Source organism: Pantoea sp. X-Soil-TKNS-1280, from assembly GCF_059730475.1.
Genome location: NZ_AP035966.1, coordinates 1 through 57,671, shown reverse-complemented (window position 1 = coordinate 57,671; position 57,671 = coordinate 1). Strand labels below are relative to the sequence as shown.

54 protein-coding genes and 3 pseudogenes (1 of these 57 running past the window's edge) are annotated in these 57,671 nt (G+C 50.3%); 26 read left to right on the top strand and 31 right to left on the bottom strand.

Annotation, left to right across the window (positions count from 1 at the left end):
• The 3 genes from AC6I8X_RS27535 to AC6I8X_RS27525 form a co-directional block, all read left to right on the top strand.
• On the top strand, positions 1–67 hold the end of the coding sequence (locus AC6I8X_RS27535; RefSeq protein ID WP_299456510.1) for an FCD domain-containing protein. The gene continues 590 nt to the left of window position 1, outside the view; the window shows 67 of its 657 coding nt (coding positions 591–657); its start codon lies beyond the left edge, outside the window; its stop codon occupies positions 65–67.
• Between the two features lie 306 nt (positions 68–373).
• Positions 374–856, top strand: a complete 483-nt coding sequence (locus AC6I8X_RS27530) for an Hcp family type VI secretion system effector (RefSeq protein WP_208717973.1) — start codon at positions 374–376, stop codon at positions 854–856.
• A gap of 20 nt (positions 857–876) precedes the next feature.
• Positions 877–1,788, top strand: coding sequence for a hypothetical protein (locus AC6I8X_RS27525; RefSeq protein WP_299456506.1), 912 nt, complete (start codon positions 877–879; stop codon positions 1,786–1,788).
• A gap of 50 nt (positions 1,789–1,838) precedes the next feature.
• On the opposite strand, the gene AC6I8X_RS27520 is transcribed toward AC6I8X_RS27525, so the two are convergent.
• A complete protein-coding gene (locus AC6I8X_RS27520) occupies positions 1,839–3,161 on the bottom strand; it encodes a glycoside hydrolase family 10-like protein (RefSeq protein WP_299456749.1) in 1,323 nt (440 codons plus the stop codon).
• Between the two features lie 214 nt (positions 3,162–3,375).
• Between AC6I8X_RS27520 and AC6I8X_RS27515 the strand changes: the two genes are divergently transcribed.
• Positions 3,376–3,732 carry a cupin domain-containing protein gene (locus AC6I8X_RS27515; protein ID WP_299456504.1) on the top strand — a complete coding sequence of 119 codons (357 nt, stop codon included), beginning with the start codon at positions 3,376–3,378 and terminating at the stop codon, positions 3,730–3,732.
• Positions 3,733–3,769: 37 nt separating this feature from the next.
• Here AC6I8X_RS27515 and AC6I8X_RS27510 read toward each other — a convergent pair whose 3' ends face one another.
• A complete protein-coding gene (locus tag AC6I8X_RS27510) occupies positions 3,770–4,387 on the bottom strand; it encodes a LysE family translocator (protein ID WP_299456501.1) in 618 nt (205 codons plus the stop codon).
• Positions 4,388–4,524: 137 nt separating this feature from the next.
• Here AC6I8X_RS27510 and AC6I8X_RS27505 point away from each other — a divergent pair, with 137 nt between their 5' ends.
• Complete coding sequence (locus AC6I8X_RS27505) at positions 4,525–5,331, top strand: arylamine N-acetyltransferase family protein (protein WP_299456499.1); 807 nt, start codon at positions 4,525–4,527, stop codon at positions 5,329–5,331.
• On the opposite strand, the gene AC6I8X_RS27500 is transcribed toward AC6I8X_RS27505, so the two are convergent.
• The 4 genes from AC6I8X_RS27500 to AC6I8X_RS27485 form a co-directional block, all read right to left on the bottom strand.
• Positions 5,320–5,979, bottom strand: coding sequence for a DUF1345 domain-containing protein (locus AC6I8X_RS27500; RefSeq protein ID WP_299456497.1), 660 nt, complete (start codon positions 5,977–5,979; stop codon positions 5,320–5,322). The two genes, AC6I8X_RS27505 and AC6I8X_RS27500, sit on opposite strands and share 12 nt — an antisense overlap.
• A gap of 93 nt (positions 5,980–6,072) precedes the next feature.
• Positions 6,073–7,725: a M28 family peptidase gene (locus AC6I8X_RS27495; protein ID WP_299456494.1), complete on the bottom strand. Its 1,653-nt coding sequence runs from the start codon at positions 7,723–7,725 to the stop codon at positions 6,073–6,075.
• A complete protein-coding gene (locus tag AC6I8X_RS27490) occupies positions 7,712–8,515 on the bottom strand; it encodes a transporter substrate-binding domain-containing protein (RefSeq protein WP_299456492.1) in 804 nt (267 codons plus the stop codon). Before AC6I8X_RS27490 ends, AC6I8X_RS27495 begins: the two co-directional genes overlap by 14 nt.
• A complete protein-coding gene (locus AC6I8X_RS27485; RefSeq protein ID WP_497842012.1) occupies positions 8,512–9,702 on the bottom strand; it encodes a M20 family metallopeptidase in 1,191 nt (396 codons plus the stop codon). The genes AC6I8X_RS27490 and AC6I8X_RS27485 overlap by 4 nt, the downstream gene beginning before the upstream one ends.
• A 168-nt stretch (positions 9,703–9,870) precedes the next feature.
• On the opposite strand from AC6I8X_RS27485, the gene AC6I8X_RS27480 reads away from it, so the two are divergent.
• Entirely contained in the window at positions 9,871–10,725 is an 855-nt protein-coding gene (locus AC6I8X_RS27480; protein WP_299456488.1) for a LysR family transcriptional regulator, read from the top strand.
• 13 nt (positions 10,726–10,738) lie between these two features.
• On the opposite strand, the gene AC6I8X_RS27475 is transcribed toward AC6I8X_RS27480, so the two are convergent.
• From AC6I8X_RS27475 to AC6I8X_RS27465, 3 genes are all read right to left on the bottom strand, one after another.
• The gene (locus AC6I8X_RS27475; protein ID WP_299456486.1) at positions 10,739–11,392 is read right to left on the bottom strand and encodes an RES family NAD+ phosphorylase; all 654 of its coding nucleotides are present in this window, start codon (positions 11,390–11,392) and stop codon (positions 10,739–10,741) included.
• Positions 11,385–12,107: a hypothetical protein gene (locus AC6I8X_RS27470; RefSeq protein WP_299456484.1), complete on the bottom strand. Its 723-nt coding sequence runs from the start codon at positions 12,105–12,107 to the stop codon at positions 11,385–11,387. The genes AC6I8X_RS27475 and AC6I8X_RS27470 overlap by 8 nt, the downstream gene beginning before the upstream one ends.
• 208 nt (positions 12,108–12,315) lie before the next feature.
• A complete protein-coding gene (locus AC6I8X_RS27465; RefSeq protein ID WP_299456481.1) occupies positions 12,316–13,602 on the bottom strand; it encodes a methyl-accepting chemotaxis protein in 1,287 nt (428 codons plus the stop codon).
• A gap of 43 nt (positions 13,603–13,645) precedes the next feature.
• Here AC6I8X_RS27465 and AC6I8X_RS27460 point away from each other — a divergent pair, with 43 nt between their 5' ends.
• The gene (locus tag AC6I8X_RS27460; RefSeq protein ID WP_158087429.1) at positions 13,646–13,804 is read left to right on the top strand and encodes a hypothetical protein; all 159 of its coding nucleotides are present in this window, start codon (positions 13,646–13,648) and stop codon (positions 13,802–13,804) included.
• 323 nt (positions 13,805–14,127) lie between these two features.
• Entirely contained in the window at positions 14,128–14,334 is a 207-nt protein-coding gene (locus AC6I8X_RS27455; protein WP_084878959.1) for a YMGG-like glycine zipper-containing protein, read from the top strand.
• A gap of 42 nt (positions 14,335–14,376) precedes the next feature.
• Here AC6I8X_RS27455 and pncA read toward each other — a convergent pair whose 3' ends face one another.
• Positions 14,377–15,012: a bifunctional nicotinamidase/pyrazinamidase gene (gene pncA / locus AC6I8X_RS27450; RefSeq protein WP_299456472.1), complete on the bottom strand. Its 636-nt coding sequence runs from the start codon at positions 15,010–15,012 to the stop codon at positions 14,377–14,379.
• Positions 15,013–15,552: 540 nt separating this feature from the next.
• Here pncA and AC6I8X_RS27445 point away from each other — a divergent pair.
• Positions 15,553–16,203, top strand: a complete 651-nt coding sequence (locus AC6I8X_RS27445; protein WP_299456470.1) for a GntR family transcriptional regulator — start codon at positions 15,553–15,555, stop codon at positions 16,201–16,203.
• A 43-nt stretch (positions 16,204–16,246) separates the two neighbouring features.
• On the opposite strand, the gene AC6I8X_RS27440 is transcribed toward AC6I8X_RS27445, so the two are convergent.
• Genes AC6I8X_RS27440 through AC6I8X_RS27415 form a run of 6 tightly spaced genes read right to left on the bottom strand, consistent with a single transcriptional unit; the run spans position 16,247 to position 21,707 of the window.
• Positions 16,247–16,465: an FmdB family zinc ribbon protein gene (locus AC6I8X_RS27440; protein ID WP_208717992.1), complete on the bottom strand. Its 219-nt coding sequence runs from the start codon at positions 16,463–16,465 to the stop codon at positions 16,247–16,249.
• Positions 16,466–16,474: 9 nt separating this feature from the next.
• On the bottom strand, positions 16,475–17,899 hold the full coding sequence (gene hydA / locus AC6I8X_RS27435; RefSeq protein ID WP_497842011.1) for a dihydropyrimidinase: 1,425 nt from the start codon (positions 17,897–17,899) through the stop codon (positions 16,475–16,477).
• Positions 17,900–17,917: 18 nt separating this feature from the next.
• The gene (locus AC6I8X_RS27430; RefSeq protein ID WP_299456463.1) at positions 17,918–18,859 is read right to left on the bottom strand and encodes a dihydrodipicolinate synthase family protein; all 942 of its coding nucleotides are present in this window, start codon (positions 18,857–18,859) and stop codon (positions 17,918–17,920) included.
• A 7-nt stretch (positions 18,860–18,866) separates the two neighbouring features.
• On the bottom strand, positions 18,867–20,024 hold the full coding sequence (locus AC6I8X_RS27425; RefSeq protein WP_299456461.1) for an NAD(P)/FAD-dependent oxidoreductase: 1,158 nt from the start codon (positions 20,022–20,024) through the stop codon (positions 18,867–18,869).
• The gene (locus AC6I8X_RS27420; protein WP_299456459.1) at positions 20,021–21,436 is read right to left on the bottom strand and encodes an NAD(P)/FAD-dependent oxidoreductase; all 1,416 of its coding nucleotides are present in this window, start codon (positions 21,434–21,436) and stop codon (positions 20,021–20,023) included. The genes AC6I8X_RS27425 and AC6I8X_RS27420 overlap by 4 nt, the downstream gene beginning before the upstream one ends.
• Positions 21,423–21,707 (bottom strand): (2Fe-2S)-binding protein, encoded by a 285-nt coding sequence (locus AC6I8X_RS27415; RefSeq protein ID WP_299456457.1) that lies wholly within the window; start codon positions 21,705–21,707, stop codon positions 21,423–21,425. The genes AC6I8X_RS27420 and AC6I8X_RS27415 overlap by 14 nt, the downstream gene beginning before the upstream one ends.
• Before the next feature lie 158 nt (positions 21,708–21,865).
• On the opposite strand from AC6I8X_RS27415, the gene AC6I8X_RS27410 reads away from it, so the two are divergent.
• The 5 genes from AC6I8X_RS27410 (at position 21,866) to AC6I8X_RS27390 (ending at position 26,066) form a co-directional block, all read left to right on the top strand.
• Entirely contained in the window at positions 21,866–22,684 is an 819-nt protein-coding gene (locus AC6I8X_RS27410) for a transporter substrate-binding domain-containing protein (protein WP_299456455.1), read from the top strand.
• 67 nt (positions 22,685–22,751) lie between these two features.
• On the top strand, positions 22,752–23,420 hold the full coding sequence (locus AC6I8X_RS27405) for an amino acid ABC transporter permease (RefSeq protein WP_299456453.1): 669 nt from the start codon (positions 22,752–22,754) through the stop codon (positions 23,418–23,420).
• A complete protein-coding gene (locus AC6I8X_RS27400; RefSeq protein ID WP_084878970.1) occupies positions 23,420–24,109 on the top strand; it encodes an amino acid ABC transporter permease in 690 nt (229 codons plus the stop codon). The genes AC6I8X_RS27405 and AC6I8X_RS27400 overlap by 1 nt, the downstream gene beginning before the upstream one ends.
• Positions 24,087–24,824, top strand: a complete 738-nt coding sequence (locus tag AC6I8X_RS27395) for an amino acid ABC transporter ATP-binding protein (protein WP_299456450.1) — start codon at positions 24,087–24,089, stop codon at positions 24,822–24,824. Before AC6I8X_RS27400 ends, AC6I8X_RS27395 begins: the two co-directional genes overlap by 23 nt.
• 39 nt (positions 24,825–24,863) lie before the next feature.
• Entirely contained in the window at positions 24,864–26,066 is a 1,203-nt protein-coding gene (locus AC6I8X_RS27390; RefSeq protein WP_497842024.1) for a pyridoxal-phosphate-dependent aminotransferase family protein, read from the top strand.
• Positions 26,067–26,244: 178 nt separating this feature from the next.
• Here the strand turns inward: AC6I8X_RS27390 and AC6I8X_RS27385 are convergent, their stop codons facing one another.
• The 4 genes from AC6I8X_RS27385 to AC6I8X_RS27370 form a co-directional block, all read right to left on the bottom strand.
• Positions 26,245–26,394 carry a type II toxin-antitoxin system RelE/ParE family toxin gene (locus tag AC6I8X_RS27385; protein WP_299456446.1) on the bottom strand — a complete coding sequence of 50 codons (150 nt, stop codon included), beginning with the start codon at positions 26,392–26,394 and terminating at the stop codon, positions 26,245–26,247.
• Positions 26,391–26,603, bottom strand: a complete 213-nt coding sequence (locus AC6I8X_RS27380; protein ID WP_299456444.1) for a hypothetical protein — start codon at positions 26,601–26,603, stop codon at positions 26,391–26,393. Before AC6I8X_RS27380 ends, AC6I8X_RS27385 begins: the two co-directional genes overlap by 4 nt.
• A gap of 91 nt (positions 26,604–26,694) precedes the next feature.
• Entirely contained in the window at positions 26,695–27,897 is a 1,203-nt protein-coding gene (fliB, locus tag AC6I8X_RS27375; RefSeq protein ID WP_299456442.1) for a flagellin lysine-N-methylase, read from the bottom strand.
• Positions 27,898–28,070: 173 nt separating this feature from the next.
• On the bottom strand, positions 28,071–28,991 hold the full coding sequence (locus AC6I8X_RS27370) for a YncE family protein (RefSeq protein ID WP_299456440.1): 921 nt from the start codon (positions 28,989–28,991) through the stop codon (positions 28,071–28,073).
• 142 nt (positions 28,992–29,133) lie between these two features.
• On the opposite strand from AC6I8X_RS27370, the gene AC6I8X_RS27365 reads away from it, so the two are divergent.
• From AC6I8X_RS27365 to AC6I8X_RS27335, 7 genes are all read left to right on the top strand, one after another.
• The gene (locus AC6I8X_RS27365) at positions 29,134–29,769 is read left to right on the top strand and encodes an ECs1377 family protein (protein ID WP_299456438.1); all 636 of its coding nucleotides are present in this window, start codon (positions 29,134–29,136) and stop codon (positions 29,767–29,769) included.
• Positions 29,770–30,151: 382 nt separating this feature from the next.
• The gene (locus AC6I8X_RS27360; protein WP_299456746.1) at positions 30,152–30,625 is read left to right on the top strand and encodes a hypothetical protein; all 474 of its coding nucleotides are present in this window, start codon (positions 30,152–30,154) and stop codon (positions 30,623–30,625) included.
• A gap of 82 nt (positions 30,626–30,707) precedes the next feature.
• On the top strand, positions 30,708–31,418 hold the full coding sequence (locus tag AC6I8X_RS27355; RefSeq protein WP_299456436.1) for a helix-turn-helix transcriptional regulator: 711 nt from the start codon (positions 30,708–30,710) through the stop codon (positions 31,416–31,418).
• Between the two features lie 320 nt (positions 31,419–31,738).
• Positions 31,739–34,249 carry a phosphoenolpyruvate--protein phosphotransferase gene (gene ptsP / locus AC6I8X_RS27350; protein WP_299456434.1) on the top strand — a complete coding sequence of 837 codons (2,511 nt, stop codon included), beginning with the start codon at positions 31,739–31,741 and terminating at the stop codon, positions 34,247–34,249.
• A gap of 26 nt (positions 34,250–34,275) precedes the next feature.
• The gene (locus tag AC6I8X_RS27345) at positions 34,276–35,295 is read left to right on the top strand and encodes a PTS fructose transporter subunit IIC (protein WP_299456432.1); all 1,020 of its coding nucleotides are present in this window, start codon (positions 34,276–34,278) and stop codon (positions 35,293–35,295) included.
• 12 nt (positions 35,296–35,307) lie between these two features.
• On the top strand, positions 35,308–36,162 hold the full coding sequence (locus AC6I8X_RS27340) for a helix-turn-helix transcriptional regulator (protein WP_299456430.1): 855 nt from the start codon (positions 35,308–35,310) through the stop codon (positions 36,160–36,162).
• Positions 36,162–36,548, top strand: a complete 387-nt coding sequence (locus AC6I8X_RS27335) for a PTS fructose transporter subunit IIB (protein ID WP_299456428.1) — start codon at positions 36,162–36,164, stop codon at positions 36,546–36,548. Before AC6I8X_RS27340 ends, AC6I8X_RS27335 begins: the two co-directional genes overlap by 1 nt.
• On the opposite strand, the gene AC6I8X_RS27330 is transcribed toward AC6I8X_RS27335, so the two are convergent.
• Entirely contained in the window at positions 36,510–37,280 is a 771-nt protein-coding gene (locus AC6I8X_RS27330; protein ID WP_299456426.1) for a phosphatase, read from the bottom strand. The two genes, AC6I8X_RS27335 and AC6I8X_RS27330, sit on opposite strands and share 39 nt — an antisense overlap.
• Before the next feature lie 46 nt (positions 37,281–37,326).
• Positions 37,327–37,980: an HAD-IA family hydrolase gene (locus tag AC6I8X_RS27325; RefSeq protein WP_299456424.1), complete on the bottom strand. Its 654-nt coding sequence runs from the start codon at positions 37,978–37,980 to the stop codon at positions 37,327–37,329.
• A gap of 300 nt (positions 37,981–38,280) precedes the next feature.
• Between AC6I8X_RS27325 and ptsP (AC6I8X_RS27320) the strand changes: the two genes are divergently transcribed.
• The 5 genes from ptsP (AC6I8X_RS27320) (at position 38,281) to tal (ending at position 44,725) form a co-directional block, all read left to right on the top strand.
• Positions 38,281–40,791 carry a phosphoenolpyruvate--protein phosphotransferase gene (gene ptsP, locus AC6I8X_RS27320; protein WP_299456423.1) on the top strand — a complete coding sequence of 837 codons (2,511 nt, stop codon included), beginning with the start codon at positions 38,281–38,283 and terminating at the stop codon, positions 40,789–40,791.
• Positions 40,792–40,855: 64 nt separating this feature from the next.
• A complete protein-coding gene (locus AC6I8X_RS27315) occupies positions 40,856–41,176 on the top strand; it encodes a PTS fructose transporter subunit IIB (RefSeq protein WP_299456421.1) in 321 nt (106 codons plus the stop codon).
• Positions 41,177–41,332: 156 nt separating this feature from the next.
• Entirely contained in the window at positions 41,333–42,436 is a 1,104-nt protein-coding gene (locus AC6I8X_RS27310) for a PTS fructose transporter subunit IIC (protein ID WP_084879629.1), read from the top strand.
• Between the two features lie 9 nt (positions 42,437–42,445).
• Positions 42,446–43,699 (top strand): class II D-tagatose-bisphosphate aldolase non-catalytic subunit, encoded by a 1,254-nt coding sequence (locus AC6I8X_RS27305; protein WP_299456417.1) that lies wholly within the window; start codon positions 42,446–42,448, stop codon positions 43,697–43,699.
• 75 nt (positions 43,700–43,774) lie between these two features.
• Complete coding sequence (gene tal, locus AC6I8X_RS27300) at positions 43,775–44,725, top strand: transaldolase (RefSeq protein ID WP_299456415.1); 951 nt, start codon at positions 43,775–43,777, stop codon at positions 44,723–44,725.
• Between the two features lie 54 nt (positions 44,726–44,779).
• Here the strand turns inward: tal and feoB are convergent, their stop codons facing one another.
• The 9 genes and pseudogenes from feoB to AC6I8X_RS27255 all read right to left on the bottom strand — a co-directional run bounded on the left by feoB (position 44,780) and on the right by AC6I8X_RS27255 (position 57,471).
• On the bottom strand, positions 44,780–47,095 hold the full coding sequence (feoB, locus tag AC6I8X_RS27295) for a Fe(2+) transporter permease subunit FeoB (protein WP_497842010.1): 2,316 nt from the start codon (positions 47,093–47,095) through the stop codon (positions 44,780–44,782).
• Entirely contained in the window at positions 47,092–47,319 is a 228-nt protein-coding gene (feoA, locus tag AC6I8X_RS27290; protein ID WP_299456411.1) for a ferrous iron transporter A, read from the bottom strand. The genes feoB and feoA overlap by 4 nt, the downstream gene beginning before the upstream one ends.
• Before the next feature lie 576 nt (positions 47,320–47,895).
• Positions 47,896–48,199: pseudogene (locus tag AC6I8X_RS27285) on the bottom strand (integrase core domain-containing protein); the annotation flags it as partial.
• Positions 48,200–48,215: 16 nt separating this feature from the next.
• Positions 48,216–49,233, bottom strand: a pseudogene (locus AC6I8X_RS27280) (IS110 family transposase); the annotation flags it as partial.
• Between the two features lie 297 nt (positions 49,234–49,530).
• A pseudogene (locus AC6I8X_RS27275) lies at positions 49,531–50,411 on the bottom strand (IS3 family transposase); the annotation flags it as partial.
• An 894-nt stretch (positions 50,412–51,305) separates the two neighbouring features.
• Positions 51,306–51,476: a relaxosome protein TraM gene (locus AC6I8X_RS27270; protein ID WP_299456408.1), complete on the bottom strand. Its 171-nt coding sequence runs from the start codon at positions 51,474–51,476 to the stop codon at positions 51,306–51,308.
• A gap of 1,532 nt (positions 51,477–53,008) precedes the next feature.
• Positions 53,009–53,959, bottom strand: coding sequence for a ParB family protein (locus AC6I8X_RS27265; RefSeq protein ID WP_299456743.1), 951 nt, complete (start codon positions 53,957–53,959; stop codon positions 53,009–53,011).
• A 35-nt stretch (positions 53,960–53,994) separates the two neighbouring features.
• Positions 53,995–55,197 (bottom strand): AAA family ATPase, encoded by a 1,203-nt coding sequence (locus AC6I8X_RS27260; RefSeq protein WP_299456407.1) that lies wholly within the window; start codon positions 55,195–55,197, stop codon positions 53,995–53,997.
• A gap of 1,365 nt (positions 55,198–56,562) precedes the next feature.
• Positions 56,563–57,471, bottom strand: coding sequence for a RepB family plasmid replication initiator protein (locus AC6I8X_RS27255; RefSeq protein ID WP_084878691.1), 909 nt, complete (start codon positions 57,469–57,471; stop codon positions 56,563–56,565).
• Positions 57,472–57,671 lie beyond the last annotated feature (200 nt).

The following is a 57,671-nucleotide window of genomic DNA, read 5'->3' as shown; positions in this document are numbered from 1 at the left end:
TGAACAGGTGGTGTTAAAGGCGATCGATGACGGTACGGCGATTTTGCTGAAGACGTATTTTGTTTGAATACTTAGCCACAAATTAAAAAAGCTCCCACCTCTCCAGGATCTCAAAGCCGTTTTTTGTGTGGTGATAATCAGGATGCGCAGCCTGACATTACCCATCAATCGCAAACGGCATCATCGATGGGTCTTTTTCAGACCGTTTTTCAGCCTGAATCTACGTTCTGCCCGACCGGGTATCTCCCCCTGATCACGTTTTTAAGAATGTTCCTGGAATTTATCAGATCCAGTTAAAAATATTGAAACAAAAATACGTTAAGGTTACTTATTAATCACGAAAATTATCTCAAACCTCCTGAGGGAATATAAAATGGCAATAGATACTTTTTTAAAGGTTGAAGGCGTAACCGGCGAGTCAAACGATTCAAATCATAAGAACTGGACAGATGTATTGTCATTTACCTGGGGAGCATCTCAGCAAGGTAACATGGCGGTAGGCGGTGGTGGCGGGAGTGGTAAGGTCAATTACCGCGATTTGCAAATCCAGGCACTTATCGATAAATCCACACCCTCCATTTTAAAATTCTGTTCCAGCGGTAAGCATGTTAATAAAGTTGAAATTTCCATATGTAAAGCCGGCGGCTCTCAGGTGGAATATTCCCGTATCGTTCTGGAAGAGGTGCTGGTGACGCTGGTCGAATTTGCTGGTGTAGGCCACACCGACACGATTGTTGTTAACTATCGCTTCCAGGCGGCTAAAGTGACTCTGCATTATTGGGAACAGACTGAACAAGGCACTAAAGGCGCTGAAACCCAATCCGGTTGGGATATAAAACAAAATAAAGAAATATAATTTAACCACGAGGAGATGCTATGGCAGACCCAACGCTGGAAGTCGAGTCGGTATTAAAGGGGAGCCTGCTTAGTCAGGAGGATCTGCGGGTTATTCTCACCTTTGTTAATGAATTGGATAGCGAAACTCTGGCACAGTTCGAAAGTGATACTGATTCTGGTATCATGAATGAATTCATGAAGTTACAGCTTGCCAGCCAGCGCAGACTTGAGGAGGAAGATTATGCTCCGCATCGGGATGAGGAGGAGAGCATAGGCCTGAGGAATATGGCGGGTAGCACCCTGGATAATAATCAGGAGGTTTTCCAGAATTATTCAACCTCAATCAAGGGATACGGTGGTAACGTGTATGACGAGACACAAAAAAGTAATTACTCTATGGCTGCCCAGGTTGTGTCTGTCATTGGTGCTTTCTCGGGAGCCGGTTCCCTTTTTGCCACAACGGCCGCCGCTCAGGCTGGTGAAGCATTGATGAGCAATATCTATGTGCGTTATACGCTGGGAGCCATTGGTGTGCTGGGAATATCAAGCGGCTGCGCGCTGGCGGTGCGCAACTTACTTTCTGAACGCCAGGTCGCAACGAATAAAAAATTGCTGGATGCTATGAAGAAAATGGCGAAAGCCAGAGTCAAGCTCACGACTTTTTTTAATGAGACTCGCGTTAAAATACTCAAGGATGAAGAGAAGGCAAAGAAAAGTGCTTTACTCTATATGAACCGTCGGCCAGTTAATCTTGCTGGCGCAGGTAATGTACAGGCGCGGATGGAAAAGTTATTTTCAAATGTGTTATTAACCGACACTTCGCCACTGACGGCGAAGATATTGCTCCAAAGCAATGACTATTATGTCTCTTTGAACGATGACAGTAATCACCCAACGACTATTTCCAAAGATGACCTGAAGCTGATGGGTGAAATTGCAGGTATGTTTTAAATGGGTCAGAGGGCCAGGTGTTTGTTTTCGTACGGTTGGCCCTCTTACCGTTAGCTCCCCCAGCGACTGCGCAGATAATTGACCGCCTCCTGTGTCTGCGGCTGGTTCAGATAGTTTTCCCGAAACAGAATCGTGCCACTAATCTGTGGCACGGATTCATTCAAATCGAGTTGTTTTTTCAGCTCTGGCACACCGCCATTGACTGTCCAATCGGGTTCATTTTTTGACGGCTCCCCGACTTTGTAGAAGGCGACGCCGATGTACAGCCGGGTATGGGTGGGTTTCACCACATTTGCCCACCAGTTTGCCAGCACATCATAACGGGCAGCCTGACGGGAGAAGGGCCAGTAAATTTGCGGGGCGATATAATCCAGCAATCCCATCTGCACCCAGCGGCGGGTATCGGCATAGGCTTCGTCATAGGCTGCCGCGCCACGTGTGTCGGAGCCTGCCGGGTCATGGGAAAGATTGCGCCACACGCCTGCCGGGCTGACACCAAACTCCACACCGGGCTTCAGTTGTTTGATGGTACGCGATACCTGCTCAATCAGTTGCTGCGTATTGTGACGCCGCCAGTCCGCTTTGGAAGCAAATCCCTGACCATAGGTTCTGAAGGTCTGGCTGTCGTTAAGAGTGGAGCCAGCCGATTCCGCATAGAAATAGTCATCAAACTGCACACCATCAACCGGATAACGGGAAACCACTTCGGCGACGATACTGGTGATCCAGTCTCTGACTGCCGGAATGCCGGGGTCCAGCACAAAACGATCGCCTGCGGTGCGGATCCAGTCACGGTGCAGCACAAATACGCTGGCAGGATTAAGTGACAGTGTCGCGTTGAGTTCTGCTACGGTTGAGGCTTTGGTATTGACAGAGACCCGATAGGGATTGAACCACGCGTGGACTTTCATGCCGCGTTTGTGCGCTTCATCCAGCATAAATTGCAGAGGGTCATAGCCGGGATCGGCACCAATTTTGCCGGTCAGCATATCTGACCATGGCAAAATTTTTGATGGCCACAACGCGGTGCCATCGGGTTTCACCTGGAAGAAAACGGTATTGATGCCAAGGCTTTTCAGTTTATCCAGCTTGTCAGTCAGCGCCTGCTGTTGCTGGCTAATGCGGCTGGCAGCGCTGCTGGCATTCACGGAGTTGACGGGCGGCCAGTCGAGACGGGAGACCGTCGCCAGCCAGACGCCGCGCACCGGTTGCTGGCTCGCTACGGGGTGCTGTGCTGGCAGGGGGTGTTTCGCTACGGAAGGAAACGGCGTAACCAGCGATTTCGGTGGTTCTGAAGAACAACTGGCCAGCAAAAGCGCGCCGGCAACCACGTAGCCTAACTTTTTAACGAAAGTGGCGATGATGAGCTCCAGTGCTTTTCGGGAATCGCGCGAGGAGAAACATTCTCTGATGATCCGAATTAAAGTCAAGATGTTAGCTGTTTAGCTTACCCTCAGCAGTTTCTGCCAAACTCCGGCTGATTGCCACATAAATGTATTAAGCGCAGGCCAATAAAATCATTAATGTTTTCAGTCCATCACCTAATCTGGAGCGCATGTTCGCATTCTTTTACCCGGAGAAATGGTTATGAAAGTACAAAAATTAGCACAGCCGGCTGCCATCAAGGTTTTAGAACCCTGGGGAACGGTTGCAGGGTTAGAAGGGGCTTCCGCCGTGCAGTTATCAGGATTACAGAAAGTGATTCCCGGAAAAGAGGATATCGATACGGGAATATTTGCCTGTAGCGCGGGCAGCTATCGACGCTCAGTCAAACAGGCGGAGATTATGCATTTCCTTGACGGTAACGGTTCATTCACGCCAGACGGTGAGGAGACATTAACCTTTACGCCAGGAGACACATTTTTCTTTGCGGCAGATACCGAAGGCACCTGGGTGATGGAAACGCCGATGCGCAAACTGTATGTCATTTTTGATGCAAGCTGATGCGGCATGCCACAGCTTGCATCCCACCCTGATATAATTATTTGAGTAACAACCGCACGCCCAGTGTGGCCATAATGGCCCCGCTGGTCTTATCGATGAATCTGCGATATTTCATATAGATCCGGCGCGGCCTTTCGGTGGAGAGCGCCAGTGCGACGACCACATACCAGCCGGCATCGATAACGAAGGCCATGATGGGCAGTGCGATATACATCGACAGTGAAATATGTGCGCTGAGGGTTGCGGTAAAGATACTGGCAAAAACCAGTGCGGTGTGTGGGTTACTTATCTGGGTGATTAGGCCAACACCAAACGCCCTACCTGCACGGATGGGGGCTGCCTGGGTTAGTTCTGCTGAAGACGTCTTCCCCGGACGAAACATATTCAATGCCAGCCATAAAAGATAACAGCCGCCCGCAATCTTCAGGGTGGTATACAGTGACGGAACCAGCGTCAGCACCGTATGCAGTCCCGCCAGCGCTACCAGGGCAAAGAGTATCGAACCGACACCCATCCCCGCTGAAACGAACAGCCCGGCACGGCGGGAGGAAGCCACTGCTGTCCTGGCAACCAGCAAAAAGCTGGGTCCGGGACTCATAGCACCTAATAACAGTGCGCCACCTGTTGCGGCTAAAGCCAGTAAATCGCCATCCATATCTTTCTCCCCTGAAATGAATTGTTGTTGAATACTCTCAGACCGTTCTAAACCATCCGCACGCTAATCGCACCAGAATCAACATCACTACAGAAAATCACGTTAGCATAGCTAGATTCATCATCAGGAAAAAAACTATGGCTCACCCAGACAACCTTGAGTTATTCGCCCGAGCAGCAGGTATCGCCGGGCCGTTTTTACCGGAGCTTCAGACATTGCAGCTTTTGCACCGAGCCTGGCCGCAAACCATTCCGTTTGAAAATATCGACGTGCTGCTCAATCGACCGGTCAGTGTGGAGCTGGCCGCTATCGCCGAAAAACTGCTGATAAACCGACGCGGTGGTTACTGTTTCGAACACAACTTGCTGTTTAAACAGATTCTGGAGGAGGTGGGTTTTGCGGTGACGCCGCATCTTGCGCGAGTGGTATGGGGGCTGGCGCAACCGGAGGTCAGGCCGCAGACGCATATGTTGCTGATCGTCACGCTGAACGGTAGCAAATATCTTGCTGATGTGGGATTTGGCGGCGTTAGCCTGACTGCGCCGCTGCGGCTGGAAGAGGGCGAACAGGATGGACTGGTGCTGGAGCGTATCAACAGTGACCAGTGGTTACTCTCCCTCGGCGGCGAAGCAGGTAAAAAACTAATGTACGTGTTCGAAGAACGCCAGTGCGAATTCCCGGATATTCTGGTTGCCAACCATTTTGTGGCGACGCATGAAAGCTCGCTGTTTTGCCATAACCTGGTGATGGCGGGTTTGCTGAAAGGTGAGCAGTACAATTTGTTTAATCAGCATCTGACCATCCACGGATGTGAGAGGGCCAAACAGCAGACGCAGACATTGGAAGAATTTGCGCGCGTTGTCAGTCTGTTTTTTAGCCGCCCGGATGTCGTGAGTGATGAGGATATGCGGGCCATTTACGCAAAAGTCTGTTTAGCTGAGTAAACCCGCCCCGACGTTCACCGATAAGCCCAGAATCGCCAGATTGAAAACAAAGGAAATCACTGACTGCAGCAACGCGATTTGCCGCATGTCGGTGGTTCCGGTTGCCACATCGGCGGTTTGTGAAGCCACGGCGATGGTGAAGGAAAAATAGAGGAAATCCCAGTAGCCGGGTTCCTGCGGTTTTTCCGGGAAGATCATCGGGGTGACGTCTTTACTACGGCGCAGGTAGTGATGATGGGCGTAATGCATGGCGAAGGCGGTGGGCAGCAAGGCCCAGGAGACCACCAGCGTTGCGCCGGTCAGCAGTAAATGCATCGCACGGGGTGTCCCGGAGAGATGCTTGAGCGATGGCAGTTCCAGCAGGATCGCCAGGATACTGACCAGGCAGCCTAGAGTTACCAGGCCCAGCACCAGCCCTGCGCTCTCATCCTGCATCCTGGCGATATGCGGGATATCTTCCACCCCGGTACGCAACATGCGAAACCACATAAAAAACAGATAGAGCCATGCCAGCACATTCCAGCCGATTAGCAGGCGTTGCAGATACCCCAGTTGAGCAGGAAGGGCAAAATAGCACACCACGCCAGCCAGCATCGCGATCAGCAGGCGTGAGCGGGCGTGATAATAATTTCTGAAAGAAAAAGTCATGATGTGAGTGACTTAGCGATGGCACGATAGAATAACTGTAGACGCCCGCGACAGTTTTCTCCTCCCGCCGCATTGTGCGGCGGGCAGGAAACATCATTGTCTGCCAGCCTGTAAAACCGTCAGGCTTTCCTTCAGCAATTCCTCACCGCGCGCCAGCTGGCGCATATATTGCGTCTCCAGCATCAGCCAGTAGCGGTCGCTGCAGTTCTCACGTCTGTGACCACTCAGCAATTGCATTCCGGGAAAGGCGCCACCGTGATAACTCAGGTCCGGATGGTAATCATCGCTGGCGCGATAACGCAGGCGATGCCAGAGGGTAATCGCAGCCTGCTGGCTCGATGGGTGATGTGATGAGGCACATTCGCGCAGCAAAGCATCGAGCCATGTCGCCCAGGTTTGCAGGGAAAACGCCGGATCGACAGCACTTTGTAGCTGCGCCAGTGCATCACTCAGCTGTTGCAGGTAATGCTGCGGGTCTGTCGGCAGCACATCCTCACGGAGCAGCTGCTGCAACCAGTGATAATGAATCTGCGCATCACGCAATAGCAGAGCTTCATCAACCTTATCCTGCGTGTCTTCTTCTGTATGCCACCACCAGCCGCCACCGCTGCCGGGCGACAGGGTGGTGCGCACCAGAGGGGTTTCACGCAGCGCGAAGTGCAGTGGAATGCTGACGCCCCAGAAGGATTGATCGGCACCTTTTCCGAGCGGCGTAATACGCTCAGCAGGTTTACCTGTCACCGCATACAGCGCCTGATTTAGCCATGCGGGAGATTCGGCACCGCTGGCGTTGATCACCAGCTCACTGCCATCGACACAACCGGGAGAGTCAACATTGATATGTGCCACGGCATGACGCAGCAACGCTGCGCGATGACTGTCGGCATACCATGCCGAACCGCCATAACGGGCATTCGAATGCCCCGGCCACCAGGCAATGCGCAAACCGCGCTGTAGCGGCTGCGGTGAGCGGGAAAACGCCAGGGCCATTGCCAGACAAAGCGCGTTACCCGTAGCGTTGTCGGTGAGTCCCTGGTGCCATGAGTCGTAGTGAGACGAGAGCAGCACAAACTCATCGCTGCGACCGGGAATGTCCACCACCGGCAATGAACAGCGTGCAACGTGTTCATGGACTTCTGTGGTGATCCTCGCCCGCACGGGTTGCTGCTGTAAGTGGCTGAGCAGCGCCTGTCCCTGTGGCTGATTAATAGTGATGACCGGGATAGTGGGATAACGCACGGCATCATCCGGTACGGGTGTGCCCCAGATCGGCCCGACCGTCTCCTCATGCAGCGCAGTTTCGGCGGATCCCCAGATATGAATCAGCCCCGCGGCCCCCGCCTGCATCAGCCGTTGCACATAATCTTCAAAGCCCTGATCGGCTACCACCAGTTTGCCGCGGACCGATGCGGCCCACGCGGCAGAAGCCTTATCGGTGACAAATGACATCGACTGGCGATCATAGAACAGTTCTGCTTCGCAACCCTCAGGGCAGCTGGCGGAGAACGAGCGGGTTTTGGCCTGAAACTGCATGGCAGGATAGTCTGGCAGAGTCAGGCTGGCGGAGAGCGGATCACTCAGCCACAGCGCACAGCTTTCACGGGTGAAGGGAATGCCGTGTTGCTCCAGCAGCGCGCACAGCACCTCTGCGCCGCGCTCGGCATCCTCACTGCCGGAAAGCCGGTGCAGTGAGGCAAACGCATCCAGCAATTGCCGCATGATGATTTGCCACTCACTGGGCTGCATTCACCGGCTCCGTGCGCGTCACTTTCATCTCCAGATTGCCAAAGTAATGCTGCTTCACCTTTTCCCAGGTGCCATCGGCCATCACTTTAGCCAGCCCGGCGTTAAGCAGCTGCTGCATCTTCTCATCACCTTTACGCACGCCATAAGCTGAGCCGATGCTGAACAGCAGGTCATCCCGCACTTCCGGGCCGATCAGCGCGAAATCTTTGCCTTCCGGTTTGTTGAGGAAACCGTAAGTTACCGCCACGCCGGGACTCAGCGCACCATCAAGACGGCCTGCCGCCAGGTCCTGATAGATCACATCCTGATCGGGGTACATCACGATATCTACCCCTTTAGGTGCCCAGTATTTATTGGCGTACATCTCCTGGATTGACCCTTGTTGTACAGCGATACGCTTGCCCTGCAACGAGGCGACGTCAGGCTGCAAGTTACTGCCTTTATGCGCCACCAGTTTAGTGGGGATATGGTAGATAAAATCGCTGAAATCAATCGATTTCTGGCGTTTCGCCGTAGCACCCAGTGGCGAGATAAAATCCACCTTGCGTGCCATCAGTGACGGAATTTCGGCATCGAAACTGCTTACCACATATTCACACTTCACCTGTGCCGCTTTACAAACCGCATTGGTGATGTCGATTTCAAAACCGGTTGGTGTCCCTGACGCATCACGGTACTGGAACGGGGGATAACTCAGGTCTGCGCCCACGCGCAGGGTTTCACCGGCTGACCACGCCTGCGCACTCAGCGCCATCGTCATCATCGCTAACAGGGTTACAGCAGACTTCATTGGGATTCTCCAGCAGGATAGTGAACAGAACGCCAGGCGGTGAATTCATCACGTACCGCCTGCAAGGCCGCAGGGTCGAGTAAATCGAGCGCCGTCATCGCCATGGCTTTGGCGGCATTCAGCATAGCTTCCATACCGGCATCTGACCCGGCTGCGGCAGCAAATTCGGGTGTATGTGGCACTACATCGCCAATACGCAGGTAAGGGTGGATGGCGGCTGTGATTTGGCTGACATTGCCGATATCCGATGAACCCACGCCGCCACGCTCTGGCGGCGCTTCGGTAGTCAGTCCCAGCTGCTCCAGGTTGTGCTGAAACAGCCCGGCCAGCGCCAGATTGTTATTGCGTTCGGCATAGGTCAGCCCTTCCTCAATCTCCAGCCGTGCGCCGCTCATTGCCGCTGCCGCTGCTGCTGCCGCAAACACTTTCTGCCGGACAATCTGTAGGCCACCCATGGTGGCCGCGCGCAGCAGAAATTTCGCTTCGGCATAGGCTGGAACGATATTGGTCGCGCTGCCGCCATGAGTGATGATGCCGTGCACACGGACGTCATCGGTAAAGAACTGACGCAACGCATTCACTCCAACAAAGGTCTGAATTACGCCGTCCAGCGCGCTGATACCCAAATGGGGGGCAGAGGCGGCATGCGCCGCTTTACCATAAAACTTAAACACGGCGTCAACGCAGGCCAGCGCGCCTCGGGTCACCATATTTTTCTCTCTGGGGTGGAACATCATCACCGCGTCTGCGGTGTCGAACAGCCCGGCGTTGGCCATGATAATTTTGCCGCCGCCTTCTTCCTCTGCCGGGGTGCCCATCACCTCCAGGCTACCGTGGGTCAGCGTGCCACTGTTCACCAGCGCCAGTGCTGCTGCCACTGAGGCGCTGCCGATCAGGTTATGACCGCAGGCATGGCCCAGTTCGGCCAGGGCGTCATATTCCGCCAGCAATACCAGACGGGGACCGGGGCGACCGGTATCGAAACGGGCGCAAAAGGCGGTGTCCAGACCCGCCAGTGGCTGCGTCAGCGTAAAGCCCGCCGCCGCCAGCGGTGCCTGTAACCGCTGTGCCGCACGATGTTCATTGAAACTCAGCTCCGGATCGCCGTGAATCTCACGCGCCAGCGTGCTCATCGCCACGCGGATCGCCTCGACAGCATAAATAATTTTTTGCTTTTGCTCAGTCATGGTGCAGCGCAGACTCCATAAACACCAAATTGGTGCATCTAATTTATTGAATTAAATCCTGTTATTCAGATATACCCCGCTTTATCACAAAAGCCCAATTGAGCTTTTTTATTGCTTGCGTCATCAACACAAAAAATATTTTATGGATGGGAGAAAACAGAAGCAGAGATGAACGAGAAAGACTGGCTGATCATTTTTACTGTCTGGCAGCACCAGAACATCACGCGCGCAGCGCAGCAGCTGTATACCTCACAGCCCGCGCTGAGTTATCGGCTGAAGCAGATTGAGCGCAAACTCAATGTGCAGCTGTTTGAAGAAAGCGGTCGCAGCCTGATTTTCAGCGCCCAGGGACGTTATCTGGCGCAGCACGCCGATAAGATGTTGCAGGAATCGCAGCAGCTGCGGCAGACGCTGCACAGCCTCAGCCAGCCACGTCAGGGCGAGCTGCGCATTGGTGTTACCAGCAACTTTGCTGCCTATCGGTTGCCTGAGATCCTGGCGCGGTTCAGCGAACTGCATAGCGGCATCCGCGTCAATCTGGTCAGTGGCTTAAGCGAAGAGATGTATCAAAAACTCCAGCGTGACGAAGTACATGCCGCACTGGTGAAAGATGATTATCATTGGCGAGACGGTAAGCGGCTGGTGGATATTGATGATTACTGGCTGGTCAGCCAGCAGCCACTCGACCTGCGATTATTGCCGCAGCTGCCACAAATTCGTATCAATCATGGCGGGCATATCACTCATTTGATTGAGCGCTGGTGGAACGCCAATTTCACGCTGGCACCGCGCGTGGCAATGCAGGTGGATAAGCTGGAAGTGTGCCTCGCGATGGTGGAGCGTGGTCTGGGTTATGCCATTGTATCGAGTTATCAACCTCTGTCAGAACGGCTGTGGTGCCAGCCGCTGCAGGTGGCGGGGGAGACGTTGAAAAGCCGCACCTGGCTGTTGTATCAGCACGCCAGTCACGATGCCTCGGTGATCATGCCTTTCGTTGAAATGTTTGCTGATTTAAACCTCTGAAGCCTCGGTTTATTCAGGTCAAATCTCTGGGAATAAGAACCAGAGCCATTTCATCAGCAAGAGCCGCGAGTTCGTTATTTACGTCTGTTGATGTTGAGGCAGGCTCGGAATCAATAGAAACGTTGAGATCATGAATATTCACACGATCTCCAAACAACATAACCGCTTTATCCCCATGCTGTTTGGAAGCCCACTGAAGTCCCTGAGCTTGCGGATTATCGCTATGGATTTTTTCTGCCCATCTGCGTGTTTCTGGATAATTATCTGCGGAAGAACCCAGTAAATCGCCTTGCGTGATGCCGTTTTTTTTCATGAAGCGGGGGGTGAGGTCAACAAGCTGAATATCTTCTTTAGAGGAGATCTGGCTGCGGGCAAGTTTGTCCAGAGTGGATAACTCTACAGGCGCATTTTCACATGGCGTAGGGAGGTCATGTAATACCGTCTCCATCAATGCGACCGGCAGATTTTCTCCGCCGTATAATGTTGGGATGTTGTTATCTTCGCTATCAGTGATGGGACTGAACCTGCTTTTCCCTTTCCCCGGGTTAAACTCTGTCGCACCAAACTGCGATGAGTGGATTCTCTCGATGGTTTTCCCTTTTGGCCAGATGACCAGTCTGGCCGAAAGGTTATCGTTTTTCCCAGGGGTTCTGATTTCTTTAACCATGGACAGGCCCTTCCTTCGCCCTTAGTGCGGCTTCCAGTACCCGCTCCGGCGTTGAGGTCAGGAGGTCTTTGGGCTTTTTATTACTCAGCCAGCTGTTGGGGGTGCCAAACCAAACGGCCAGAGACCATGGTGTTTTTGTTTCCCCGAACAGTTGTATAATTTTTTTCATCAGCGGCAGGGGTTGTCCACCGACATCCAGTGCATAAGCAGGGTACAAGTCCCTGCCTTCCGATGTTATGGCAAAAATTTTTCCGGCCCGCTTCCAGCGATTTGGTAATCCGCTGGGGTTTTTCACATCAGCACTGCCTCCCCCCCGACGTGAAACCTCCTGAGCAGGTAGCCACTCGCTGTCATTCAGAATAATCTTTTTAAGTTTCTCCAGACGTTCTGTATTGATTGTCCCGGCATTCTTTTGCTTGCCTCCACGCTGAACGCTGACTGAAGGCGTCGTTGTTTGCACTGTAGTGGGCAGCTGGCTTAACCCGGTTACAGCACGGAAAGCGGCTTCAAGCGCAATTTTAAAGACCACGTCATCAATCGAGGAAGGGCGTTTCAGTACATAGTACCGCTCTGTCTGATCTTCCTGGTCATCATGGAAGTCCTCCGGTACTGTAATAGTAATGTCAGCGTGCCCGTCATCAGTTTTGAAGTACGAGATATTGTCTGCCTGAATTGCAATGACTTCAAAATCAGAGTCTTTTTCTTGTGTGATCATGATCTGACCCCTTGCAGTAGATTAACCATATATCTGATATCTACAATATATACAGGATTCCTATAATCCGCCATATACATAGTTTGCACGACACCGGTGTATCGTACGGAGAGTATCGGATTGAAATTGCGTCAGAACTGCACAGGGTTGTTGCAGGCTAATGATACAAGGGGAAGGGGAGCCATCGGGCTCCCGCCCTGACTGATAGTTACACATCCAGCCGGTGAATAACGTTAACAAATTCGTGCACGCCGCGGTTTATTTCACGCAGGCTGCGCGAGAGGTCGCTGATTTTATCCTGCTCGGTCACCACAAAATGTTTGACCTCATCCAGCTGTTGATACATTTGCTGGATCAGGCGCGCATTCTCTTCCACCACTTCAGTGATCTTTTTGGTGGCCGTTGAAGTTGAAGCCGCCAGTCGTCGTACCTCGCCTGCGACCACACTAAACCCGCGCCCGGCTTCGCCAGCCCGTGCCGATTCAATCGCCGCGTTTAGCGCCAGAATGTTGGTTTGTGAGGCTATCAGGTTAATCGACTCCACCACTTCGCTGATGCTTTTGGCTGAGGCATTAAGCTGCGCACCGATCTCGGTGGCGGCATTGACCTGCTGCGCCACCAGCCCCGAGTTACGGACGGTCTCATCCAGCACTTCGTTGGCGTTATGGGTGATTTGCGAGGTTTGTTCCGAGGTGGTCACGGCGATATCCGCCACCCGTTTTGCGGCTTCAACGCGGCTGGTGATATCCGAGGCAATTTTGATGACTTTGTGTACTTTACCGTCCACATCATAGACCGGGTTGTAACTGGCTTCGAGCCAGATACGTTCACCGCTGGCAGTTTTGCGCTCAAAACGACCGACAAAGTGCTGACCTTTGCTGATCTTGTGCCAGAAATCCGGATTCTCGCGATAAAAGTTGTCATAGCAGAAGATGCGATGGTGCTTGCCGACAATCGCGGACAGCTGATAACCCATGTGGGTGAGAAAATTGTTGTTGGCGCCGATAATGTGGCCGTCGGGTGTGAATTCAATCACCGCCATCGAGCGGTCCAGCGCGGTGATGACGGCTTCTTTTTGTTCCAGTTCCTGATGTCGTGCGGTGATGTCGGTGGCGACTTTAATCACCTTATAGACTTTGCCTTTATCGTCGCTGACCGGAAAGTAAGTGGCACTGAGATAGAACCGTTGCTGCTGCTTATTGAAGCGTTCAAAAATGCCGGTGACCGATTCACCTGAAGCCAGCGTCTGCCAGAAGGTGCGATAGTCCGACGACTGGCTGTAAACCGGGCTACAGAAAATCCGGTGATGTTTCCCCTGAATTTCGCTCAGGCTGTAGCCGGTAACCTCAAGAAACTGCGGGTTGGCGCTGAGTATTTCGCCATCAGGCAAAAACTCAATCCATGCCACATGCTGTTTGATCGCATTAATGTCCTTTACTACGTTGCCATCTTTGGAGAAATGCAGAGCAAGGCTCGATTTTTTCACACCAAACATAAGACACCCCAGGAGGTTATCGCTATTCCGTTGAATAAGACGTATGCAGAGCCTTCTCTGGCTACGCCTGCTGGGGCGTAACTTTCACGGCGTGCTGCATGATTTTTCCCTGCCGGACATGACGGATGTCTCTTCTGCACATCGCTGTGCAGGCCGGGATAGTGTTGTCCTGACCAACCTGGTGTTTTTCGAAGCGAGCTAAGACTGACCTGTAAAAGTCTATGCTGTTTTAACTATCGGCAGAGCCGGGAAAAAGTTGAGAAAAGATTGTGAGACAGCCGTCAAATAAATAGTCACGGATTTGAAAGAACAGCCTTCCTTATTAGTTACAACAAACTGTATGGCTCAAATAAAATCACCCACTAAAATTAAACACTGTGCCCCTCATTGTTCACCAGGAAACATAGCGAATCAAAGAGTTACAGTTTTCCTGTTCACTGCCTTAACCCGTTTATTCATCATTGTGGTTAGAGGGGATATTCTGAAATCCCAAGTTGTCACTCATTTCCTGTGGACTGAAAATACATGCGTAAAATCTCGATTCTGGTCGTCACTCTGAGCCTGCTGATGTCCGTGACTTCCCAGGCACAGGCAAAAGGATGCCTTAAAGGGGCCGCCGTCGGTGCAGCGGTAGGGCACCTCAAACATCATGCCGTTATTGGCGCGGCAGTTGGATGCGTTGTTGGTCACCATATGGCAAATAAACAGCAGAAAAGCGCTGAACAAAAATAGTCAAAACGGAAGGTAGCGAAGCCATTCGCTACCTTTTGTGATTTACGCGCGAACGACCGCAGTGATCTCAGACGAGTTAACTCGCTTAACACCCGCAGCCTGCATTTTATCCCAGGCGTCAGCCAGAGAACCGTCCAGATCGATACCTTTGGTGGCGTCTTCAATCACACTGACGCTGAAGCCTTTTTTCACCGCATCCATGGCTGTCCAGCCCACACAAAAATCTGTCGCCACACCCACCACATAGAGTTCACTGATCCCGCGTTCATGCAGATAGCCTGCCAGTCCTGTTGGTGTACTGTGATCGGCTTCTTCAAAGGCAGAATAACTGTCCAGTTCAATGTTGTAGCCTTTACGAATCACTAATTGTGCTTTGTCCGTTTTGACCTGCTTGTTGATTTCAGCGCCTGAGCTGCCCTGCACACAATGATCGGGCCACAGAACCTGCGGACCATAGCTGGTTTCAATAACATCGAGAGGTTTCTTGCCTTCGTGGCTGCTGGCAAAAGAGATATGCCCTGCCGGATGCCAGTCCTGAGTCACAATGATATTATCAAATTTATCATACAGACTATTTATAACTGGAATGATCACATCGCTATCCTGAACCGCAAGCGCACCGCCGGGCAGGAAATCATTTTGCATATCGACAATGATCAACGCTCTTTGACTGTTCATTCTATTTCCTTTCAGGAAAGTCTTATTACTGTCAGCACTTTTCGCAAAGGCACTCCCCGTTGCAGCCAGTGCCGTTGCGCCTAATGACGCCACAATTAATTTTCGCCTTGATATATTATGCATTTTATTCCCTTAATTCATTATGCATGGTTGATTAAATGATTTATTTTTACGCTAAAGTCGTATTCGATAATAACAAGACGGCGAGTGATTATTTCTTTCAACCCTGCCACATTAGCGTAACAGCATGATTTTATGAACCGCGATCAGGAGAGTGAAGTTCGTTTGCAATAATTTACTGCCATAAGGATGAACCGTGATAATTTTTAAGTCCTTCCTTAATAAAATAAAGAATTCTCTTATCCTGTCACCGGAGGAGCCAGCGAGACACATGATAATGTCGACGCCGAAAAGGTATCAGCCGCCATTATCATCATGTTTTACCGGCTTTTCATGCTGGCTAATTCTTAGGTTTACTGCTTTTTTCAATCGTACACGTATTGTATACTTTCCAGTAAATGTCTTGATGGTGAGTACCAAGTGACCTCAGTAAAACAAACCTCTGCAGAAAAGTTAGGGGAAGTGGCCTATCAAATGCTTCGCCGTATGATCCTGGAAAAAACCCTCCGGAGCGGCGGGGCGGTGGTTGAAGGTCGTCTGGTGGAAGAACTTAATATTTCCCGGACACCGCTACGCGAAGCGTTGCTGCGACTCGAAGGTGAAGGGTTGCTGGTCAGATCGAGCGCACGCTCCTATTCTGTTCGCTTTATTAGTGCGCAGGAATATTTTCAAATCATGAAAGTCCGCGAGCTGCTGGAAACCGAGGCGATTGCGCTGTCCATCAACAAAATTGATGCCGGAGTGATTGATCAACTGGCTGAGCAGGTGCAGTCTTTATCGGCTGGTCAGCCCGAACAAGCCTACTGGGATGTTGACGATACGGTACATACCCTCTTTGCTCAGCATTCGGGCAATGCGGTGCTGGCACGGATGATTGAACAGGCCCGCACCCAGAGCCGGATGTTTGAACTGATCACCCCCTTTAACCGCATCGAAGAAGATCGTGAAGAACATCTGGCCATCCTGCATGCCTGGAAAAGCGGGGATGCCGCAGCGGCCAGCCAGGCAGTGAGAACGCACCTGAGAAACCTATCGACTTTCGTGATGAAAAGGATCACCGAAGGCAACTAAACGCGCGAGGGTATGCCGCGGACGCATACCCTCCCAAAGTGGCTTACTTGATCTGCCCAGGGCAGCAGGGGCATCCCTCAACATGTAACGGGTTACGCACCTCCGCACCCGGTTTACTGCGCAGCAACACCGGCTGGAAACTCAGCTTCCTTTCAGCATGCTGTGAACAGACCGGGCAGGGTGCCGGTTGATCGCGTTCCGCCACCGAACGACGCAATTCAAACGTGCCGCAGTCCGGGCAATGATAGTCATAGTAAGGCATAACGTTCTCCTACCACTTGCCAACTTCACCACGTCGAATGAAACGTCCCTGACCGGTTTTACCTACCCACTGGTCATCACTAACCAGCAGCTCACCACGTAACAGCACCTTCTTAACTTTACCCTGTACCTGATGTCCTTCGAAAAGGGTGAAATCAACGTCACTATGCTGCGTCGCGGCACTGATAGTGTGCTTTTCAAGCGGATCAAAGATAACGATATCGGCGTCGCTGCCCACGGCAATGGTGCCTTTTTGTGGGAACAGGCCGAACAGCTTCGCCGGTGCGGTGGACATCAGCTCAACAAAGCGGTTCAGCGAAATGCGACCACTGCGCACGCCGCCGTCATACACCACGGTCATACGCGTCTCGACACCTGGCACGCCGTTAGGGATTTTGGAGAAATCATTCGCGCCCAGCGGCTTCTGATTAATTTTTCCTAAGTGGCCTTCTTTCATGCAGTAGGGGCAATGGTCGGTAGAGATCAATTGCAAGTCATCGGTTTTCAGTGCTGTCCACAAAGCGTTTTGCGCTTCTTTGGAACGCAGCGGCGGGCTCATAACAAAACGCGCACCATCAAAGCTGTCGGACTCGTCGCTGTCAGCGTAAGAAGATTCATCAAAGAACAGGTAATGCGGACAGGTTTCGGCAAACACCGGAATGCCCAGGTCACGCGCTTCCACCACATGTTTTAGTGCTTCTTTGGCTGATAAATGAACAAAGTAGACCGGTGCTTCGGCCAGTTCTGCCAGTTTGATCCCGCGGTGAGTGGCTTCACCTTCCAGCAGGGCGGGACGCGTCAGGGCGTGATGGCGGGGTGAGGTGTGCCCCTGAGCCAGCGCTTCCTGAATTAACAGTTCGACGATGGTGCCGTTTTCCGCATGCAGCGCGACCATGCCGCCATGCTGGCCCACCATACGCATGGCCTGGAAAATGGCGGCATCATCCGACATCACCGTGCCCGGATACGCCATAAACATCTTGAAGCTGGAAACGCCTTCATGACGGATGGCATAGCGCATATCTTCCAGTACTTGTTTGTCCACCTCAGTGATAATGACGTGAAAGCCATAATCAATGCTGGCGACGTTGTCAGCTTTGGATTGTGCGCGTTCGATGGCCTGCAACGGGCTGGTACCATGATTTTGCAATGCAAAATCGATAATGGTGGTGGTACCACCAAACGCTGCCGAACGGGTGCCTGATTTAAAGTTATCGGCGGTGACCGAGGGGCCAAAGGTGTTTTCCATATGGGTATGGCAGTCCACCCCGCCCGGAAACAGCATCATGCCGCTGGCTTCGATCACCTGGCAATTTGCCCCAGGTTGCAGGTTCAGTCCGATGCTGACTATCTTTTCATTCTCAATAAGAATGTCGGCGTGATAATCGTCGACAGCAGTGATAATGCGCCCACCGCGAATCAGGGTACTCGTCATGTTGGTCTCCGCTTGCAATTAGGAATTGGCAGTAAAGGATTGTGCAAAAGCCAGCGCCGTCGCTAACCGCTGACGCTGTGCGTCGTCAACGGCAGGCACTGGCGGGCGGGGCATAGCATGGGGAAGATGCCCGGCAAGATGCAGACAGGCTTTTAAACGTGCATTGGCATGAGTGCCAGGCCAGGTGCCGTAAATCTCCTTCGCCAATGGATAAACAAACTGATGCAATCGCTGTGCTTCAGCGAGGTTCTGTGCCTGCATCGCGTTGTACAACGCCACCACCAGTTCCGGGACCACTGCCGCCAGGCTCACCAGGCTGCCATCGGTGCCCAGCGCAAAGCAGGTCAGCAAATGCTCATCACCCGAGGCCATCACCGCGACGTGCGGTGCAACTTCACGCACCAGCCGCAGGTTTGCCTCATAGGTCGCGGTTTCCCAGCTGCCTTCTTTCACTGCAACCACATTGGGTAAACAGACCAGTTGCTGCAGCAGGCTGGGTGGATAAGCCATACCACCGCTGTTCACTCCCGACTGATACAGCATCATGGGTAAAGCGGCGTTTTGGTTGGCGATCCGGTGGTGATTGAGTACCGTTTTATCGTCGGTGGAAAGTGTCCAGGAATAGGGGGGGAACAGCAGAATGGCGTCGGCTCCAGCGGCTTTCGCATCATCGGCCTGAGCCTGCGCATCGTAACTGTCTTCAGCATTGAGACCTGCCACCAGCAACGTATCCGGCGGACACACCTGACGAGCCAGAGTGACCACCCGGCGTTTTTCCTCACGCGAGAGCGCGAAGTTTTCACCCGCATGCCCGTTGATCAACAGACCGCGGATCCCTGCCACCTGCGAAACCTGGCGCAAATGCGCAATCAGGCTTGCTTCATCAATGTATTTGCCGGTCTCATCCATCGGACAGACTGTCGCCGCATACACACCCTGGTAATGGTGTAACTCTTTCATTTTGTTATTAGCCTCTGGAAAAGGAAGCGACCGCGTTGTTTTCAATGGGTAGCAGTCGTGAGGGATCGAAAAGCGGCATGTCTGGTTGCTGGCCTAAAATCTGCTGAGCCAGCAATTTGCCCATATAAGGGCCGCTGGTATAGCCGGAGTGGACGCATCCGATAACGTAGAGATCCGGGTGCTGCGGCACTGGCCCAATCATCGGCATCGCATCGGCGGTTTCGGACTCCAGGCCAAGCCAGATACGTGCGACGCGGGCGGAAGCCAGCGCCGGAACAGCGTGTTGCCCGAGCCGCAGGTTACCGATCAGGTTCTCGGGAATGGTTTCTCTGCCGCCCAGTTCACGCGAACCGATACCCTGCCAGCCACCGCCAATCACCACCGTGCCATTAGCAAACTGCTTCATGGAGAGCAGGCCATTGGCGATGCTCAGGACCGAACGCATCACCGGCGGCATCCTTTCAGTCACAATCAGCTGGTTGATCAGGGTTTTAACCGGAATGGTTATGCCAACCATTTCCAGCATCGGTTCCAGCCAGACGCCGCCAGCCAGCACCAGACGGGAGGCCTCAACAGACTGGCTGTGATCTTCGGTTGAAACACGATAACCCGCGCTCTGCCGCTCAATATGACCAACCGGGAATTGTTCCATGATGGTCACCCCGGCAGCCCGTAATGCCGCATGAAACGCACGACCGGTCAGATAAGCGCTGGCGAAACCGTCTATTTCACAAAAGGCAGCCGCCTTGATGGAACCATTGATGCCCGGATCGATCTTCATCGCCGCCTGCGGGGAGATCACCGAGATATCTGCGCCATATGCACGCCGCGCGGCGGCACGTTCCTCCAGCATGGCTACTTCGGCGTCGGTAAATGCGAGGGATAAACCGGGCGCATGGGTCGCCAGCACGCCCTGACCCAGCCAGGTTTCCGGCTGCATCCACATATCCCAGGCTTTCATGGCGTAGGGCACCAGTGCCGCGCGGGTCATGTGCAGCGTTAACGTACCCGCATTGACGCCGGATGCGCTGCGGCACAGGGCATTGCGTTCCACCACCACCACGCGCATCCCGGCTTTTGCCAGAAACAACGCAGTGGAGCAGCCCATAACGCCGCCGCCCACGATGCACACATCAAAGCGTGATGAAGCGTTAAGTTCACTCACAGTGGGGCCGCCTTAGGAATCGGAATGTCTGCATAGTCGTAGTCACCGGTCATGTCGCTGATGGTGAGCGGGCGAAGTGGGGTGCGGGGAGAGAAGATCCCGACAGATTCACGCGACACGCCTTGTTTGTTGGCCAGCAGTTCGGCAGCAATATCACCACAGGTGCGTCCCTGGCACGGGCCCATGCCACAGCGCGTCCAGGCTTTCAGCTGGTTTACATCCCTGGCTCCGGCCTCGCAGGCCTGTTCAATTTCCGCGCGCGTCACGTCTTCACAACGGCAAACCACGGTATTCTGCGGGATGCTCTCAACATGGCCTTCACGCAGCGCCATCATAGCGGCCATCTTCTGACCGAAACGGGCGGCGTGTTGCCAGGTTTTGGTCAGGCTCTCCGCTTCAGATGCGGCTGCGGTTGCACCGCGAATAAGAGCCACACAGGCCAGCCCGACCCGTTTTCCCTGTTCAATGGCCGCAGCGGCACCACGAATACCGGCGCTGTCGCCAGCAACAAACAGCCGTTCACGGCTGGTCTGGCCATTTTCATCCGTCTGTGCAATCCAGCCTCCCGCTGCACGGGAATAATAATGTTTTGCATGCAGCAGACGCGTAATGTCGGTAGAAGGTGTCAGACCATGGCCAACGGCAACGCAATCCACCAGAATCTGTTTCGTGGGACCGGCGATGGGCCGCGCCGAGGCATCACACGGAGCCAGCTCAGCCAGTAGCTGATCGCCTTGTGCAGTCACTTTCACCAGAGTATGGCGTGAATAGATCGGTACCCTGGCGCGTAAAATCGGCAAGCCATAACTGAGGCTTTGTTTGAAAATGGCGGGGCGGGCCAGCAACGCTGCGGCTGTGCTGCACCACTCACTACGCGAGGCAATATCCACGATGCCTTTCACCTGGCCGCCCGCTTTGAGGGTATTACCCGCTACTGCCACCAGCAAAGGCCCGCACCCGGCCACCAGGGTGGTGTTGCCCGGCAAGGTACGTTGCGATTTGAGTAAAATCGTCGCCGCTGCCAGACCAATGACGCCGGGCAGCGTCCACCCCTCGAAGGGCACTACGCGTTCTGTGGTGCCACTTGCCACCAGCAGCACCGTCGTGGTGCAGGACATCGAACCGTCCGGCCCAAGGGCATCAACACGATAATCGCCGGTTACCGCCCACACGGTATGCCCTAAAAAGAGGCGCACGTTGCTCCGTGATAGTTCATCGCGCAAGGTTTCACCGGCCCTGAATTCTGCACCGTCCATTTTTGCGTCTGGCATGATCGGCGCACGATAAACCTGCCCACCGGCAGCGCTATTTTCATCGAACAGTGCGACACGCAGTCCTTTCGCTGCTGCCATCAGTGCCGCCGAAACGCCAGCCGGACCGGCACCCAGCACGATCAGGTCATAATGATTCATAAGGATCGATATCCGGTACAGAGTGAACAATCAGATCAGCACTGGCCTCAGTTTTGCAAGCTAATACCCGCTTACCCTCCACCATGACCAGGCACTCCTGACACGATCCCATCAGGCAAAACATGCCCCGGGGTTGATGTTGATGAGGACTGAAGCGCAACGTTTTGACGCCACTCGAAAAAAGCGCGGCGGCAATGCTCTGGCCCTTCAAGGCCATATATCCCTGATTGTCAAAAACGAAACGGACGTTTTTCCCTGAAATGTGCTGCATAAAGTCACCCTTTTTGGTCGACAACTGCTCATTGAGGCTTGACAAGATGGAAGGCATGGTATCGTATACCAATCGTATATGTAAAGCATACGAAGTTTATATCGTTGGTAATTTGCCAACACCAGGGTAAGCAATCAGACGACGCCGGGAGTTAAATAATGAGTAAAATTAGTATGTTGGGAAAAATGGTTATCGCGAGTTGTATTGCCAGCGCGCTGTTTGGCGCTGCAACGGCCAACGCCAGATCGCTGGATGAGATCATGAAATCCAAAACTCTGATCGTCGGCGTGAATCCAAATCTCCCGCCGTTAGGGGTGTATGACGATAAAAATCAGATCTCTGGTTTTGATGCGACCGTAGCGAAAAAAATTGCCGATTCGATGGGCGTGAAACTGGAACTGGTTGCGGTTGGGTCGAATGACCGCGTGCCATTTATCATGTCTGACAAAATTGATGCGGTGATGGGCGGCATGACCCGTAATGATGACCGTATGAAAGTGGTCGATTTCACCGATCCGGTAAACACCGAAGTGCTGGGCATTCTCACGACCGAGAAAAAACCCTACAAGAAATGGCAGGATCTGAACGATCCGTCAGTGAAACTGGTGCAGGTACGCGGCACCACGCCAATTAAATATATCCAGGACAATATTCCCAAGGCTCAGTTGTTAATCCTCGATAACTATCCGGATGCCGTGCGCGCTATTGCCCAGGGCCGTGCCGATGCGCTGATTGACGTGCTCGATTTCATGCTGGATTACACCAAAAAGTATCCCACCAAATGGCACGTCGTGGATGACCCGATTGAGGTGGACTACGACTGTATCGCCGTCAGCAAAGGCAATACTGCACTGCGCGAGAAGTTAAATACCGAGATCGCCTCGCTGCATAAATCAGGCTTTATCGGCACCAGCTGGAAGAAATGGTTTGGTCACGCCATGTTGCATGATCCCACCGCCTCGCCGACGAAATACTGATTTTCGTTCTGATTAAATCGGGTGCCCGGAAGGTCAGGGCACCCTTGTGTGATTGAGCATTGTTCTGATGAACCTGAATTTTTTCCCTATTCTCGATCAGTTGCCTTACCTGTTGGGCGGAGCCTGGATTAGCCTGCAACTGGCAGTGCTGGCCTTCGCCTTTGGTATGGTTATTGCGATGATTTGTACCAGCATCCTGCGCTATGGTCCCAGGCTGGCAGGCAAATTTATTAACGCATATGTGATTTTTGCCACCAATACTCCGCAGCTGGTGCAGATCTATTTTCTGTTTTTTGCGCTGCCAGAAGTCGGTATTTTGCTTTCGCCGTTTACGGCGGTTCTGATCGGCGCCACTTTCAACGCGGGTGCCTATTTGTGCGAAATCCAGCGCGCAGGTTTCGACTCTGTCCGCCGTATGGAAATTGAAGCCGCAGAAGTGCTGGGATTCTCGCGTATCCAGATCATCCGTTACGTCATCCTTCCACATGTGATCAAGGTGATGTTCCGACCCCTTTCGAACCAGTTCATTGTTATGACTCTGGGTACCTCGATGGCCTCAATGTTTGGCGTCGAAGAACTCACCGGTCGCACCTATAACCTGAGTTCACAAACTTATTTGTCGGTGGAATCCTTCTCAGTGGCTGCCGTTATTTATATCGTTATCACCATTCTTGCCACCTTTGCTCTGGCCATTATGGGACGGTTTCTGTTTCGGGCCAGGACGGGGGTATTTTAATGAGCTACTTCGACTGGTCGGAAATTACCGGGCTGTTCTCGTACTACAACCTGTTGCTGTTATTACAGGGTCTGGGTATCACGCTGGCACTGTCGGCGTTTGGTTGCCTGATCGGTTTTCTGGCGGGCTTCGTGCTGGCGGTGGTTATCAATACCAAAGCGGCGATGCTGTCACCCCTGCGCGGGGTGGTACATGTCTATTTCTTTATTTTCCGGCGTATTCCTTTTCTGGTGACGTTATTTCTGGTGTTTTTTATCAGCCAGTATTCCGGACTGCGCTTTTCCACCTTCACCGTAGCATTAATCAGCGTATGTATTATCGCCGCGGCTTACTTAGGGGAAATCATCCGCAGTGGTCTGGAATCCGTGCATCATAACCAGTGGGAAGCGGCGGTCACGCTGAATTTTTCCTATTTGCAGACACTGCGCTACGTGATCATTCCGCAGTCTCTGACAGTGGTGATCCCGCCAACCTTCAGCTTCTTTGTTATGTACATCAAAGACACGACGCTTGCCTCGCAGATTGGAGTGATGGAACTCACCTCCGCCAGCAAAATCCTTTCTGATAAAGGTTACTCGGCCACGCTGGTTTATGCCGTCGTCCTCATGCTTTATTTCATTGTGTCTTATCCGCTATCGCGTCTGGGTAAGCGTCTGGAGAGAAAAATTGCCACAGCTCGACATCATTAAATTAAAAGCCGCCTATAACGACCAGCCCGTGCTGGAGAATGTCACTTTATCGGTGGAGAAGGGCGACATTGTCAGCCTGATCGGTCCTTCTGGTTCTGGCAAAAGTACCTTGCTGCGCGTGCTGATGGGATTGCTGCTACCGAAAGAGGGGCAGGTTTTGCTGGAAAACAGCGTAGTAGATTACACCAATAAAAGTGAGTTACGTCAGCTGCGTGAGTCCATCGCGATTGTGTTCCAGCAGTACAACCTGTTCCAGAATATGACCGTGTTGGAAAACGTGATGATCACACCAACCAAAATTAAAGGCTGGTCGAAGAAGGAAGTGGAGCAGGATGCGCGCCGCCTGCTGGAACGGGTGGGACTGTCACATCGCATCAATGCTTACCCGGATCAACTCTCCGGCGGCCAGCAGCAGCGGGTGGCGATTGCCCGTGCGCTGGCACTGAAGCCGACCATTCTGCTGCTGGATGAAGTGACGGCGGCTCTCGACCCTGAGATGGTCAACGAGGTGCTGGATACCATCCGCGAACTGGCCTCTGAAGGGATCACCATGTTTATCGTTTCTCATGAGATGAGTTTTGTCCGTGAAGTGTCGTCGAAGGTGGTGTTTATGGCCGATGGACAGGTGGTGGAAACCGGTTCACCACAGCAGGTATTTGATGCTCCCACCCACGAGCGTACCCGCCAGTTTGTCAGCAAAATATTACGTCACTAACAGCAGGAATATTCTTTGAACAAGCATGTTTTCACCCAGATGAATCCCCCTCAGCGTCTGTTAATGGGACCCGGTCCGATCAATGCAGATCCTCGTGTATTGCGGGCGATGTCAGCACAACTTATTGGGCAATATGACCCGGCGATGACGGCATACATGAACGAAGTCATGATGCTGTATCGTTCCGTGTTTCGTACCGCGAACCATTGGACCTTGCTGGTTGATGGCACTTCCCGTGCAGGCATTGAGGCGATTCTGGTGTCGGCCATTCGGCCAGGCGATAAAGTGCTGGTGCCGGTTTTTGGTCGCTTCGGACATTTATTGTGTGAAATCGCCCGTCGTTGCCAGGCGGAAGTTCACACCATTGAGACGCCCTGGGGGACTGTGTTTACACCAGACCAGATCGAAGATGCCATTAAGCGCGTCCGGCCAACCATGTTGTTAACTGTGCACGGTGATACCTCAACCACCATGCGGCAACCACTGGAAGAATTAGGGGCGATTTGTCAGCGTTATGGCGTGCTGTTTTATACTGATGCCACCGCCACTCTCGGCGGCAACCCCCTTGAAACGGATGCATGGGGTTTAGATGCTGTCTCCGCCGGGATGCAAAAATGCCTGGGCGGCTCCGCCGGAACATCGCCGGTTACGCTGAGTGAGTCGATGGCTGACTATATCCAGCGCCGCCGTCACGTCGAAGAAGGTATTCGCGATGTCCGACATCATGATGGTGACGAACCCATCATCTCTTCCAATTATTTCGATCTCGCCATGATCATGGATTACTGGGGTAGTGAACGGCTTAACCACCATACCGAGGCGACATCAGCGCTGTATGGTGCGCGTGAGTGCGCCCGCCTGATTGTGCAGGAAGGTCTGGATACGGGCATCGCCAGACATGCACTGCATGGCGACGCGTTACGTGCCGGGGTTGAGGCGATGGGACTGGAGGTATTCGGTGATCCTCAGCATAAGATGAATAATGTGCTGGGTATTAACATTCCTGACGGCCTGCATGACCAGCAAATCCGCGAATGTATGCTTAACGATTTCGGCATCGAAATCGGCACCTCATTCGGCCCATTAAAAGGAAAAATGTGGCGTATCGGCACCATGGGCTATAACGCCCGTAAGGATTGCGTACTGCAAACCCTCGCAGCACTGGAAGCGACCATCAACCGATATGGCTATAAAACTGTGCAGGGAAAAGCCATGGAAGCTGCGTGGAATAGGTATTCCTGATTACATACCCAAGCTCAATGTTATCAGGCGTCGCTACGTGAAATCTGAGAAAAGAGCAGGGGAAACTCCTGAAGAGTTTTGCCGTAGCGGCGCGATTTATCGCGCATCGTCCAGCCATGATGGAGAAAACCCGCGTGATAAATCATGCCGCTACGGGTGAGGTGCGTTCGCGCTTATATTATACGTCACCGTCTTTGAATTCGAACGTGATTCGCCAGTTTGCTCGCACGGTAACTGAATATGTTCCTTTTCGGTTCCCTGTCAGTGGATGAAACTTATACTGGGAAAAAGCAGCGATCTCATCAAGTGTATTTGCGTTATCAATCACATAAAGACGTTGCCGTATCCGTTCCACATCTTTTTTATCGCTTTATTGCGCGATGCGCAACGAGCAATGATCTCGACAAAGAGTGAGCTGCAGAAAATTATGCAGGCAGCGGCAATCACCGAGGTTTTCGCGCCGCTACGGGCGAGGCGCGGTCCGGAGGATGTGCGGATATCGTATTTAACATAATGCGCGTTGTGCGCCTTTTTCATGGCGCTAAATTCAGATGTCCGCATCGGAGATGCGGATGCTTTTCCGGACTCGGTATTTTCTCTAAGAAACACTCACATCAGAGATCCCGCATTATTTCAACAGATAAGCCAGTGCTGAATTATCTTTGAGCTTCACCTCTTCAATCTCTGCCAAAAAAGCATCTTCAGCGTATTTGTTATGTCTGGTAATGCCATGATAACTATAAACAATATTAATTACATCGTCTTCATTGAAATCGTTTTTAAGCTCAACAGATGCAGCAATAAGCCATTTCAACAGGAACCATTCTGACATCAAAAAATAAAGATTGGTAAAAGGTTCTCTTCCATTTTTCACCGGAAAAAAATCCTCATACATGCGGTACTGTATATAGTTACTGAGCAGTTCGGGGCGATTCTGTAGCCACGGCACTACTTTCTCTTGCCAGATTTTATTTAGCCGCTGCATGGGTGTCAGGACATCATTTTCTTTAATGACTTTGTTCTGCAACTCAATCAATTTTTGAGAATATTTTCGTAAGGTCGCCCCGCCGCGTCCTTCATATTTTGTGTTCAGATACGTTTGCAGTCGCAGAAGCAGCTCGGATTGCAGCTGATAATCCGGGATTAATTCTTCGATGTTTTTTCTTATCTGGCCGTTTTGAATCGCCGCCTGGATTTCCTCAAAATAACTTAACAAATTTTCATACAGATCATCGCTCTCTGCCTGTTTATCGCGATAAAGAAGCAGCATTATGATGCCGTAAAAGCCTTCTTCGATTGCCATACCACAGCTGACCATAATATTTGAACACATCAGATTGAGCAGGCGATCTTCCTGGCTAATATCCGGTGCATTTATCGCTTCAGGGCTGAGTTTGATTCTTTCGCTGTAAAGCATCGCGCCAGGGGTAGTTAACAGTCTCTTCGCTGCTTCGGGACAAGATAGCGTCAGGTTACTTCTGATTTCATATTTATAGCTTGCATAAAGGCGGGGATAAATCGCGCAAGTGGTACTCAACGCCTTTTCCCCCAGAGATTTATGCACTTTGCATAAGCGGTCTTCATCAAGAAAAGTACAGTCACCATTGTTTTTTAATTGAATCTTCCCCCAGCTACTATGACTCTTTTTTGTTGTGATGATATTTTCCACGGCAATATTACGAATTTCAATTTCATCACTGTTTATATAGCGATTCACTGTCGGCTCATCAAGCTCAATGTCCCAGCCTTTACAGCAATGATCGGGACAGGCACTCCCCACACAATGAAACTGGCTGAAAAAAGCTGGCTCAACAATAACTATCTCTTCCATACAATTCGCTCTCTTCAGAAGAAAAAATAAAGTTCTTCAAAGATAACCAAAAGTAAAGGAATCAATAGTCTCAACAAAAAGCGAAATCGCTCCCTGTTTTGCGCATAAAAAACCCACCTGAACGCAGGTTCGATCCCAAGCACTGATAGAGTCGAACCTGAATCAGACACAACTCAGCCAAGAGCAATACCCGTCAGCGGGCCAAAGCTGGCGATACGTTTAAGCGGTTCATCTGAGTTTAGTTTGTACTGCCATAAATTACCGCCCAGGTCGGTAATCCATATCACGCCACGATGATTGTCTAAGGCCAACCCAATACCTTCGTCCAGGCCCGTAGCAAGGATACGATGATGGGTAAACTCGCCATTTTTCACCGAGGCACAATTTAACGTATTCCCCCCTTTCAGCGAATCTCCCCGGTCTGTCCAGTACATCAGGTTATTAGCAAAATCGTATTCCAGATCAATCGGTTCCGGCAGGTTTTCCATCACCGGCTTAATATCCTGACGTGTAGAAGCCGTTGTTCCTGCAGGGAAAGTGAGCGATGCGCGCATAATGCGCCCCTTCCCACCTTTTGAAGGCCCTTTTTGCGTCCAGTAAAGCAAACCTTCTTTGGCATCAATCGCGATGCCTACGCAATGGCGCGTATAGTCTCTGGAATCCTGGGGAAAAAGTCCCGTCTGAATAAGTACCGATGGATCCGAGCCATCGTCCTTTGAACGAAAAACGCGCATCCCTTCACGATCGCACCAGTAAAGATGTCCGTTCTCACGATCATGGAGAAGCTGCTTACCGGTGACGAAAAGCCCATTTTCTACCAGGCGCTTACGGTCAGAACCGTCCAGCTTCGCCGTCTCAACACTGCCATCAGCCTGGAAAAATTCCAGCGTCGCAGGCTCCTTGTTTTCCCCCATATTGGTCCAATAGATCTTGTTATTCGGCGCATCGACGGCAATGCCATCTGGATGAGATCGCAGGCCTGAAATGACAGAAATTTGTTCCCCGGTTTCAGGATTAAACTTAATGATGGTGCCATCAAGCGGTTGTAACAGATAAAGATTGCTCGTGCTCATAAAATCCTCTACATAATTCATGCTGCCACCATGACCCGGGTTCCGCTTTTATCCCGGCGCTCAAGTACTTTATTAGCATCAGCTGGCGAAACATAAGCGCAAAGTGTGTCAAAATCATTTACCCAACCCATACCAACCCCCGGAAGCAGGAAAGTACAGAGCGATGGTGAAACGGATAGAGTATCAAATCGAGAAGTACAGTTTCATGGAACTCAATGAATCGCCTGCCCGGACCCGGCAGTGGGAGGAGGTACTTGATGAGTGTCGTCAGTTACAGGCTGGAGCTGAAGAGCGGTTACGTATTGCATTACTGAATCTGGATTACGTCACCAGTTTTGAGCTGCCTTTCCGGCTGCTATTGGTGCGGACTCCGCAGCTGATTGCCGGATTACGCGATGAACTTCAGATAACCCGCAAAAGTGCCACCTTCAACGGCAAGCGTTTTGGTTGCGTCTGGAGCGTAAAATCGGATTTGAGCAACATGCCGGATGAATTCCAGTACCGGCTGGTAACCCGTATCCGGCGGGTAGATTCTGCCGGTATCACCGCTGCTCCTTACCAGCATATCGCCAGGGAATTAAAAGCGCCGCGTGAACGCCTTAAAAAGGCACTGGAAGAAGGTCTGGCTGTATCGGCGCTGGACGGATTATTCTGGTTTGGCTCACAGCGTATTGCAGCAGATGTGCTGAGCTTGCGCAAAAAAGGAATGAGGATCAGGACATTTGAAACCGAAGTCTTCGAAAATCTAACCGGTACAACCCGATCGGTTCCCGTTTACTCATGTGAGATTGATACATAATAATCTCTACCTTACTCCGCATAACCGGTTGTGATGACCTGCAAGCGACACAGCGCCGTGAAAAAAATAGACTATGCTTGTTTACGGTAGTCCCATACATTAACGTAAAACTCTGGGGCTGTGGCACAGACACTGTAATGCATTGTTTTTTAAGCATTTACAGTCAGTATAAGGTTCCAATACATGTCGCCATTCGCAAAGTTGTCTTGTATTGCTTCGCTACCTGACCAGCCCCCAATCTGCACTAAGGGAAGGTTCCCTGTCCCTTTTCCTGCCTTATTTTGTCTTATTTTTCTCGTGCTGCGTTCTGACAACCATAATTAAATCGGACATCAAAATGCTTAAGACAATAAACCAGTACCTGGTGCTTTTTTTATTGGTTATGGCTTTCATGAGTCAGGCCAGCGAGATAAATCTCTATTCTATCAATACGGGTTCCTTTGTTTACCATCTGACGGGAAATCACGGCCAATACACAGAGAACTTCGAAAATAATTTCTTCTCTGTCGAACGCAAACTTTCAGAAGACTCAAAATACAGTATTCTCATCGGAACGATGAAAAACAGCTTCGATGACCGCTGTCTGGCTGTGGGCGTGAGAAGAGACTGGAAAGACTGGGATAATGGCTGGGTTTTCAAAGGGGTATATGGTTATACCGGCGAGTTTTTCTTCGATGCCTTCAAAAACTGTGGTGATCACGGATCCTATCATGAGTTCGAAAAGGCCACCGGCATCGGCTTCTCTCCCTATATCTATCATGGCTTTCAATACAACTTCACCAGCTATTTCGGCATTGAAACCGGCATAATCATCCCCAGTGTGTTTGTCATCACTGTGCAGTGGAGTTTCAGATAAGAGTAAGAATTTTATTGCAAATGCTTTGTACGAGACTAAGTTAAATAGTTTTTTCAAAGTTAGAGGGAAAAGAAATTTAAAAATGCGAAACGGAATTTGTTCAGACTATAAAAAACATATAAACAACATTTTAGATATGGAGATAAATAGGTATGGTAAACTAAATTATGTGTATGGAGTGATGAATAAAAATAACACTAATAACATGATGATCATCAGTGATTTTCCTGACATCATGGTCGATAACTATCTTGACAATAGATGGCAAAGTATAGACCCCGTAATTATTAATGCACTGAAACGAATCACACCCTTCCCCTGGGATGAAAATATAAAGGCAGATAACAAATGGACAGCCAGGAAAATTTTCAAGCAACTGAAAAATATAAATATTCATTGCGGCCACGCGTTTGTTTTACACGACCAGATTGATAACGTAGCCGTGTTATCTCTATATATTAACAAACTAATGGAGGGTGAGACGAAAAACAACATCGCCCGACACAAAGATGAGTTACAGGGATTGTTACTTTATATACATGACATATTTCTCACTTCGAAGCAGACAGCAGAAAAACCGGATATAACACCTTTATCTACGCGAGAATCAGAAATACTGCACTGGTGCCGCACTGGCAAAACCTATCCCGAACTTGCTGATATTCTCGAAATATCAGTAAGTACCATCAAGTTCCATATGGGAAAGATTGTCAAAAAACTGGGCGTGAAAAATGCCAAACAGGCCATTATCCAGTCTGGCGTGAGCCACAATAGACACGACACAAAGTATTAATCGTGTTTCACAAGAAGAGTGCCTCCTGCTGCGGAAGCCAGGGGGCATCCTCACTTCAACACCCCACTCCACCGCATTTCTTAAAAATTGTGACCTGAGCCGCAAACCCATCCTTCGACCCGTAGAAATTATTGATAACAAAAACAAAAGATCAGGAATGCACCGACATCCGCTAAATATGACAACTGTCACAAATTCATAATCAGGTCACTATTTTCCAGAAAAGGTTTCTTTTTTACTATATCTGCACTAAGGCAAACGGTTAAAGATACCGCACAAGAGGGATATACCGATCCCGGCATTACATTGCAGGAGTCAGAATGGTCGCGGAAATAACCTGGCAATGCGAACTGAACGAAGGGATCCACGCCAGACCCGCCGGGTATATTGCCCGGCTGTGCAATACCTTCCAGTCCGACATTGTGTGGCACAACACCCGCACACAGCTGGAAGCGAGTGCGAGGAGCGCACTTTCGCTGGTCGCGACCGATACATTACGGGATGATATCTGTCTGATCACCGTCAGCGGACCTGACGCACCGGCCGCTACGGCGGCACTGAAAGGGTTACTCTTTCGCCTGCCTGAGTTCAACCTCGAACAGGAGTCCGGGAACGGGTTAGTTGCCGGTTCCCTTCCCCGCTGTTTACACGAATTACATCCCCAGTATCTTTGCGGAATCCGTATCAGCGCGGGAATAGCGGTCGCCAAACCCTGTTTCATGGCAGGCGTAACTTTTACTGATTTACTGGGCCGCAGTCCCACCAACGCGTTCAATCCACAAAGCGAGAAACAGCGTCTGGCAGAGGGGCTGGAAAATCTGCGCCGGGCCAAAATGGCAGCACTGGCACACGCCGAAGGCATCGAGTACGACCTGATTGAAGCCCATTTGTCATTCATCACCGATAGCGCCTTCGAGGCCAGTATGATCGGATATCTTGATGAGCATAGGAATGCGTGGTCAGCTGTCGTCCGGTCGGCCATGGACTTCAGCGCGATTCTCGAACGCTCCTCCAGCCATTACATTCAGGAAAGAACCCTGGATCTGCTGGATATCGCCACCCAGTTACTGACCGGGATCTATGGTGCACAGTCACTGGCACAAAACTTTCTGATGCCGGATGAACCCGTGATTGTGTTCGCCAGTGCGCTCACCCCAAGCCAGTTTCTGGCAATCAACAAAACGCACCTTGCCGGTCTGGTGCTGTCATCAACCGGTGCGACATCACATACGGCGATTCTCGCACGTTCACTGGGCATCCCTGCCCTGGCCGATATTGATTTTTCAGCCCTCACCCTGCCACCCGATCAGGATATCGTGCTGGATAGCGATCAGGGCATCCTGATCACCGCGCTGGATGAAAAGATCAGGCGCTATTACCGTCATGAAATCGATGTTCAGCAGCAGATGCGGCAAAAGATACAGGAATTTGCCCAACTTCCCTCCGTCACGGCGGACGGGCACCACATCGGTATCGCCGCCAATATCGCCAGCGTCGAAGAGGCACAAGTGGCTTTTGCTAACGGAGCGGAAGCGATTGGCCTGTTTCGTAGCGAAATGGCATTTATGGCGCGGGAAACCCCGCCCGACTACCCGGAACTGGAAGCGCTTTATCACTCAGTGGTCACCCTCGCTGCCGGCAGACCCGTGGTGTTTCGTACCTTTGATATCGGCGGTGATAAACCCGTGTCCTGGCTGACTTCCGGCAGAGAGGACAACCCCGCGCTGGGTTACCGCGCCGTGCGCAGCTATCCACAACACCGCCAGCTGTTTGCCATGCAGCTGAAAGCCATCCTCAGTGCATCTGCTTTCGGAGATGCCAGGATCCTGCTGCCGATGATCGCACGGCCGGAGGAGGTAATCTGGTGCCGGGAGGTACTGGAGACCGTTAAACAGGAGATGCGCGACGCAGGCCATCCATTCAATCCGGCCATCGAACTGGGGATCATGCTGGAGGTGCCTTCCGTGCTGTTTGCCATCGCGGACATGGCCGAACATGTCGATTTTTTCAGCCTTGGCAGCAACGATCTGGCGCAGTATTTTTTTGCTGCTGACCGGGGTAACCCACAGGTCAGTGAAGTGTATGACAACTATGCTCCGGCATTTTTACGCGCCATGCATCAGGCCGTCACAGAGGTTCACCGCGCTGGCAAACGCATCGCTCTTTGCGGTGAACTCGCGGCGGATAACGCTCTGCTCCCGTTGTTAGTGGGTATGGGGTTTGATGAACTGAGCATGAGTGGTAGCGCCATTCCCGCCGTTAAACATGCGTTGAAATCGTTAAGCGCCACGCATTGTCAGGGGCTGGCGCGGCAGATAAATCTGACTCACTACTCTGCACAGGCCGCCGCGCTACTGCAATCCGCAGCAACGAAATCCCACACCGGCAAGCCCTTGCTAACGCCGGAAACCATTCTCTGGGAACTGGATGCGGCAGATAAAAACGAAGTTATCAAAAAAATGGTCGACAATCTCTGGTTGCACCAGCGCACCGACTGTCGGGACAAATTGTGTCAGGATATCTGGGCCAGGGAGATCCCCTTTCCTACCGTGGCAGGTTCCGGCTTTGCGATCCCCCATGCCCGGACAGACGCCATCCATGATTCCACCATCAGTATCGCCACGCTCCGGCAACCGGTGTCGTGGGGCGGCGTCCCGGTTGATAAGGTCTTTATGCTGACGATCAGCCAGGCGGCAGCGGAAAACGAGCATATGAAATATTTTTCAACCCTGGCGCGGATGCTAATGAATGATGAGTTTGTCGTCAAAGCACAGCGTGTTGCCACACCCGAAGCGCTCTGTGACCTGATAATCAATGCCTTATCTTGCTAGTTGCCGAATTATGTTATGAGGCGGGTATGTTAAAACTATTAAAAAATACCAAACGTCATTTTATGACCGGTGTGTCCTACATGATCCCCTTTGTGGTCGCTGGCGGGGTTTTGCTGGCGCTGGCGGTGATGTTCAATGGCCAGGCGGCAGTCCCCGATCACGGCTTTCTCAAAGCGATGTCGCAGATTGGCCTCGCGGGATTAACCCTGTTTATTCCCATTCTGGCTGGATTTATCGCCTACTCAATGGTGGATAAGCCCGGTATTGCTCCTGGAGCCATTGGTGGCCTGATGGCTTACCAGATGGGGGCCGGTTTTTTAGGCGGCATGCTGGCGGGGATCATCGCCGGGCTGATTGTCTGGTGCCTGCTAAATATCATTGCCCGGCTGAAAATCCCGCACTTTCTCAGAATGGTGCTGCCGATTTTTATTATCCCACTGGCCGGGACCTTTCTCACTGGCATGGCGGTTTATTACATTATTGGTGACCCGGTTGCCGGGTTGATGAAATGGCTCAGTGTCTGGTTGAGCAATATGCAGGGGGCCTCCTTTATCATTCTCGGCACGGTGCTGGGAGGCATGATCGCCGTCGATATGGGCGGCCCGATGAACAAAACCGCGTTTTTCTTTGCCGTTGCGCTTATTGCCACCAATCCACAACTCATGGCAGCCGTCGCAGCCGCAGACTGCACCCCACCGCTCGGCCTGGCGCTGGCCACTTTCATGTTCAAAGGTATTTTTAACGATGTCGAACGGGAAGCAGGTAAACCGGCCGTCATCATGGGTTTTATGGGGATCACCGAAGGCGCGATCCCTTTTGCCGCAGCCGATCCTCTGCGGGTAATTCCGGCGATTATGCTCGGCAGCGCAGTTGCCGCCGTTCTCTCGCTTTGGTTTGGAGCCACCAATGCGGCGCCCTGGGGCGGGCTTATCGTTCTGCCCGTGGTGAGCAATCATCTGGGATACATCATCGCGGTCGCCGCCGGAACCTTAACCACGGCCATTGCGGTTAAGGTACTGAAAAGCGTCGTCAAACCGCAGGCATAAGGAAGGCATAATATGAGCGCATTCATACAATCAATTTTGAGCGAATTCAGTACCCAGTGTTCCACGACGGAAACCGTGCTGATCGCCAATGGCAACGCACTGGCACCCATCATGGCGTACCATCTGCATGTGCCACGCATTGAGCTGACGGTGAAAGGAACGCTCAGCATGCTGATCCCCCAAGGGGAAGATAAGATCGTCAAATGCCAGCGCCCGGTGGGTAGCGTGACCTACATTCCCGCCGGTAGCTGGAACTCGCCGTTGTGGGGAGAGCCCGTAATCTGCATGTCCATCGTCTTCTGGAAGCAGGATGTCGGGTTTAGCATCAGCAACTGGGACGGAACGCAGTTTAAAGAGGTGGAGAAATTTAACCTGCAAAACTCCATCAGCTCAGTGCGTGACCGCCTGCTTGAGCTGGCGGAGATCCTGGCCTGGACGCATAACCGCACCAGCGAAACCTTTGCCCATATCGTCTATGCGCTGCTGAACGATCTGTTGTACCAAACCACCGACGGTATGAATAATCACAGGGAGCCGCTCTCCCTGCTCGATGAAATCAAAAGCCATATTGATAGCCACTACCAGACGGATATTAGCCGGGAGAGCGTTGCCGAAACCTTCAACATCTCACCGGGCTATCTGTCACGTCTTTTTTCCCGTGAGTCAGACGTAAAATTCAATGAATACCTCAAGTTAGCCCGGATCTCACGTTCGAAAACGTTGCTGACAGGCACCAACCTGAAAATCAATGAAGTCTCAGAGAAGTGTGGTTTCGCCGATACCAACTATTTCTGCAAAGTGTTCCGGGATGTCAATGACTGTACGCCACTGGAGTATCGGCGTAAGAACAAGGGAGTAAGTTTATAATGGCCCGAACAACAAAAGATGAAGTGCATCCTTTCACCAGTGAACGCAACCTGCATATCGTGGCGGTGACCGCCTGCGCCACTGGGGTGGCGCATACCTACATGGCGGCCGAACAACTGGAAAAGCTGGCGAAAACCTATAATTTTTCGATCAAAATCGAAACCCAGGGCGTGCTGGGATTAAAAAACCCGATCACCGAGAAAAATATCCTCGACGCCGAACTGGTCATCATTGCCTCTGATATCACCATCGACAACGCATTGCGCTTCGAGGGGTGCCGCATCCTGAACGTCTGCATCAACTCCCTGCTGCTGAAACCGGCTGAAGTGGTGTCGGCCATCCGAAAATCACTCAGTCTGCCCAGAGGCAACGTTATCGAGCTTTAGCAACGCATCAATCTCCGCAATTCTCTCACCGCCGTGACGTTCAAGAAACTCAAGCACGCGCCACGGCGAAGCATTAAGAATCCGCTCGGCGGGAAAATCCGCCTCCTGTAACAGCGGCAGGCAGGCGCTGAAATCCCCCACCGCAAATGCGCTGTGCGCATCGGTTCCCAGCGATAGCGTCCCGCCGCTATCGCGAACGGCGGCAATAATTTTGCGGCAATTCCCCTCACTACCCTTTCTTGAATGCACAAACGAGGCGTTATTCACCTCCAGCGCCACATTGCAGGCTTTTGCCGCCTCCACCACTGCCGGGATATCAATCGGATACTCAGGATTGCCAGGATGACTGATGATATGCACCTTACCGCTGGCAATCACTGCGATCAGCACATCGGTATGAGTGACGATATCCGCCGGGGCGAACACCTGCTTATGGAACCCGGCAATCACCACATCCAGTGCAGCACGCATTTTGTCGCTGCAATCGGTCTCACCTCCCGCTTTGATATTCGCCTCAATGCCCCGCAGAATCCCCACCCCATCGACCACGCGCGGCAAAATCCGCATGTTGCTGAAGTGAAACGCGTGAGGTGCATCCACCATTTCCGGGCCATGATCGGTGATGGCGATAAGTTTGAGTTTTTTGCGTACCGCTGCGGCAATGTAATCATGAACCGTGCTGTAAGCGTGGGTACTGGCTACGGTGTGCATATGCAGATCAACGTTGTACATCGTCACTTCTCCCTTTGCTGGCCCCTGTCTCTGGCAAACTCCGTGGTTAAAACCTGAGAGAAAAATCGGCACCACGCTGATGCGTCACAGCGAGGTCGAGGTAATGGCGGATGGTGGCGTAAGCCTCAATATCATGGGCAGTCGATTGCGGCGTCAGAACCTCCACCACCACACTCCCCGCCGCACTGGCTGAGCGCAGTCCCGCCTCCGAATCCTCAAAGGCGATGCACCCGGACGGGGATACATTGAGTTTTTGCGCTCCCTTGAGGAAAGGCTCCGGATCAGGTTTACCGCGCTGAATATCCTCACTGGTCACCAGCACGCCAGGGAACGGAAAACCGGCCTGGTGAATACGTGCAGAAGCGACCCGCAACGAACCAGAGGTGACAATTCCCCAGGGAACGTGAAGCGCGTTGAGCCGGGTGAGGAATTCGGCGGCACCAGCCACCGGGGTAATCCCCTCGGTGTTGCGGGCTTCATAATCTTCCAGTGCCAGGAATTCCTGCCCGATAGTCGCCTCGCTGGCGTCCGGCATAAAATGACGCAGCGTGCTGATGGCCGGTTTGCCATGCAGATAATTACGCACTTCCCCGGCGTTAAAGCCTTTTCTATTTGCCCAGGCACTCCATGACGCTTCGACGAAATCCAGTGAGTTGACTAAGGTCCCATCCAAATCAAATAACAGCCCACGAAAATGCATATTACTCACCATCAGCGGAATTAAAGAGATATGCCTATTATTTACCCCCCTCACTGCCCGGCATTAAAGAGTAAAAATGAAGCTTTAATAGCAATTCCGACACCACTCTCCGCAGCCGTTATTAATTTATGACAAAGTTCACAAAACAAAAACAGAAAACCTTTTTTCAAGTAAAGGATACATTTTTTCTATTCAATCCTCCGGGGAAACGCGGAAGGATAGTAAACATCAAATGCAGGGTTTCATATCTGCCTGGAAAAATTAAACAGCGTTTCTCTTCGCGATTTATTGGGAGTGATCATGTCAGAATTAATAAGCTATCAATGTGAGCTTAAGGACGGAATTCATGCCAGACCGGCAGGCCACATCGAGCGTCTTTGTAATTCCTTTCAATCTAATGTGCGCTGGAAAAATATCCGTACCGGCCTCGAAGGCAGTGCAAAGAGCGCCCTTTCGATTGTCTCCACCGATACCTTATTGAATGATCGCTGTGAAATTACCCTCAGCGGTGAAGATGCATGTGACGCCGCACATCAGCTGTCGGCCTTACTGGAAAAACTGCCGTCTTTTGAAGTGACGCAGGAAGAGGAACCCGCAGCGCCAGCAGGTTATCTGCCCCGTTCCCTGCGGGAAACACAGCTAAGTTTTATCCAGGGATCACGCATCAGCGGTGGTGTGGCGATCGCCAGACCGGTAATTGTCCAGAGCCTGACTTTGCAGGAGATACTGGCACGTAGCCCGGTACAGGATCACTCCGCTGCCCAGGAAAAAGAGTCGGTGATTACCGGTCTGGAAGCCTTGAAAAATGAGAAAGTTGCCGCTCTGGAGATGAATAACGGTGTCGAGCACGATATTATTCAGGCGCATTTATCGATTATCACCGATGCTGCTTTCCAGAGCGCCATCACCGGCTTTATCCATAACGGCAACAATGCCTGGTCAGCGATTACACTTGCCGCGATAGAGTTCTGTGAAATACTTAACCGTTCATCGAGCAAATATATTAAAGAACGAACCCTCGATGTATTAGATATTACCAGTCAGTTATTGATGACGTTGTATGGTGCTAATGCATTACCACAAAACAACCTGGAACTGACAGAACCATCAATTATTCTGGCCGACAATCTGACCCCGAGCAAATTTCTCGGTATCAACAAAGACTGGCTGGCAGGCTTGGTATTATCCTCAACAGGTAAAACCTCGCATACCGCCATCCTCGCGCGTTCACTGGGGATTCCCACGCTGACAGATATCAACTTTTCGGCGCTGAACCTGCACCCGCAACAGGATATTATTATTGATGGTAACCCGGGCATTCTGATCACCGCCCCGGATGCGCGGGTGCTGCGTTATTACCGTCATGAGATTGCCGTACAACAGCAAATGCAGCAACAGATGCTGGCAAATGTCCACCAACCCGCCGTCACAGCGGACGGCCATGGCATCGAGATCGCCGCCAATATTGCCAGCCTGGCGGAAGCCGTCGCCGCCTTTGACAATGGCGCAGAAGGCGTCGGTCTGTTTCGCACCGAAATGTCGTTTATGGACCGCGCAACCCCGCCAGATTATGCCGAGCTGGCCGCGCTTTACACCCATGTAATGGCGCACGCCGCGGGCAAACCGGTGATTTTTCGTACCTTTGATATCGGCGGTGACAAACCGGTGGATTATCTGAATATTGGTGACGAAGAGAACCCCTTCCTGGGATTCCGCGCGGTACGCACCTATCGGCTCTACCGGGATTTGTTCAGCATGCAGCTGAAAGCAATTCTGACCGCCTCCGCGCATGGACCGGCCAAAATCATGATTCCGATGATCTCGAACGTTGATGAGGTTATCTGGTGTCGTGAGGTGCTGGCCGCAGTGATGCAGGATATGGATAACGCCGGATTGCCTTATAACGATGGCATCGAATTAGGCGTGATGCTGGAAGTGCCATCGGTTATCTTCGCCATTCCTGAAATCGCCGCCTATGCTGACTTTTTCAGTGTCGGCAGCAATGACCTGACCCAATATTTCTTTGCCGCCGATCGGGGCAATTCCCAGGTGGCAGATGTGTATGACAACTATGCCCCCTCCTTCTTGCGTGCCATGCAGTTCGCCGTTGAAGAGGTACATCGAGCCGGTAAATGGATTGGCATCTGCGGCGAACTGGGAGCCAGCCAGGACTTCCTGCCGCTGTTCACCGGCATGGGCTTTGACGAACTCAGCATGAGCGGCACCGCCATTCCCGGCGTCAAGCATGCGTTGCGTGAGCTTAACTTCGCGAAATGCCAGCAACTGGCGCGGCATGCCGTCACGCTGAAACGTTCGGCTGAGGTAAAAGCGGCGTTGCAGGCTCCCGATGTCAAACAGGTCAGCAGCAAGCCGATCCTGGCTCCGGAATTTATGCTCTGCGGTTTGCAGGCCAGCGATAAAAATGAGGTCATCAAAATGATGACCGATAATCTGTGGCTGCACCATCGCACCGATAACCGGGAACAATTATGTGACGATATCTGGGTAAGGGAAGACAGCTTCTCCACCGCTGTCGGCTATGGTTTCGCCATCCCGCACACCAAATCCGATCATATCCGTTATTCGACCATCAGCATGGCCACCCTCGATAAACCCATTACCTGGGGGGACCAGCAAGTTGAAACCGTCTTTATGCTGACAGTGAATAAATCTGCCGATCCCAACCAGCATATGAAATATTTCTCCGTCCTTGCCAGAAAACTGATGAAAGAGGAGTTTCGTAATGAAATAAAACACGCCGATAACGTCACCGTACTCTACAACCTGATGACCAAAACATTAGATGTATAAAGTCAGGATCACGCAATAACACGTTTAATAATCAGCCAGACAAATAAAAGACCAGGAGTCAGTTATGAAAATCGTCGGAGTCGCAGCATGCATTACAGGCATCGCGCATACCTACATGGCGCAGGAAGCCATTGAACAGGAATGCAAAAAAAGAGGTTATGACGTAAAAGTCGAAACCCAGGGCGGCATGGGAATTGAAAATGAATTAAGCGAAGAAGAAATCGCCGAAGCAGATGTGGTGATTATGGCCGTTGCTATCGGTATCGAAGGCGTGGAGCGCTTTGAAGAAAAAGAAGATGCAGGCCGGATTATTTCATTAAACCCGGCTGAGGTCATTCGTAATCCGGCGGCGATCATTAATAAAGCCGAACAGCTTGCACAATAATCCTGCGTAAAATTGCGTTTATTTTTCGCAGAAACCAACGTGCATAACAACGTTAAATAAATTTCTGTGACCTCCGTTATTTCTGTGTACAGGCAATTATGCCTGCGGATTTATTCGACCATAGCACTGCGATCGCGGAGATCGGGAGGAATAAAAATGTCGGATACGATGAAAACCATTAAGGATGATTTAGTCAAAGCATTCAGCACCGGGGTGTCTTATATGATGCCGGTGGTGGTGGTCGGCGGGATCTGCCTGGCGCTGTCGCTGGTGGGTGGAGAGCCCACGCCGGGCAAAGGCATTGTGGTCACCAATCCATTCCTGCTAAACCTTGGAGCCATCGGTAGCGCCGGGCTGGGCATGATGATCCCGGTGCTCGCCGCCTATATCGCCTATTCCATTGCTGGCAAACCGGGCCTGACGCCAGGCTTAGTCACCGGATTTATGGCTGCCACGCCGCTCGGCGAAGCGCATGTGGTCACCGGCTTTCTCGGTGCGATGCTGCTCGGCATCCTGAGCGGCTACGTCGCGAAATGGGTCAAGACCTGGAAGGTCGGCAAAGTGCTGATGCCGGTGATGCCGATCCTGATTATCCCTATCGTTACCAGCTGCCTGGTCGGCATGCTTTATTTGTACGTGCTGATTGGCCCTATCGGTATGGCGATGAAATGGCTGGTGGCCATGCTGTCGAATATGCAGGGCGGCAGCGGCCTGGTGCTGGGTTTAATCCTCGGAGCAATGGCTGCCTTTGATATGGGCGGGCCAGTGAATAAAACCGCGACGGCATTTACCCTGGCGCTGATGGCCGAAGGGATATATGGCCCGAACGGTGCCTATCGTATCGCCTGTGCTATTCCGCCGTTGGGTATTGCGCTCTCAACGTTAATTTCGCGCCGTAAATGGGCGGAAGATGAAAGACGCATGGGCACCTCCGCCGCGTTTATGGGCTTAATTGGTATCACCGAAGGTGCCATTCCTTTTGCAGTGAAAAACCTTAAAACCGTTCTCCCCTCAATCATTATTGGCAGCGCCGTGGGTGCCGGTCTGGCGATGATTCATGGCGTGGAATCTATGGTGCCGCACGGTGGCTTAATTGCCATTGCTGGCGTGAATAAAGGCGCGATGTGGTACGTCATTGATATGGCCATCGGCGTCATTGTTACGGCTGTATGCCTGCATATTCTGCGACCCAACATTAGCGAAGTCGTTAAAAAAGAACCCGCTAAAAAACCTGTCACTTCCGATTTAAATAAAGCGTAAGGAGTTATTATGAAAAATACCATGAAACAGTACGTCGATTATATTGTCAACGGTGGAAAATCAACGATGCTGGGTATCGGACCCATGTCACCTGCGCTTATTCAGGCGTGCTTTGAACTGGGTAAAGAAAAAGATCTGCCATTGATGTTTATCGCCAGCCGTAATCAGGTTGATGCCGATGAATTTGGTGCAGGTTATGTCAATAACTGGGATCAGTTCCGCTTTGCCGCAGATTTAAAAGCAATGGCGGAAAAAGTTGGCTTCGATGGCGACTATTTCCTCTGCCGTGACCACGGCGGCCCCTGGCAGCGTGACAAAGAACGTAAAGACCATATTCCGGAAGCAGAAGCCATGGAACTGGCGCGCCGCTCCTATCAGATTGATATGGATGCCGGTTTCGACCTGTTGCACATTGACCCGACCAAAGACCCGTATGTCGTGGGGAAAGTGATTGATATCGAACTGGTGCTGAGCCGCACCGTCGAACTGATTCGCTTCTGTGAAGAATACCGTAAGGCCAACAACCTGAAAGAGTTTTTCTATGAAGTCGGCACCGAAGAAACCAATGGCGGCCTGACCGATATCAGCGCTTATGAAGGCTTTATTGTTGAACTCAACAAACGTCTGCTGGCCGCCAGCTTGCCACAACCGTTATTTATCGTCGGCCAGACTGGTACGTTGACGCGCCTGACAAAGAATGTCGGACATTTTAACGATAAACAGTCGGCTGAACTCTCGGCAATCAGTACCCGCTACGGTGTGGGTTTAAAAGAGCATAACGGTGACTATCTGCCGGATGACATCCTGCTGAAACACCCGGGCCTGGGGATAACCGCGATGAACGTTGCCCCGGCGTATGGCACCATCGAAACCCGCGCCTACCTCAAACTGGCCGAAGTAGAAAAAGATCTGGCGGCCAAAGGTTTTATCCAGTCCGCTTCTAATCTTAAAAATGTACTGACCCGTGAGTGCGTGCTGAGCCACAAATGGGAGAAATGGATGACCGATGAGCATAAAAACAAATCTGAAGAACAGATTTTTAATGAGCCGGAATTGCTGAAAGAAATTCTTGAACTCAGCGGTCATTATAATTATGAAAAGCCGGATGTCGTGAAAGAAATGAAAACCCTGTTCGCTAATTTGCGCTCTTTTGGCGTGGAGCCTGAGCGTTACGTAGTGAACAAAATCAAAGACATGATCCAGAATGAAGCGGAATGCTTCAATATGTCAGGTCTGACCTCACGCGTCGCTCAAGCAAAATAATCTTTTGACGCGATTAATAACCGGGAAAAGGATGTTCCCGGTGATCCGGCTAAACAAATTACCGAGGTAAAGATTGTGAACCAGCTTGAACAATTAAAGCAGCGAACCATTATTGTCGCCGACAGTGGGGATATTGATAGCATTCTGGCTTATCAACCCGAAGATGCCACCACCAACCCGTCATTAATTTATAAAGCAGCGCAGCTGCCGCAATATCAACAGCTAATAAAAGATGCGGTCACGGCAGTAAAGACGCGTCAGGCTGGCAAGGAAGCCCACCCCTCAGCTATTGCCGATTATCTGGCTGTCAGCATTGGTGCACTGATCCTGAAAAGCGTACCGGGACGTATTTCAACTGAAGTTGACGCGCGGCTCTCTTTTGACACCGAAGCCAGCATAGGTAAGGCGCGAGAATTGATCGCACTCTATGAAGAGAAAGGTATCACTAAAGATCGCGTCCTGATCAAACTGGCCGCGACCTGGCAGGGAATTCGCGCCGCTGAAGTGCTGGAAAAAGAGGGTATCAATTGTAATCTGACGCTATTGTTTTCTTTCGCCCAAGCCCGGGCCTGCGCCGATGCAGGCGTTTTCCTGATCTCGCCTTTTGTCGGACGTATCTATGACTGGTACAAAAAGAATAAACCGGACACCGTTTTTACCCTCGACAACGATCCGGGGGTTGAGTCAGTGCGCAATATCTATCATTTCTACAAAATGCATGGTTACCAGACGGTGGTGATGGGTGCCAGCTTCCGCACGCCAGAACAGGTGCTGGCGCTAAACGGCTGCGATCGCCTGACGGTTTCTCCAGCTTTGCTGGCACAGCTTCAGCAGAACGAAACGGCAGTTCCTGCTCCGCTCGCCTACGAAGGTACGCGCCACCCCAAACCTGATGCCATCAGCGAAGCAGAATTTTACTGGGCACACAATCAGGATGCGATGGCAGTCGAAAAACTTGCCGAGGGTATCCGCCTGTTTGCCATTGACCAAAATAGCCTTGAGACGTTACTCACACGGTATCTGTAAACCGCCAGTCATGGCCCCGGCAATTGTCGGGGCCATACTTATTGCAATGAAAACTTAGCTATTACAACATCCTTTGCAACCATCACATCCCGCACTATTTCCCGGTACTGGAATATTAAGTCGGTGTTCTTTTATCCGTTTGCCCCATTTACGCAGCAACACAATGATTACCACATTCACCACAATGACGCTGAACAGGCAGATTGCGCTGTAGGCCGGATGCGTACTAAAGGTCACGCTTTGATAAAACAGGGTGGCAAGAGAAAACGCTACATTCAGACCCCAGAAGAAAGAGAACAGCATCCAGTTTCTACCCGCTTCACGCGCAATCGCCCCCATTACCGAGACACAAGGCACATACAGCAGGACGAAAATCAGGTAGCTGTAGGCGGCAAGCACGCTGCCAAATTTCGCGCTCATCACCCCCATCTGTCCGGCAGCCATCTCACCATCGCCCTTACTGGCTTCGATCGGGTTGGCTAACGCTCCCAGACTGACTGCGGCTTTCAACCCTTCCCAGGTTGCGGTCAGTGAACCTGACAGTTCCGTCAACAGATTAAACTCCTCAGGGTTGAACCCACCACTTTGCACATCTTCACCGGTGTACAGGCTGTTAAGGGTCCCTACCACCACCTCTTTTGCCATGATGCCTGTCACCAGCCCTACCGTGGCCTGCCAGTTATCATCCGTGACCCCAATGGGTTGGAGAATCGGCGTAATCACTTTGCTGGTCGCTGCCAGCGCAGAATCGTTGATGTTATTCACCGTGTTGCCGTTAAACGAGAAGCTGCTCAGTACCCCGATAATCATACTGACAAGGATAATCACCCGGCCCGCGCGGATAATGAACATCTTCAGGCGTTGCCAGGTCTGAATCAGCAGGCTCTTCAGGTGCGGACGATGGTAAACCGGCAGCTCCATAATGAAAGGTGAGGCTTCGCCCCGCAGTAACGTATGTTTCAGGGTCAACCCGGTGATGATCGCCACAGCAATCCCCAGCACATACAACGAGAACACCAGGCTGGCACTGTGAGCACCAAAAAATGCCGCAGCAAACACGGCAAAAATCGCCAGACGCGCACCGCAGGACATAAAGGGAGCAATCAGTACGGTAATCAGGCGTTCACGCGGCGTATCCAGCGTACGCGCGCCCATCACTGATGGCACATTGCAGCCAAAGCCGACAATCAGTGGCACAAACGATTTACCCGGTAACCCCAATGCCTGCATCAGGCGATCCATTACGAAGGCCGCACGCGCCATGTAACCGGAATCCTCCAGAAAAGACAGGAAAAGATACATCAGGCCAATCTGGGGAATAATCGGCAGTACCGTATTGATACCCGCACCAATGCCCTGCGCGAGAAATACGGTCAGCCAGTCGGGGAAATGCAAGGTGTAGCCAAGCCATTGCGTGCCGTGGATAAACAACGCGACCGAGCCACTATCAAACACCGGTTGCAATGCCGCGCCGATATTAATCGACAGCACAAACATCAGGTACATGACACCGAGGAATATCGGAATCCCGGCCCAGCGGTTAAGCACGACCTTATCGATCAGGCCAGTAAGCTGGCCTGGTGCGGACTGATGGATATTGCTGACGCTGGTGCAAAGTTCGGTAATCGCACGGAAACGATAATCGGCAATGATCATACCCGGATCGCCACCGGCTTCTTTGTTTATCTCCGGCAGATGTTGCACCACACCGGAACAAATTTTCTGGCTGTTGAGATCTCCTTCCAGCAGCTGCAATGCCAGCCAGTATTGCTTTTGTTCCGGAATAGCAGACGGCATCATGGAGCGCAGTCGGGTGATCGTGGCTTCAATTTCAGCCGGATACGTCACCCATTTTATTGGTGCGAGATGATGGTGACTGTCGATGGTCTCTTTAAGCCTGGCAATCCCTTCGCCGCGCGTTGATGTCAGAGACACCACCGGACAGCCCAGTCGGCGGGAAAGCTCATCAATATCGATGCTGATATTCTGACTGGCGGCAATATCCTGCATATTCAGCGCGATAATGCAGGGAACGCCTAATTCCAGCAATTGCACCGTCAGAAACAGGTTATTTTCCAGATTCGACGCATCCACAACATTGATCACCAGGTCGGCCTGATCGTTAAACAGGTACTGACAGGCAATGCTTTCATCTATCGAGGTATCCGCCGAAATGGTGGTCAGCGAGCGCGTACCGGGTAAATCAATCAGATGCACATCGGATGAGGCCGTAAAAAATTGCCCTTCTTTGCGTTCGACTGTCACCCCAGCCCAGTTACCCACCCGCTGCCGCGCGCCTGTAAGCTGGTTAAATAAGGTGGTTTTGCCGGTATTGGGGTTGCCAATCAAACCAATGATTAATTTCTTCATGCGGTCATTTCCTCAAGAAGGATGGCCGCAAGATCCTGCTGTCGTACTGCCAGGCTGATGCGCCGCGTGCGAATTTGCACCGGGTCCCCCATCGGGGCCACGCGGATAACTTCGATAAGCGCGCCAGGGAGCATACCCATCGCCAGTAGCTTTTGCCGCCAGGCGGGATTAATCGGGCTTTTGTAGCCTGCAATCCGATAAACGCGGTTCGTTTTAATATGCATATCATCAGCCAGCTCAGTAACAAGGAGCTGATGATTATATAAATGATAACCATTCCCACTTTTGATCTAAGATCAGGTTATGGCGAACAATCAGGCTTTAACTTCAATGGCGGATTAACAACCGGTAATTTCTCACGTCATGCCAATGATGCCGTTTAATTCTGAAAACATCTGATTTTTCTGATATTTTCATATAGAATCACTAACGGCGCAGATGTTGAGTTTTGGCATGTTAATCTGTTGACTCAAAGTATGTTGTAATTATGAAACATCTTGTATCCGACATCGGATCAGATCACAGCATTAAATTATCGGGAGTGATAACTCAGTTCACATCTCAGGTCAGCCATCACCCGTATTTTATCCGGACAACAGGTCCCTAAAGACAGGAAGCTTTATTATGCCGATAGATTGAATTAAAGGACCCGCAACAAGCCATGCATCCACCTCAAACATTGCAACCGACGAACAGATTGCCCAACCGACAAATCTTACCGAAAAAATCAAATAGCACCTGGATACCGGACGACCAAAGTCCTTTTTTATCCTCGCCTTCGATTTTGATGACTGAAGTGGTCAACTAAAACTGGCCACTGCTTTAGAGTTTTTCCAGTATCGACTTACAGTTTCATTGTGCGGTAAGCCACCATTATATTCATGCGGCCTTAGCGTAAATAACCCACGATATAATCGGCTATTACAAATAGGCCTCACTCTAGTTCATGCACCCAATTACAAGAACCTACGCCTTTTTCAGCCTCTGGAAGAACCGCTCCATTGGGCTGTTATCCGAGCAGTTTCCACGTCGACTCATGCTCTGCTTGATCCGGCAACGCTACAGTAATCGCCTGAACGGCCTGCTTGTGTTGTGGGCACCCTGGACGCGCTTCTAATAGTCAAGGCGTTATCTGAATGCTGCAGACCTGACTGTTTTGATTACGTAGTAATGTATAAACTTTGCGTGAAATATAACGCTTCAAGCAGCCTATTGCTTCCATTTTGTATGCCCTTCAACCACTCATCTGTCTGCATACTCCCTGGTTTTTGCTTCAGTTCGTAAACGACCGATGGCGATGATGTGAAGTGCACTATTCACTGCACGATCTCCACCCCGGTTAAGTCGGTAACGGTTCGTTTTTCCAGAAGAGACTGGAGCTGGGCTGACACCACACATTGCTGCAAAACCTGTTTCAGATGGTAGTCGTTAGGGATTGTCTCCGGTAGTGATCAGCGACTACGAAGCGCTTTCGTACCCAATTGTATTACGTTTAATCAGGTCAGGCGTCAGCTCGTCAACAATAGCCGCAATAATGACATCCAGATCAGCGATTTCGTCATGTAACTCGAGATAGCCTCGAGCCAGGGATTTTAATGCAATGCGATGCGATAAACGTTCGTAACATCGCGGTATTCACTGGCATCTGGCATCTGGCATCCAGGAGCCCAGTGTTCTGATAAACTGCATGCGAGTTATATTTCTGAGCAGTTCACGTAGTTCATCCGGTGCAGAGATAATATTGGAATGAATAATCCGAAGAGCGACTCTGCGGGCAGATATCGCTGTTTTTCGGCAAGTTTTAGCACCCGTAGAGACTCAATCATTCCATCACGTGTTTTTGGCGTGACTGTCCGTATTTCCGAGAATGCAGCATGAGCGGCGGACTCTGCACCAATAGTGTCGCTTTTACCACGCCTGCGTCGCTCCATGCAATCGGGTGCTGTTACCTCAAACACTTCTACTCCGGCTTTGTGTAAGTAACGCAGCAGTTCTGAGCCGTAGGTTCCTGTGCACTCAACACCAATTCTCTGTATTGAGCCAAAAGTGGCCATCCACGCCAGCATCTGGCTGTATCCCTGTCGTGTTGTGGCGAAATACTCCGTTTCGGGGACTTTGTTGTTTTGATTCATTACAGCGAACAGTGGCGTCAGTATTTTCATCATTCATGGCTGATCACCTGTCAGGAAGACATGATTGAAACCGCTGACTGATAACCCGGACAGGACAGTAACGAGATACGATGTCAGGTCCTTCTTGAATCATGCGAACCGGTGAGGAGATACCTCGTATAAAGAAACCTCCGGCAACCGACGAATCAAGGGCAGGACACAAAAGGTAGACCGCTGTCCGAGTGAGGATGCGGGAAGATCTTCACTGCCTCAGTAATCACATCAATCGGCTCAGACAGCTCAATGAAGAAAACTGACATTGGTATTATTACTATCGCTGTGGAACATCACCCCAGTTGGTTTTCCCCGGCGCTCCCAGGCCATTTCCAGCGATCTAATGGTAAGTTTGCAGTCAGGTGAGAATGACATTGCTCAGCCAACGGGTTTTCTGGCGAACAGGTCTAGAACAACGGCAAGATACGCACAGCGTTTTCCCGTCCAGATATAAATTACGTCGCTACACCATAATTAGTAGGACTCTGTGACCGCGAACTGACGATAAAGGTGGTTCGGTATAGCAACATTCTCCTGTTCGCCTCGTTTATACCGGTGTATTGGCTGTCGGCAGCTTACCAGTCACAGCTCTTTCATGAGTTTGCCAGCAAGCCATCGCCCCATACGGAAGCCCCTAAGCGTTGCTATAGTGGCAATGCTCCTTGCACCGACAGAGCCATGGCTGATGCTGTGTAACTCCTACACCTAGCTACACAGCGCTGTCAGCCTGATATCCTGTTCATCAGGACGACTTTTCCAGTATTTGTAGCTGCTGCGGTAAACCCCAAACACATGGCAGAGTGTCGCCACAGGATAACGCGCTCTGAGATTCCCAATTAACGAGAACTGTTCAGAGAGTCTGACATCTAGAGCCGGTAGCCTTTTTCAAGATGTCGTCTTTTTTAAGATATCTTCTCCATTTCAATAGGTTGAAGTTTTTTCTTTAACTCACGTATTTCAATCTGTCCCAGTGTTATCGGCGAAGCTTTGGGCGTTTTGCCCTGACGTTCATCACGTAACTATTTTACCCAGCGCGTCATGGTAGAAAGTCCGATATCCATCGCTTTAGCCGTTTCAGCAACAGTCTAATTCTGATCGACAACAAGCTGGGCGGATTCGCGTTTAAACTTTACACTGAAGTTTTTTTTCATTGGGGCACCTGTTTTGTTCTGAGGTGAGCATATCACCTCTGTTCAGATGGCTAAATTCGGTAAACCGTTACAGCCTGAGTGAATTGGCCATTCTCTTTAATGAGTTTATTTCGGAAAAAGTTGCAGTTGCAGAAAAGCCGCTGGCGCAGAAAGCGGAGGCGGAGGAAGAGAAAAAATCAGCCCTGAAAATCTGAGTCCGGACTGGACAAGACGCCCGTTTTTTTATTTCACTCTTCCGAAGGTGTTATCAGTATTACCGTACCTCCAATACCGCCCTCCCCTTTACTGCTCCGAACACCATCACTTCCCGGATAAAAACATCTACGTCCCGACACCGGTTTACTTCAACGTCATGACAGGCGAATAAAACGTTTTGCAATCCGTGCAATGGCTGAGCATGAAGAATCACAGCATAAATCCCGGACGTGAACATAACGAAATATACCTGGAAGACCGGAAATCCCCGGAGGGACTCCTGAGGGGAATTATAAGATACTGACAGTAACAATATTTCTTCAGAGACTCACTGTTTTCTGAGCCTCTTTTTCCGATGGCAACAGCATGCCTGTGAGAGATTACGGGGTAAAATGATGGCCGTTTTTATACGCTCTCAAATGAATAATAAAAAAACCGCATCAGCGCAGGCTTAACCCATAAACATCCGTGAACAGATTTCTGGTCCTCGATTAGGAAATGTTTGTTTTCAGCTTTATCTTCAGCGGCATGCATTCCTGAAAGGTTACTATCAATACTCGCTTCCAGTCCGGTTTCCACATCCTCACCCCCGCATGCGAAGATGCATTTCAGAAATGCATAGCCATCATGATGCTGATACCCTCACGGCACCCTGACACCTTACGAATTAAATCCCGGTTGTAACCACCAAGGTCGAATTTATTCCCCTCCCCTGATGTTTTTAACCATCAGGCCGATGCCGATCAGTTCATTGACCATTGAAGAGAAATTTACATCGCCATTCGTTGCACCATCCTGTATCTCAATTTGCACCAGGTCCTGAACTTCCCTTTCGGTTTTCTCTTTAAAGTAAATATTTCTTCTGGCCATACCATTATCCTTACTGCCTGAGCAGGGTATTACCTGCACAGTGACTGATGAATATTTCTGTTTTTTACTTCCGGGACAGACTGCGGAATACGTAAAATCGCCATGTTGCTTTTTTATTATTCTGTCGGCAGTCACTGTGTGTCAATCCGGCACTGTGTATTAATTTTCCGGGGTGTGCTAATCCGGCACTGCACGCGGTTTATATGTGTGTTAATCCGGCACTGTAATCCGTTTTTATGTGTGTTAATCCGGCACTGTAACCCGTTTTTATGTGTGTTAATCCGGCACCGCCCCCCGTTTTCATGTGTGTTGATCCGGCACTACTGACGCAAAAATCACGCATAACACACTGATTTAAATACATAGCTACAATTAACACACCATACAGTGCCGTTTGCAGTGCCGGATTAGCACACAATCCGGCACTACACTAGCACACAATCCGGCACTGCATTAACACACTATCCGGCACTGTAAAGTGTGTTAATTAACACACCTCTTGTCTCATACAAGTCAAATGTGGTAAATAATCACAACTAACATCATGTTTTAAAAACAAAAAACTGCAAGATAAAATCTTGCGTAGGGTGTGATTAAATCTTTAACCAAAAAGTGGCTTGTGAAATAACCCTATTTCCATCATTCTAAATAAACCGAGACCATCGTCAGATACCACCCCCATAGCGCTGCGTGCGCGTCTGTAACGAATTATCTTTCGCAGGTTGACCTGAGTGGGTATTTTGACGAAAACGCCACATATTCCTTCCGCGCATTCTGATGAGATTAACTTTATGAAATGGCTAACTGTAACTGGTTTTATCACAATATTCTGAACTCAGGCTGAACCGGAAATGTGCTTCAGAAAAGCTAGACATGAATAAGGTATGGATCCATAAGAACACCAGAAATATAAAAAAGTGTTCTCAGTGCATGGGGGAATAGTTTAGTTCAATCTAATCATCAGATAAATAATCAGACAAAACGTATGAACTTACATAAACATCAGTTCACTTGAATATAATCAGCATGTCAATATCAGAAATAACACTTAACAGTATTACATACTCCATCAGATAAAGAACCTCCCGCATTTTTAATATGTAGCTTGCATCAAATCGTTTTTTAAAAGCACTTTACTCATCTTATCATAAGATTAATGAGATAATTATAAAAAAGACACAAACCAAGGATGGTGGAGAACTTTTTATTTCTCAGAAGAGAATAATTTTGAAGAAAATATAGAAGGAATCTCTGTACCGAGTTTAGTCACTGATAAAATTAGTCTGTTTGATAAGCATGAACCTTCAGTGACACTTAATCCTAAAAATAAACGCAGTCATCACGGCAATCGAAAAACTTTCGACAGCTTGCTATTTTAGCGATGAATAATTAACACTGCGAGTCAGCATATCTACGAAGACTTTATACACATTGTTTGGATACTTTAAGTTAAATCTTAAAGTTGGCCTAACTGCACCATGAAGAATACACTAAAAGAGGAAATGGCTCCCACGGAAGCCATTTGATTAAACTTAGCCTCTGAGTTTCGCCCCTTTGACACTTTCAAGGACCTGCTTAATCGCCTCTTCGATTTTATCCACCGTGTCCTTGGGTAACCGGACAAATTCATAGCTGACAGAACGTTTTTCTGTATTCACTTTACGACGCGCCAGCAAGTTACGGTCTTCGAAGTCAGCCAGTTTTTCCGTGGTAAGAGGCTTCGGCTTTTTGGGTACCAAGTTGCGTTTGGCTGAACGAAAATAACTGAGTATCTCTGTTTTTTGCTCATCCGTGGTCATCCTGTCATTGCGGTTTACACTCATCATGGTGCGAACCTGTTCAGCCAGATCACTGATCTCAACGCTTTCTGCCTTGGCGTTATCTGTCACATCAAGCAACAGTTGATAGTCAGGCAAAGTCAGTTCGGAGACCACCGGAAATAATGCAATCAGCTCAGCAGGAACAGAAGCAGCCTGAAACGCACGGGTAACTTTAGCGTTTGAGATCCCTTCCACTTTTGCAATATCGCTTTTGCTCATGCCATTTTCATTCATGATGGCAAAACGTAATCCGAGTTCCCGCAGATTGTGTTCTCTGGCTGTCTGAATGTCAGCCGCTAACTGACGTGCATCACTAATATCCAGTTCATCGGCAGTAACCAGCACTTCAAGACTGGCTTCTGCAAACAGACAAGCTGCACGGCGACGTGAACCGTCCATAATCTCGATGCGTCCATCTTTAACCCGCCCAATTGCGGGAAAGAACTGCTGCAAACCAATGGTACGGATGATGTCTTTAACAGATTCTTCTGTCAACGTAGTCTGATCGCGGCCATTGACCTGTGGGTCAACATAGGTTCTCTGCTCAATATCGCCATGCGGAATGAGCTGACGGGCAAAAGTGGCTGTTTTGCCCGATTTTAATGTGAAAGTTCGTGAAGTATTGCTGCTGTCAATAAAGCTAGCAATTGCAGTCTGGCCCATGGTGCGGCCGATACGTTGTACCGTCTTATGAGTACTCACAGTGTGCTCCTGATGTATTCAATGCGGTCGAAAACTGCACGAGAAAATTGCTCTGCTTCATACTTGGCTTTTCGGAGGGCATCAGCACTACCCGGATAAGAAATAGGATTGGCACTGATAACCGTATCAAATGATTCGCCGCATCGCTCAAAACCATCAAGCCGCGGTAGAGAGGCATCAAGCATAGATTTAGTAAACACTTCTCGCGCGTAGCTCTGAGAAGTTAAATGATCATGTTTCGTCGTCATTTTCGACATAAAACCAATATTGGCTTTTAATCGTGGTTCGACACCTTCTTTTTCAATACGCTCCAGCATTTCAGGCAAGCGGGTCAGATACTTCATTGTGGAATGAAAATCGACCTGCGCTGGTGGAGTCGGAGTCAACAGGATATCGCTGGCAGCAATGGCGTTAAGCATGAACGAATCAAGATGTGGGCCAGTATCGACAAAGATAAAATCATAGTCATCGGCAAGTCGATCGATTACATTTCTGCGCAAAACTTCAGACGGTGCAACCCCCGGCAGATATTCCTGCACTAGAGCCTCCCAGTCACTTGCTACAAAACCATCATCAATTGAGGCGGGCATAACATCAACGCCGGGCATCACTGTTGGCTGAATAAACTCGCTATGTAACTGCTCGCGACCAAGATCGTTCAACATAGCTTGGGCAGCAGTTTCTGCTTTGGAGCCAATGCTATTTTTATGGCTTAAGAACATGGTGCTTGAAGCCTGAGGATCAAGATCGATGACAAGGATCCTTAGATCATTGTGCAGCATAGCAGGATGAGCACGCATTCCATGCGCGAGCGTCACGGTGCTGACCGTTTTGGATACACCTCCTTTCAGGTTAACGACGAACACAACGAAGGGACCTTTATGCTTATCACGGTATTTAGGTACTTTGCGGTGATGATAAATATCGATAACGTTCTGCAGGCTAAGCGCATATTGTGAGGTACTGCCGGTTTGCTTTTTCCCAAACTCATAGCCAGCTCCCTCCATATCACTTATGGCTGCGACAACAGCGTGCTTACTGAGCAGTGGAAAATTGGCAACAGCGTTGCGTGAATACGTTTGATAATAACCAGTCTGATTAAATTCAACCCGTTGTTGTTCAATATGGTTGCTAAGTCCCTGCAACATACTGTTCGCTCGCTTCGCTGTCTCCAGCACATCGCCGTAATCACGCTTCATAAGCACCTCAGTAATAATGTCTTTTTGAATACTACACAAAAAACCGTAATCTGCCAATTTTTCAGTAAAAAACCTAAAAACTGGATTTTTTCTTCATCGATGGATTTATTTCACAAAACTGAGATTATGCCAATAAGGCTGCAGACCTATCGCAATCGCGAAGTTTCTCACCATACTATCATGTCATTGATTATTAAGGATAAATATCGGATTTCGGATTTATTTCAGCCGCCTGGATATCCAGCACAATTACTAAATCCGCATATTTAAAGGAACACTACGTACAAATTATCAACATTTTAAAATCAGACCTTTTTGAGTTTTATTTCTGATCTGCATGCGAAGAGGAACGGAATGATTACTTAATGATCATCACATCAACGCATCTCTGTCATTCTGCATGTCCAGAGGAACAAAAATCGGGTCAGGCTAACCCCTCATCAACCGATTTTGCATGTTCAGAGGAACACTCCGGCAACTGAATCCACAACCCACCCGAGGAATTGCCTCAATCTGCATATTTACAGGAACACTTATCACTTTCGCCCAGCATGTTTAGAGGAACACATGCCGTATAATGCATTTTTAGAGGAACGTGACCATCTGATAAACAGCATATTTAGAGGAACACGCTAGAGATTTTCGTATCATATTCAGAGGAACAAGCTTCTCTGAAGTTGCATGTTCAGAGGAACATCATTATCAGATGAATGCATATTTAGAAGAACGCATCTGATTTTATTGATAAAAATTTATCGCACAGTAATCAGTTTTAAAGCCCCACCTCGGTTATATCTTGTACAAGACAAGAGTCCTGCATGTTTAGAGGAACACCACTACTGGAACTCACTGCTACATGTTTAGAAGAACATCTGTTGAGAAACCGCTGCATCTTTAGAGGAACACCTGGGATAAGGATTAGCATGTCTAGAGGAACAGCTTGCAACATCAGCATCATTAGAAGAACGCCAGATCTTTTTGCACCCCATAAACTGTCAGTTCATAAATTGATTTGCATGTTTACGGGAACGGCGATTATCTCATACCAGCAGCACAGGTATCAAAAGCGACGGATGCATGTTTAGAGGAACATAGCATCTGAAACCAAATGCATGACAATAATCTCATATTTCGTTGATTACAAAGATGCTTTCTGCATGTTCAGAGGAACGCCCTGCCCTCTCTAGGATGACTGGCAGCAATATTTACTAATGCATGTTTAGAGGAACACTAAGGGAAACATTGAATAATATAGCAAGCTTTCGCTTGCATATTTAGAGGAACATAACGGATTTATATTGAAAAAACAGTCAATTGCGCTTAGTAACACCAATACACTGATGTTTAACAATGCTGTCTTGAAGCCTAAACTTCATTGTTCTCAGAAAGATCCGGATCCCGGGATGTGATCGTAAAGTAGATCCTTTTCTTACCCTGAACTACTTTGTAACCTTCGGTATATGTTAGGTATTTAACGTCCTCCAACAGCTTCATAGCTTTCCTCACTATCATCAGCTGTTTACGCGGCTCAGAACGCATGTTAAGCCGTTCCTGAATTCGTTCGAAGGTAACAATCTGAACTTTGTTTGGAACGTTTGGCAGGCCTTCCAGGAACGTATATATGGCCTTAGCAACCTCATTGCGCTTAATGGCAGGAAATACCTTGAGTTTGAGCACGCGTTTGAGGTCGATGTTATAGAGATCTCTAAGTCCAGGATTGTACTCAATGATGACCTGATTTTTAGCGGTATCCACCTTGGAAAAGTTGATAAGGTGTGTGGTAGCACTCACGATATCTTCGCCATCCTCCTTGTACACATGGATTGAAGTTTGGGTGATTTTACGCAGTGATTTAGCAATCCGCTCCTTCAGATTTTTATTGACCTGCCGTGAGTTGAATTCACAAAGACGCGCAAACTCGGTGAAAGGTAACGTAACCTTACCCTCTTTCATCTCAGTGTGGGTTAAGGCAGAAATGATGGCCACCCAGGTGCGAAAATCGGTGTCCATGTCCAATTTAGGGCCATTAATGGTAACTTTGTTGTACCCTTCCTTGTTAACAATTTCGAGGTTACGGAACTCTTCTGAGGCATCCATCGAGCGATTGCCAACGCTCTTTTTTTCGATCAAGCCCACAGGGCTGAAGACACTTAAGCGCAGCAGTGATAGCGGCTGGATCGATTTGTTGCTTGTGGATGATATGTACTCAAGTTCACCTGTGGTTTTATTTTCATATTCGACAGTTAGACCTAAATCATTTATATCCTTAGACATTTCCTTTAACCTCCCCTGCCACAATTATCCACAGGTAAACGTTGCACTGCATATTCAGAGGAACGCTTTCTGCATATTCAGAGGAACACTACAGCATATCCAGAGGAACGCATAGCATTTTTAGAGGAACAAATTACATATTTAGCGGAACGGATCACATGTTTAGAGGAACAAATTGCATGTTTAGAGGAACAAAAGAT

What these genes read in the sequence shown, in the direction of transcription:
- AC6I8X_RS27530 (WP_208717973.1), top strand. Translation starts at nt 374, where the DNA reads ATGGCAATAGATACTTTTTTAAAGGTTGAAGGCGTAACCGGCGAGTCA.
- AC6I8X_RS27525 (WP_299456506.1), top strand. Translation starts at nt 877, where the DNA reads ATGGCAGACCCAACGCTGGAAGTCGAGTCGGTATTAAAGGGGAGCCTG.
- AC6I8X_RS27515 (WP_299456504.1), top strand. Translation starts at nt 3,376, where the DNA reads ATGAAAGTACAAAAATTAGCACAGCCGGCTGCCATCAAGGTTTTAGAA.
- AC6I8X_RS27510 (WP_299456501.1), bottom strand. Translation starts at nt 4,387, where the DNA reads ATGGATGGCGATTTACTGGCTTTAGCCGCAACAGGTGGCGCACTGTTA.
- AC6I8X_RS27505 (WP_299456499.1), top strand. Translation starts at nt 4,525, where the DNA reads ATGGCTCACCCAGACAACCTTGAGTTATTCGCCCGAGCAGCAGGTATC.
- AC6I8X_RS27500 (WP_299456497.1), bottom strand. Translation starts at nt 5,979, where the DNA reads ATGACTTTTTCTTTCAGAAATTATTATCACGCCCGCTCACGCCTGCTG.
- AC6I8X_RS27495 (WP_299456494.1), bottom strand. Translation starts at nt 7,725, where the DNA reads ATGCAGCCCAGTGAGTGGCAAATCATCATGCGGCAATTGCTGGATGCG.
- AC6I8X_RS27490 (WP_299456492.1), bottom strand. Translation starts at nt 8,515, where the DNA reads ATGAAGTCTGCTGTAACCCTGTTAGCGATGATGACGATGGCGCTGAGT.
- AC6I8X_RS27485 (WP_497842012.1), bottom strand. Translation starts at nt 9,702, where the DNA reads ATGACTGAGCAAAAGCAAAAAATTATTTATGCTGTCGAGGCGATCCGC.
- AC6I8X_RS27480 (WP_299456488.1), top strand. Translation starts at nt 9,871, where the DNA reads ATGAACGAGAAAGACTGGCTGATCATTTTTACTGTCTGGCAGCACCAG.
- AC6I8X_RS27475 (WP_299456486.1), bottom strand. Translation starts at nt 11,392, where the DNA reads ATGGTTAAAGAAATCAGAACCCCTGGGAAAAACGATAACCTTTCGGCC.
- AC6I8X_RS27470 (WP_299456484.1), bottom strand. Translation starts at nt 12,107, where the DNA reads ATGATCACACAAGAAAAAGACTCTGATTTTGAAGTCATTGCAATTCAG.
- AC6I8X_RS27465 (WP_299456481.1), bottom strand. Translation starts at nt 13,602, where the DNA reads ATGTTTGGTGTGAAAAAATCGAGCCTTGCTCTGCATTTCTCCAAAGAT.
- AC6I8X_RS27460 (WP_158087429.1), top strand. Translation starts at nt 13,646, where the DNA reads ATGCAGAGCCTTCTCTGGCTACGCCTGCTGGGGCGTAACTTTCACGGC.
- AC6I8X_RS27455 (WP_084878959.1), top strand. Translation starts at nt 14,128, where the DNA reads ATGCGTAAAATCTCGATTCTGGTCGTCACTCTGAGCCTGCTGATGTCC.
- pncA (WP_299456472.1), bottom strand. Translation starts at nt 15,012, where the DNA reads ATGAACAGTCAAAGAGCGTTGATCATTGTCGATATGCAAAATGATTTC.
- AC6I8X_RS27440 (WP_208717992.1), bottom strand. Translation starts at nt 16,465, where the DNA reads ATGCCTTACTATGACTATCATTGCCCGGACTGCGGCACGTTTGAATTG.
- hydA (WP_497842011.1), bottom strand. Translation starts at nt 17,899, where the DNA reads ATGACGAGTACCCTGATTCGCGGTGGGCGCATTATCACTGCTGTCGAC.
- AC6I8X_RS27430 (WP_299456463.1), bottom strand. Translation starts at nt 18,859, where the DNA reads ATGAAAGAGTTACACCATTACCAGGGTGTGTATGCGGCGACAGTCTGT.
- AC6I8X_RS27420 (WP_299456459.1), bottom strand. Translation starts at nt 21,436, where the DNA reads ATGAATCATTATGACCTGATCGTGCTGGGTGCCGGTCCGGCTGGCGTT.
- AC6I8X_RS27415 (WP_299456457.1), bottom strand. Translation starts at nt 21,707, where the DNA reads ATGCAGCACATTTCAGGGAAAAACGTCCGTTTCGTTTTTGACAATCAG.
- AC6I8X_RS27410 (WP_299456455.1), top strand. Translation starts at nt 21,866, where the DNA reads ATGAGTAAAATTAGTATGTTGGGAAAAATGGTTATCGCGAGTTGTATT.
- AC6I8X_RS27405 (WP_299456453.1), top strand. Translation starts at nt 22,752, where the DNA reads ATGAACCTGAATTTTTTCCCTATTCTCGATCAGTTGCCTTACCTGTTG.
- AC6I8X_RS27400 (WP_084878970.1), top strand. Translation starts at nt 23,420, where the DNA reads ATGAGCTACTTCGACTGGTCGGAAATTACCGGGCTGTTCTCGTACTAC.
- AC6I8X_RS27390 (WP_497842024.1), top strand. Translation starts at nt 24,864, where the DNA reads ATGAATCCCCCTCAGCGTCTGTTAATGGGACCCGGTCCGATCAATGCA.
- AC6I8X_RS27380 (WP_299456444.1), bottom strand. Translation starts at nt 26,603, where the DNA reads ATGAAAAAGGCGCACAACGCGCATTATGTTAAATACGATATCCGCACA.
- fliB (WP_299456442.1), bottom strand. Translation starts at nt 27,897, where the DNA reads ATGGAAGAGATAGTTATTGTTGAGCCAGCTTTTTTCAGCCAGTTTCAT.
- AC6I8X_RS27370 (WP_299456440.1), bottom strand. Translation starts at nt 28,991, where the DNA reads ATGAATTATGTAGAGGATTTTATGAGCACGAGCAATCTTTATCTGTTA.
- AC6I8X_RS27365 (WP_299456438.1), top strand. Translation starts at nt 29,134, where the DNA reads ATGGTGAAACGGATAGAGTATCAAATCGAGAAGTACAGTTTCATGGAA.
- AC6I8X_RS27360 (WP_299456746.1), top strand. Translation starts at nt 30,152, where the DNA reads ATGGCTTTCATGAGTCAGGCCAGCGAGATAAATCTCTATTCTATCAAT.
- AC6I8X_RS27355 (WP_299456436.1), top strand. Translation starts at nt 30,708, where the DNA reads ATGCGAAACGGAATTTGTTCAGACTATAAAAAACATATAAACAACATT.
- ptsP (WP_299456434.1), top strand. Translation starts at nt 31,739, where the DNA reads ATGGTCGCGGAAATAACCTGGCAATGCGAACTGAACGAAGGGATCCAC.
- AC6I8X_RS27345 (WP_299456432.1), top strand. Translation starts at nt 34,276, where the DNA reads ATGTTAAAACTATTAAAAAATACCAAACGTCATTTTATGACCGGTGTG.
- AC6I8X_RS27340 (WP_299456430.1), top strand. Translation starts at nt 35,308, where the DNA reads ATGAGCGCATTCATACAATCAATTTTGAGCGAATTCAGTACCCAGTGT.
- AC6I8X_RS27335 (WP_299456428.1), top strand. Translation starts at nt 36,162, where the DNA reads ATGGCCCGAACAACAAAAGATGAAGTGCATCCTTTCACCAGTGAACGC.
- AC6I8X_RS27330 (WP_299456426.1), bottom strand. Translation starts at nt 37,280, where the DNA reads ATGTACAACGTTGATCTGCATATGCACACCGTAGCCAGTACCCACGCT.
- AC6I8X_RS27325 (WP_299456424.1), bottom strand. Translation starts at nt 37,980, where the DNA reads ATGCATTTTCGTGGGCTGTTATTTGATTTGGATGGGACCTTAGTCAAC.
- ptsP (WP_299456423.1), top strand. Translation starts at nt 38,281, where the DNA reads ATGTCAGAATTAATAAGCTATCAATGTGAGCTTAAGGACGGAATTCAT.
- AC6I8X_RS27315 (WP_299456421.1), top strand. Translation starts at nt 40,856, where the DNA reads ATGAAAATCGTCGGAGTCGCAGCATGCATTACAGGCATCGCGCATACC.
- AC6I8X_RS27310 (WP_084879629.1), top strand. Translation starts at nt 41,333, where the DNA reads ATGTCGGATACGATGAAAACCATTAAGGATGATTTAGTCAAAGCATTC.
- AC6I8X_RS27305 (WP_299456417.1), top strand. Translation starts at nt 42,446, where the DNA reads ATGAAAAATACCATGAAACAGTACGTCGATTATATTGTCAACGGTGGA.
- feoB (WP_497842010.1), bottom strand. Translation starts at nt 47,095, where the DNA reads ATGAAGAAATTAATCATTGGTTTGATTGGCAACCCCAATACCGGCAAA.
- feoA (WP_299456411.1), bottom strand. Translation starts at nt 47,319, where the DNA reads ATGCATATTAAAACGAACCGCGTTTATCGGATTGCAGGCTACAAAAGC.
- AC6I8X_RS27270 (WP_299456408.1), bottom strand. Translation starts at nt 51,476, where the DNA reads ATGGCCAGAAGAAATATTTACTTTAAAGAGAAAACCGAAAGGGAAGTT.
- AC6I8X_RS27265 (WP_299456743.1), bottom strand. Translation starts at nt 53,959, where the DNA reads ATGGGCCAGACTGCAATTGCTAGCTTTATTGACAGCAGCAATACTTCA.
- AC6I8X_RS27260 (WP_299456407.1), bottom strand. Translation starts at nt 55,197, where the DNA reads ATGAAGCGTGATTACGGCGATGTGCTGGAGACAGCGAAGCGAGCGAAC.
- AC6I8X_RS27255 (WP_084878691.1), bottom strand. Translation starts at nt 57,471, where the DNA reads ATGTCTAAGGATATAAATGATTTAGGTCTAACTGTCGAATATGAAAAT.